This window comes from Acinetobacter haemolyticus (assembly GCF_003323815.1).
In the GTDB taxonomy this organism is placed as follows: domain Bacteria; phylum Pseudomonadota; class Gammaproteobacteria; order Pseudomonadales; family Moraxellaceae; genus Acinetobacter; species Acinetobacter haemolyticus.
The window spans coordinates 2364526-2422196 of record NZ_CP030880.1 but is presented as its reverse complement, the minus strand read 5'-3'; the positions used below and the strand labels follow the sequence as shown (position 1 = coordinate 2422196).

The 57671-nt window shown below is 39.5% G+C and carries 42 protein-coding genes and 1 CRISPR repeat array (2 of these 43 only partly in view); of the genes, 32 read left to right on the top strand and 10 right to left on the bottom strand.

Features of this window, described 5'->3' with window-relative positions:
- Window positions 1–58: the 5' end (the start) of a D-alanyl-D-alanine carboxypeptidase PBP6B gene (locus tag DS737_RS11090; RefSeq protein WP_113997536.1), read on the bottom strand. 1259 nt of this gene lie to the left of the window's left edge; 58 of the gene's 1317 nt are visible here — the first part of the coding sequence; it begins with the start codon at window positions 56–58; the stop codon falls past the left edge of the window.
- 166 nt (window positions 59–224) lie between these two features.
- On the opposite strand from DS737_RS11090, the gene DS737_RS11085 reads away from it, so the two are divergent.
- Window positions 225–1928, top strand: a complete 1704-nt coding sequence (locus DS737_RS11085) for a M61 family metallopeptidase (protein WP_113997535.1) — start codon at window positions 225–227, stop codon at window positions 1926–1928.
- Between the two features lie 166 nt (window positions 1929–2094).
- Here DS737_RS11085 and uraH read toward each other — a convergent pair whose 3' ends face one another.
- Window positions 2095–2493: a hydroxyisourate hydrolase gene (uraH, locus tag DS737_RS11080; protein ID WP_075315928.1), complete on the bottom strand. Its 399-nt coding sequence runs from the start codon at window positions 2491–2493 to the stop codon at window positions 2095–2097.
- A 476-nt stretch (window positions 2494–2969) separates the two neighbouring features.
- On the opposite strand from uraH, the gene DS737_RS11075 reads away from it, so the two are divergent.
- Complete coding sequence (locus tag DS737_RS11075; RefSeq protein ID WP_017395744.1) at window positions 2970–5201, top strand: NADP-dependent isocitrate dehydrogenase; 2232 nt, start codon at window positions 2970–2972, stop codon at window positions 5199–5201.
- A 134-nt stretch (window positions 5202–5335) separates the two neighbouring features.
- Here DS737_RS11075 and DS737_RS11070 read toward each other — a convergent pair whose 3' ends face one another.
- Complete coding sequence (locus DS737_RS11070; RefSeq protein ID WP_004638354.1) at window positions 5336–6139, bottom strand: rRNA large subunit pseudouridine synthase E; 804 nt, start codon at window positions 6137–6139, stop codon at window positions 5336–5338.
- A 193-nt stretch (window positions 6140–6332) separates the two neighbouring features.
- Here DS737_RS11070 and icd point away from each other — a divergent pair, with 193 nt between their 5' ends.
- From icd to DS737_RS11045, 5 genes are all read left to right on the top strand, one after another.
- Window positions 6333–7589, top strand: coding sequence for an NADP-dependent isocitrate dehydrogenase (gene icd, locus DS737_RS11065; protein WP_005081826.1), 1257 nt, complete (start codon window positions 6333–6335; stop codon window positions 7587–7589).
- 146 nt (window positions 7590–7735) lie between these two features.
- Window positions 7736–8245, top strand: coding sequence for a hotdog fold domain-containing protein (locus tag DS737_RS11060; RefSeq protein WP_004638356.1), 510 nt, complete (start codon window positions 7736–7738; stop codon window positions 8243–8245).
- A 225-nt stretch (window positions 8246–8470) separates the two neighbouring features.
- Window positions 8471–9289, top strand: a complete 819-nt coding sequence (locus tag DS737_RS11055) for a PhzF family phenazine biosynthesis protein (RefSeq protein ID WP_113997534.1) — start codon at window positions 8471–8473, stop codon at window positions 9287–9289.
- Window positions 9290–9428: 139 nt separating this feature from the next.
- Complete coding sequence (locus DS737_RS11050; RefSeq protein ID WP_113997533.1) at window positions 9429–12197, top strand: M16 family metallopeptidase; 2769 nt, start codon at window positions 9429–9431, stop codon at window positions 12195–12197.
- Window positions 12198–12362: 165 nt separating this feature from the next.
- The gene (locus tag DS737_RS11045; protein ID WP_113997532.1) at window positions 12363–13328 is read left to right on the top strand and encodes a calcium/sodium antiporter; all 966 of its coding nucleotides are present in this window, start codon (window positions 12363–12365) and stop codon (window positions 13326–13328) included.
- A gap of 60 nt (window positions 13329–13388) precedes the next feature.
- Here DS737_RS11045 and DS737_RS11040 read toward each other — a convergent pair whose 3' ends face one another.
- A complete protein-coding gene (locus tag DS737_RS11040; protein ID WP_004638360.1) occupies window positions 13389–13775 on the bottom strand; it encodes a DUF3144 domain-containing protein in 387 nt (128 codons plus the stop codon).
- Window positions 13776–13878: 103 nt separating this feature from the next.
- On the opposite strand from DS737_RS11040, the gene DS737_RS11035 reads away from it, so the two are divergent.
- Window positions 13879–14511, top strand: a complete 633-nt coding sequence (locus tag DS737_RS11035; RefSeq protein ID WP_113997531.1) for a hypothetical protein — start codon at window positions 13879–13881, stop codon at window positions 14509–14511.
- Between the two features lie 265 nt (window positions 14512–14776).
- Here DS737_RS11035 and DS737_RS11030 read toward each other — a convergent pair whose 3' ends face one another.
- Window positions 14777–16225: a CYTH and CHAD domain-containing protein gene (locus DS737_RS11030; RefSeq protein ID WP_113997530.1), complete on the bottom strand. Its 1449-nt coding sequence runs from the start codon at window positions 16223–16225 to the stop codon at window positions 14777–14779.
- A 198-nt stretch (window positions 16226–16423) separates the two neighbouring features.
- Between DS737_RS11030 and DS737_RS11025 the strand changes: the two genes are divergently transcribed.
- From DS737_RS11025 to rapA, 12 genes are all read left to right on the top strand, one after another.
- A complete protein-coding gene (locus DS737_RS11025; protein ID WP_100833450.1) occupies window positions 16424–16795 on the top strand; it encodes a DUF962 domain-containing protein in 372 nt (123 codons plus the stop codon).
- Between the two features lie 123 nt (window positions 16796–16918).
- On the top strand, window positions 16919–17881 hold the full coding sequence (gene cas1f, locus DS737_RS11020) for a type I-F CRISPR-associated endonuclease Cas1f (protein WP_113997529.1): 963 nt from the start codon (window positions 16919–16921) through the stop codon (window positions 17879–17881).
- On the top strand, window positions 17878–21390 hold the full coding sequence (gene cas3f, locus DS737_RS11015; protein ID WP_228206827.1) for a type I-F CRISPR-associated helicase Cas3f: 3513 nt from the start codon (window positions 17878–17880) through the stop codon (window positions 21388–21390). Before cas1f ends, cas3f begins: the two co-directional genes overlap by 4 nt.
- Window positions 21391–21779: 389 nt before the next feature.
- Window positions 21780–23111 carry a type I-F CRISPR-associated protein Csy1 gene (gene csy1, locus DS737_RS11010; RefSeq protein ID WP_113997528.1) on the top strand — a complete coding sequence of 444 codons (1332 nt, stop codon included), beginning with the start codon at window positions 21780–21782 and terminating at the stop codon, window positions 23109–23111.
- The gene (csy2, locus tag DS737_RS11005; protein ID WP_113997527.1) at window positions 23111–24217 is read left to right on the top strand and encodes a type I-F CRISPR-associated protein Csy2; all 1107 of its coding nucleotides are present in this window, start codon (window positions 23111–23113) and stop codon (window positions 24215–24217) included. Before csy1 ends, csy2 begins: the two co-directional genes overlap by 1 nt.
- 2 nt (window positions 24218–24219) lie before the next feature.
- The gene (gene csy3 / locus DS737_RS11000; RefSeq protein WP_113997526.1) at window positions 24220–25266 is read left to right on the top strand and encodes a type I-F CRISPR-associated protein Csy3; all 1047 of its coding nucleotides are present in this window, start codon (window positions 24220–24222) and stop codon (window positions 25264–25266) included.
- Window positions 25266–25877, top strand: a complete 612-nt coding sequence (cas6f, locus tag DS737_RS10995) for a type I-F CRISPR-associated endoribonuclease Cas6/Csy4 (protein ID WP_113997525.1) — start codon at window positions 25266–25268, stop codon at window positions 25875–25877. The genes csy3 and cas6f overlap by 1 nt, the downstream gene beginning before the upstream one ends.
- A 132-nt stretch (window positions 25878–26009) precedes the next feature.
- Window positions 26010–31798: a CRISPR direct-repeat array (repeat unit 28 nt; unit sequence GTTCATGGCGGCATACGCCATTTAGAAA).
- A 91-nt stretch (window positions 31799–31889) separates the two neighbouring features.
- Window positions 31890–32501 carry a thiamine phosphate synthase gene (thiE, locus tag DS737_RS10990; protein WP_113997524.1) on the top strand — a complete coding sequence of 204 codons (612 nt, stop codon included), beginning with the start codon at window positions 31890–31892 and terminating at the stop codon, window positions 32499–32501.
- Window positions 32502–32585: 84 nt separating this feature from the next.
- On the top strand, window positions 32586–33884 hold the full coding sequence (gene hemL / locus DS737_RS10985; protein WP_004638366.1) for a glutamate-1-semialdehyde 2,1-aminomutase: 1299 nt from the start codon (window positions 32586–32588) through the stop codon (window positions 33882–33884).
- Window positions 33885–34232: 348 nt separating this feature from the next.
- Window positions 34233–34649, top strand: a complete 417-nt coding sequence (locus DS737_RS10980) for a GlcG/HbpS family heme-binding protein (RefSeq protein ID WP_113997523.1) — start codon at window positions 34233–34235, stop codon at window positions 34647–34649.
- A 142-nt stretch (window positions 34650–34791) separates the two neighbouring features.
- Complete coding sequence (locus DS737_RS10975) at window positions 34792–35436, top strand: RluA family pseudouridine synthase (protein WP_171055740.1); 645 nt, start codon at window positions 34792–34794, stop codon at window positions 35434–35436.
- Window positions 35437–35622: 186 nt separating this feature from the next.
- Window positions 35623–38451 carry an RNA polymerase-associated protein RapA gene (rapA, locus tag DS737_RS10970; protein ID WP_113997522.1) on the top strand — a complete coding sequence of 943 codons (2829 nt, stop codon included), beginning with the start codon at window positions 35623–35625 and terminating at the stop codon, window positions 38449–38451.
- 55 nt (window positions 38452–38506) lie between these two features.
- Here rapA and dps read toward each other — a convergent pair whose 3' ends face one another.
- Window positions 38507–39001 carry a DNA starvation/stationary phase protection protein Dps gene (gene dps, locus DS737_RS10965; RefSeq protein ID WP_004638370.1) on the bottom strand — a complete coding sequence of 165 codons (495 nt, stop codon included), beginning with the start codon at window positions 38999–39001 and terminating at the stop codon, window positions 38507–38509.
- 247 nt (window positions 39002–39248) lie between these two features.
- On the opposite strand from dps, the gene DS737_RS10960 reads away from it, so the two are divergent.
- The gene (locus tag DS737_RS10960) at window positions 39249–40337 is read left to right on the top strand and encodes a DUF389 domain-containing protein (RefSeq protein WP_005081876.1); all 1089 of its coding nucleotides are present in this window, start codon (window positions 39249–39251) and stop codon (window positions 40335–40337) included.
- Between the two features lie 22 nt (window positions 40338–40359).
- Here DS737_RS10960 and fabR read toward each other — a convergent pair whose 3' ends face one another.
- Entirely contained in the window at window positions 40360–41055 is a 696-nt protein-coding gene (gene fabR / locus DS737_RS10955) for an HTH-type transcriptional repressor FabR (protein WP_004638372.1), read from the bottom strand.
- A gap of 140 nt (window positions 41056–41195) precedes the next feature.
- Between fabR and DS737_RS10950 the strand changes: the two genes are divergently transcribed.
- Both DS737_RS10950 and DS737_RS10945 read left to right on the top strand, forming a co-directional pair.
- Window positions 41196–42263: a ferredoxin reductase gene (locus tag DS737_RS10950; RefSeq protein ID WP_113997521.1), complete on the top strand. Its 1068-nt coding sequence runs from the start codon at window positions 41196–41198 to the stop codon at window positions 42261–42263.
- Between the two features lie 14 nt (window positions 42264–42277).
- Complete coding sequence (locus DS737_RS10945) at window positions 42278–43372, top strand: fatty acid desaturase family protein (protein WP_005091108.1); 1095 nt, start codon at window positions 42278–42280, stop codon at window positions 43370–43372.
- Between the two features lie 46 nt (window positions 43373–43418).
- Here the strand turns inward: DS737_RS10945 and DS737_RS10940 are convergent, their stop codons facing one another.
- On the bottom strand, window positions 43419–43886 hold the full coding sequence (locus DS737_RS10940) for a hotdog fold domain-containing protein (RefSeq protein WP_113997520.1): 468 nt from the start codon (window positions 43884–43886) through the stop codon (window positions 43419–43421).
- A gap of 114 nt (window positions 43887–44000) precedes the next feature.
- On the opposite strand from DS737_RS10940, the gene DS737_RS10935 reads away from it, so the two are divergent.
- On the top strand, window positions 44001–44633 hold the full coding sequence (locus tag DS737_RS10935; protein WP_113997519.1) for a TetR/AcrR family transcriptional regulator: 633 nt from the start codon (window positions 44001–44003) through the stop codon (window positions 44631–44633).
- 49 nt (window positions 44634–44682) lie between these two features.
- On the opposite strand, the gene DS737_RS10930 is transcribed toward DS737_RS10935, so the two are convergent.
- On the bottom strand, window positions 44683–45384 hold the full coding sequence (locus tag DS737_RS10930) for an SIMPL domain-containing protein (protein WP_005091100.1): 702 nt from the start codon (window positions 45382–45384) through the stop codon (window positions 44683–44685).
- A gap of 467 nt (window positions 45385–45851) precedes the next feature.
- Here DS737_RS10930 and DS737_RS10925 point away from each other — a divergent pair, with 467 nt between their 5' ends.
- Together DS737_RS10925 and DS737_RS10920 are read left to right on the top strand one after the other, a co-directional pair.
- Window positions 45852–47222, top strand: coding sequence for a diaminobutyrate--2-oxoglutarate transaminase (locus DS737_RS10925; RefSeq protein ID WP_004638380.1), 1371 nt, complete (start codon window positions 45852–45854; stop codon window positions 47220–47222).
- Window positions 47223–47225: 3 nt separating this feature from the next.
- Entirely contained in the window at window positions 47226–48758 is a 1533-nt protein-coding gene (locus tag DS737_RS10920; RefSeq protein WP_004638381.1) for a pyridoxal phosphate-dependent decarboxylase family protein, read from the top strand.
- 74 nt (window positions 48759–48832) lie between these two features.
- Here the strand turns inward: DS737_RS10920 and DS737_RS10915 are convergent, their stop codons facing one another.
- Complete coding sequence (locus DS737_RS10915; RefSeq protein WP_113997518.1) at window positions 48833–49885, bottom strand: aromatic ring-hydroxylating oxygenase subunit alpha; 1053 nt, start codon at window positions 49883–49885, stop codon at window positions 48833–48835.
- 551 nt (window positions 49886–50436) lie between these two features.
- On the opposite strand from DS737_RS10915, the gene DS737_RS10910 reads away from it, so the two are divergent.
- The 6 genes from DS737_RS10910 to blp2 all read left to right on the top strand — a co-directional run.
- Window positions 50437–51468 carry a PstS family phosphate ABC transporter substrate-binding protein gene (locus DS737_RS10910; protein WP_005081897.1) on the top strand — a complete coding sequence of 344 codons (1032 nt, stop codon included), beginning with the start codon at window positions 50437–50439 and terminating at the stop codon, window positions 51466–51468.
- 98 nt (window positions 51469–51566) lie between these two features.
- Window positions 51567–52946 (top strand): phosphate ABC transporter permease subunit PstC, encoded by a 1380-nt coding sequence (gene pstC / locus DS737_RS10905; protein ID WP_005081899.1) that lies wholly within the window; start codon window positions 51567–51569, stop codon window positions 52944–52946.
- Complete coding sequence (pstA, locus tag DS737_RS10900; protein ID WP_004638386.1) at window positions 52943–54340, top strand: phosphate ABC transporter permease PstA; 1398 nt, start codon at window positions 52943–52945, stop codon at window positions 54338–54340. Before pstC ends, pstA begins: the two co-directional genes overlap by 4 nt.
- 14 nt (window positions 54341–54354) lie before the next feature.
- Window positions 54355–55266, top strand: a complete 912-nt coding sequence (gene pstB / locus DS737_RS10895) for a phosphate ABC transporter ATP-binding protein PstB (RefSeq protein ID WP_017394722.1) — start codon at window positions 54355–54357, stop codon at window positions 55264–55266.
- A gap of 269 nt (window positions 55267–55535) precedes the next feature.
- Window positions 55536–56498 carry a protease SohB gene (gene sohB, locus DS737_RS10890; protein WP_004638388.1) on the top strand — a complete coding sequence of 321 codons (963 nt, stop codon included), beginning with the start codon at window positions 55536–55538 and terminating at the stop codon, window positions 56496–56498.
- A gap of 244 nt (window positions 56499–56742) precedes the next feature.
- Window positions 56743–57671 carry the 5' end (the start) of an Ig-like repeat protein Blp2 gene (gene blp2 / locus DS737_RS10885; protein WP_113997517.1) on the top strand. The gene runs 1504 nt beyond the window's last position, so 929 of the gene's 2433 nt are visible here — the first part of the coding sequence; it begins with the start codon at window positions 56743–56745; its stop codon lies beyond the right edge, outside the window.

Here is a 57671-nt window from a genome sequence, read left to right as displayed (position 1 = left end):
GTGCAAGATTTGCACAAAATAAACTTAATAAGGTAAAGAGCGATAGGAAAAATTTCACGAGAACACCTTGTGCAGCCAATCCATGGGCATGGAATGCGAAAAAAGCATGCTATGACTTTTTCGTAGAAGAATCTAGCAACTTTTGCTGACATTTAAGACATCTACGCATGAGTTTGTAAAAAAATGCTAAGCTGTCGGAAATTTTTTTATTTTTAGTTTGAACTATGCTGCACTATCAAATTGAATTTGACGATTATCGCCAACATCTTATTCATGTCACGCTTCGTTTTCTTGCAAATCCAAATCAAGAGCTTTGGCTACCGACGTGGATTCCGGGCAGTTATTTAATTCGAGAGTTCTCTAAGCATATTGAATCAGTGAAAGCATCTGATGAAGCAGGGCGTTTGCTCAGTATTAAAAAAACAGAGAAGAATCGTTGGCGTTTATTCAATACCGACCATGAGTTGATTACGGTTGAATATGATGTCTATGCTTATGATTTATCTGTACGTGGTGCTTATGTTGATCAAACACGACTCTATGTCAATCCAGCCTGTGTTTGTCTAGGACTTCAGGATCAGGAGCAAGCCCCATGTGAAGTTGAGCTGTTCTTGCCAGATGAGTTGAAGCATTTTCAGATTGCTGCGGGCTTAACTTCTAAAAGTTTAGTCAAAGGACGTTTTACCTTAAAAGCGGATAATTATGATCAATTGATTGACAGTCCTTTTGAGCTAGCAGAACAAAGTCGTTTTAGTTTTGAAAGTCATGGCATTCCACATGAGTTTGTGATTTCTGGAAAACACAATACCAATTTAGAGCGTATGCAAGCAGATATTGAAAAAATCTGTCGAACTGAAATAGAGATGTTTGGTTCTGCGCCATTTCAAAACTATACCTTTATGACGATAGCAACAGGCAATAGCTATGGTGGTTTGGAACATTGCAATAGCACCAGTTTGATTACACCACGGGATGATTTGCCTAAGCTTGACGAAGCTGAAGAACCTTCAAAGGACTATCAACGTTTCTTAGGTTTATGCAGCCATGAATATTTTCACTCATGGTTAGTGAAGTTTATTCGACCAGATAATTTTGCCAATTATGATTTACACAAAGAAGGTTACACCAGCCTATTGTGGATCTTTGAAGGTTTCACTTCCTATTATGATGATTTGATTTTATTACGTAGTGGTGTGATTTCTCAGAAATCGTATTTAGATTTATTGAAAGGGCAAATTGATCGTTATTTGCAAAATCCAGGACGTTTCATTCAAACGGTTTCTGAGTCAAGTTTTGATGCTTGGATTAAATTTTACCGCCAAGATGAAAATTCTAATAATGCGGGTACCAGTTACTACAATAAAGGTAGTCTAGTTGCGCTGTGTTTAGACTTGGGGCTTCGTTTACGTGGTTCTAGCTTGGATGCGTTAATGCGCCGTTTGTACGAAAATACTCAGCAGGGTATTCAAGTCAATGAGCGTACAATCTTTGATTTGTGCAAAGCGCTGACAGGCGATGATTGGATTGAGCAGATTAATCACTTGATCAATACCACTGACGAACTGCCATTAGACCAATTATTACCTGAGTTTGGTTTAAGTTACGTGCTTAAAAACGAAAAAGCCTTGCCTTTTGGTTTGAAATTGCTCGATAAAACTGAAGGTGTTGTTGTGCAACAAGTACGTCGTGAAGGTGTGGCAGCTCAAGCTGGTTTATCAGCAAATGATGTCATTATTGCGATTGATGGTGTTAAGGCTTCGGAAAAGCTTCTGGCGAAATATGCAAAACAGCAAGGTACATATACGGTTTATGCTTTCCGCCGAGATGAGCTATTAACATTTGAGTTGAATGGTGGGGAAAATCCATTGACTACAGTTGATTTAAATGTTGAAGACCAAGCCAAACTTGATACTTGGTTAGCATCTTGATCAAAGGATCGTAGACACGACTTCTGATGGCGTGTTTGTAATTCTATTGTTTTATAAAAAATCTCGGTAAGAGTGCTGCAGCCTTCAGGTTAGATACATCGTCTAATTTGAAGGCTGCTTTTCTATCATTCAATTTTCGCAAATGTATGTATGGATTAGGATGAGATTAATTACCACGATAAGTTGAATAACCATAAGGGCTAATCAAAAGTGGAATATGGTAATGTTCAAGTTTTCCATCTATAGCGAAAATGACTGGTACTTCTGGGAAAAATGAAATCTGTTTGTGCTGTTCAAACCATTCTCCTGTTTTGAACGTAACTTTATAAATCCCTTTTTGAAGTGGTGTGTCTTTTGGATATAAATCCGTAATACGTCCTTGCTGATTAGTTATATTGTTGTTTAGAGTTTTCCATTGATTATTTTCTTGTTTTTCCAGAATAACCTTAACTCCGGCAGAAGGGAGGCCATTTTCTAAGTTGAGCACATGTACACTTAGTGGATTTTGAGCAAAGCTAAAAGAAGAAAGAGTCATAGCGACTAATGGGACGAAAACTTTCATCATTTGATCTATCCTGAAATAAAAAAACTAATTTTAATCATTTGGTCAAAAATTAAGTTTAAAAAGTGTAAATAAAACTAGAGTCGAATATTCAGATTGATTTCGATCACTTATGATCGGAAGTCGTTCTAAAAAAATGTTGAGCTGAAACTCTCATCGATCTAAGTCTTGAACCCGAACAAATAATATTCGTTTTGTAGTATTTCGTATTGAAATGTCGTTATCTCGATATATTACATTGACTGAGAAGTGATCAGTACTGATACTCTCATGTTTTACTTAAGCTAACCGATTTGCAGGAGATAAAACTCCAACTTGCTACTACTATTTCGTAGCGAAATGTCGTTATCACTGGATATTGCGTTGACTGAGATGCGATCAGGGCTGATACTCTCAGGGTTTTATTTAAGCACATCGGTTCTTAGGGGTTGGGCCACAAGTTCGACCCTCAAAACTCAATCCAACACAAGGGGCTATATATGGCTAGTGGGAAGTCAACAATCATTTACACACTGACTGATGAGGCGCCACTGTTGGCGACCTATTCGCTACTGCCAATCATTGAGACTTTTACTAAGCCTGCAGGCATCGAGATCGTTAAAAGTGATATCTCTGTTGCTGCACGGGTACTTGCAGAGTTTTCGGATTACCTAAATGACGAACAGAAGGTAACGAATAATCTTGCAGAACTTGGTCGTCGTACTCAGGATCCTGATACAAATATTATCAAACTTCCAAATATCAGTGCTTCTGTAGCGCAGTTAACCTCATGCATAAAAGAGCTGCAGTCTAAGGGCTATGCAATTCCTGATTATCCTGAAAATCCAACAACTGAGGAAGAAAAGGAAATCAAGGCGCGTTATGGTAAATGTCTTGGTTCAGCGGTAAATCCAGTTTTACGCGAAGGTAACTCTGATCGTCGTGCACCTGCGGCTGTTAAAAACTATGCGAAAAAACACCCGCACTCAATGAGCGAGTGGAAGCAATGGTCACAAACTCACGTTTCTCATATGGATGAAGGCGACTTCTACCACGGTGAAAAGTCGATGACACTTGACCGTGCACGTAATGTAAAAATGGAACTCATCACCAAAAGTGGTGAAACCATCGTGCTTAAGCCAAAAGTTGCGTTACAAGATGGTGAAATCATTGATTCAATGTTCATGAGCAAAAAGGCGCTTTGCGACTTTTATGAAAAAGAACTTGAAGATTGTCGTGAAGCGGGCATTTTGTTCTCTTTACACGTAAAAGCGACCATGATGAAGGTGTCACACCCAATCGTATTTGGTCACTGTGTGAAAATTTACTACAAAGATGCCTTTGAAAAGCACGGCAAATTATTCGATGAGTTAGGTATTAACGTGAATAACGGTATGGCTGGTCTTTATGAAAAGATTGAGACATTACCGACTTCTTTGCGTGAAGAAATCATCGAAGACTTACATGCTTGCCAAGAGCACCGTCCTGCACTTGCAATGGTTGATTCTGCAAAAGGTATTACCAATTTCCATTCACCAAATGATGTGATTGTAGATGCTTCAATGCCTGCAATGATTCGTGGTGGTGGTAAAATGTGGGGTGCTGATGGTAAACCATACGATTGTAAAGCAGTAATGCCTGAGTCAACGTTCGCACGTATCTACCAAGAAATGATCAATTTCTGTAAGTGGAACGGTAACTTTGATCCACGTACGATGGGTACTGTGCCAAACGTCGGTTTGATGGCGCAAAAGGCAGAAGAATACGGTTCACACGATAAAACGTTTGAAATTGCAGAAGCGGGTGTTGCCAACATCACAGATCTTGAAACAGGTGAAGTGTTGATGTCTCAAAATGTTGAGGAAGGTGATATCTGGCGCATGTGTCAGGTGAAAGACGCACCAATTCGTGATTGGGTGAAACTTGCAGTAACACGTGCACGTAACTCTGGTATGCCTGCGATTTTCTGGCTTGACCCATACCGCCCACATGAAAATGAACTGATCAAGAAAGTTGAAAAATACTTGAAAGATCATGACACTGAAGGTTTAGATATTCAAATCATGTCGCAAGTACGTGCAATGCGTTATACGCTTGAGCGTGTAGCGCGTGGTTTGGATACGATTTCTGTGACGGGTAATATTCTTCGTGATTACTTAACTGATTTATTCCCAATCATGGAATTGGGTACTTCTGCGAAAATGTTGTCTATCGTGCCGTTAATGGCGGGTGGTGGCATGTATGAAACAGGTGCGGGTGGTTCAGCACCGAAACATGTTCAGCAGTTAGTTGAAGAAAACCACTTACGTTGGGATTCCCTTGGTGAGTTCCTTGCATTGGCTGTGTCTTTAGAAGAGCTTGGTATCAAAGAAGACAATAACCGTGCGAAATTGCTTGCCAAGACACTTGATCAAGCGACAGGAAAATTGTTGGATAACGACAAATCTCCATCACGTCGTACAGGTGAACTTGATAACCGTGGTAGTCATTTCTATTTAGCGTTGTATTGGTCAGAAGCATTAGCTGCTCAAGATGAAGATGCTGAGTTAAAAGCGAAGTTTGCTCCTCTAGCAAAAGCACTCGCTGAAAATGAACAAAAAATTCTTGCTGAATTAAGTGAAGTGCAGGGTAAAGCTGCTGATATCGGTGGTTACTATGCAGTTGATCCAGCGAAAGTAAGTGCTGTAATGCGTCCAAGTGCAACACTTAATGCTACGCTTGAAACAATTTAAGTTTTAATACTTTACTGATAAATTTATCAGTGATGTAAAAAGCCGATGTGAAAACATCGGCTTTTTTGTGTATAAGGAATCAGATGATTCTCATAAAAAAAGCCCACATTCATGGGCTTTAACTTAATTAGAGATTAACGACTATTGCGACTACGTCCACGCGGTGCTTTAGTATTTGGTCGAGTTGTACCATTGGTCTTACGACGTGGCTTTTCACTTTCATCCATTTGCCAAATACGCTTGGTACCTGATTTTTTCTTATTCGGGTCTTTCTTGTCACCTTCTTTTTTCTTTTGATGCATAGGCTTACCGCCAGTCCCGCCGGGTTTCTTCACATAAGAGCGAGAACGGTAAGGCTTGTCCTCAGGCAGGTCTTTAAAATCAGGGAAAAGCAACGGCTCGATTTCAGTTTGTTCGCCCGGTTGTAAACCTAGACGGATCAAATTGATTGAACCAATTTGAGTACGGATAAGACGTAAGGTAGGGAACCCAACAGCGGCAGTCATACGGCGAACTTGACGATTACGACCTTCACAAATTTGCAGTTCTATCCAGCTCGTCGGAATGCTTGCGCGATAGCGAACAGGAGGATCACGATCCCATAACCATTCTGGTTCATCAACTTTCATCGCTTTAGCAGGTAAGGTCATACCATCCGCAAGTTCGACACCATTACGAAGTTGCTCCAAAGCTTCTTCGGTAACATCGCCATCAACTTGGGCTAAATAAGTTTTATATTTTTTATTGCTTGGATGAGTGATGAACTGATTTAAACCTCCATGATCGGTCAGAAACATCAAACCTTCAGAGTCTAAATCTAAACGACCTGCAATTCGCAACTCAGGATCTTTGATAAAACTTGAAACCGTTAGATGTGCTTCATCTTCCCGAAACTGTGACAAGACATCATAAGGTTTGTTGAAGACAACTATTTTCATAGAGAAATACTACTTTTGGATTATGGGGTATTTGGTGAATATATGCTTTTATTTTATCGGGAAATGCGGTTATTTCTCATATAAATCAAAAAACATATTGGATTGGATTAAACTAATTCACAGTATAAAAAATAAAGTATGCCATAAGAAGGTATACATTTACTCGCAAGTTACATGAGGGAGAGCCTATACAATGGGTTATCAGAAGATCGTGGTTCCTGCAGATGGCGATAAAATTACCGTAAATGCAGACCTGTCACTGAATGTTCCAAATCATCCAATCATTCCTTTCATCGAAGGCGACGGTATTGGTGTAGATATTACACCAGCAATGAAAGCAGTTGTAGATGCTGCTGTTCTAAAAGCATACGGTGGCAAACGTTCGATTGAATGGATGGAAGTCTATTGTGGTGAAAAGGCCGATAAGATTTACGGTAATTATATGCCAGAAGAGACATTTGATGCACTACGTGAATTCATTGTTTCGATCAAAGGTCCTTTAACGACACCTGTTGGTGGTGGCATTCGCTCTTTAAATGTTGCCTTGCGTCAAGAACTTGATTTGTATGTATGTGTGCGACCTGTACGTTGGTTCGAGGGCGTTCCTTCACCAGTACAGCATCCTGAATTAACAGATATGGTGATTTTCCGTGAAAATTCGGAAGATATTTATGCTGGGATTGAATGGAAAGCCGATTCTCCTGAAGCGAAAAAAGTGATTAAGTTTCTCAAAGAAGAAATGGGTGTGACCAAAATTCGGTTCCCTGAGGGTTGTGGTATTGGTATCAAACCTGTCTCAAAAGAGGGAACGCAACGTTTGGTTCGAAAAGCAATTCAGTTTGCGATCGATAATGATAAGCCTTCTGTGACTTTGGTGCATAAAGGCAACATCATGAAGTATACCGAAGGTGCGTTTAAAGAGTGGGGCTATGAGCTTGCAATCGAGCGTTTTGGCGGTGAGCTGTTGGATGGTGGTCCTTGGGTTAAAATTAAAAACCCTAAAACGGGAAAAGACATTATTATTAAAGACGTGATTGCTGATGCATTCTTACAACAAATCCTGATGCGTCCAGCGGATTATTCAGTCATTGCCACATTAAACCTGAATGGTGACTATATTTCTGATGCTCTGGCGGCAGAAGTTGGCGGGATAGGTATAGCGCCCGGTGCAAATATTGGTGGCGCGATTGCAGTTTATGAAGCAACACATGGAACTGCGCCAAAGTATGCTGGACAAGATAAAGTCAATCCGGGTTCGATTATTCTTTCTGCTGAAATGATGTTACGAGATATGGGCTGGACCGAAGCCGCTGATTTAATTATCAAAGGTGTTTCAGGAGCAATTGCGGCAAAAACCGTAACTTATGATTTTGAGCGTCTAATGCCAAATGCAACCTTATTACGCTGCTCAGAGTTTGGTCGAGCCATTATTGAGCATATGGAAGAGTAAATATCTAGTGAACAAGAGGATGGTGCACCATCCTTTTTATTTTTATAGGTTGTCTTTATTGAGTCTACGTTTATTTGACTTAGACAATGTCGGGCACTCCTGAGCAATGTTATGTTATTTGCTCATTCACCTAATATCATACTCACATGACTAATATAATTACATCGGTTCTCAATCAAGTAAAAAAGAAAGTTACTCGTCAAGAAAACTATGTGCTAGCTGCTTATGAATGGTTAAAACCTGTTCCGGGCGGATTAAGACTACTTTCTAAAGTTGTAAGTCGCAAAGCACCATATTTTCAGACAGTTGATCCCATTATTCAGAAATTAGAGCGTAATTATTGCGAAGCAATAATGTCTAAAAATAGAACTGTCGAAAATCATATTGGAACGGTTCATGTGATTGCAATCTGTAATGGTTTAGAGTTTGTGATGGGAGTATTAACAGAAGCATCTATTCCAGCCCATCTCAGATGGTTGCCAAAAGGGATGCAGGTCAACTATGTCGCTAAATCTAATTCAGATATTAAACTGATTGCGCGTGTTGAAGATGAATGGAAAGCTGGTGATCTGAATGTTACGATTGAAGCTTATCGTGAAGACGGAACTATAGTTGTACAAGGTACAATCATGTTATGGGTCACTGAAAAGAAGTAAAACTTCAACACCCAAACAACACCCAAAATTTGTAAGTTAGAAACTCGTTGAGTCGTGTTAAGACTTTGGGTTTCTAATTCATAACTTAAAAAAACGATGCTGTTTGCAAATAAAGTTGTTTATCGCTAAAAGTTTAGATGTGTATTGTAAATTTAGAAAAATCTGTATCTATAATTCATCAACCATTTGTTCAAAATAATTGAAAAAGCTTGAGAGTCTAAATTTATGAAAATGTACCAAGTTGATGCTTTTACCAAAGAACTTTTTAAAGGTAATCCAGCGGCTGTAATCGTTGTGAATGAGTGGTTAGATGAAGCGCTGATGCAAAATATTGCTTTAGAAAACAATTTGTCTGAAACTGCTTTTGTCAAAAGACAAGATGATGCGAATTATGAAATTCGTTGGTTTTCGCCAACAGATGAGGTTGCTTTCTGTGGACATGCGACTTTAGCCAGTGCTTTTGTTTTGTTTAAAGATTTCACTACTGTAAAGACGATTCAATTTCATGTGAAAGATTTAGGAATTTTTATCGTTAATCAAGATGAAGACGGTAAAATTAAAATGAATTTCCCGATTCGTAGAGCCGAGTTGATCACTGACTACCCACAAGTGTTGCGTGATGGCTTAACGAAACCGTTTAAGGCTGTGTACCTAAATGCTCAGGCGTATATTGTTGAGTACGAAACTGTGCAAGATGTATTGGATGAGCAACCCAATCTGGAAAAGCTAAAGCAGCTTGGCAAAGTGCGTACAGCGATTACTGCCTCTCAACCAGATGTGGCAATTACAGCAAGAGGTGAAGGACAGTTTGATTGTGTGTCACGTTATTTCGCGCCTGCGATTGGCATAGATGAGGATCCGGTGACAGGTTCAATCCATACAGCTATTGTTCCACTTTGGGCAGATAAACTGAATCAAAAGCAATTGGTTGCCTTTCAAGCTTCGAAACGAGGCGGTATTTTAGATTGCGTTATTCAATCTGAAGATCGAATTGAGATTTCGGGCTATGCAAAACTCTATATGCAAGCTGAGCTTAATCTCTAAAATTTACGTAATCTTAAAACAAATAAAGAAAAAAGCTGTTTAATTAAACAGCTTTTTTCAAAACATAACTATTAAAAATGCGAATCGTTCTCTACTATAGTTTTTTTATTTAAATCACCAAAAAATACTTGGATAAATTATGTTAACGCGGTTTAAGCAGCTTACTCTCTCTCTTTGTTTGATCGGGTTGAGTGCGACGTCTTGGTCTCAAGTGGTACTCGTAAAAAGTGAAAGAAATATTGAAGAATATAAATTAGATAACGGTTTTAGAGTTATTCTGGCACCAAATGAAAAAGAAAATAAAGTCTATGTAAACACAGTTTATTTGACGGGTTCATTGAACGATCCTAAGGGCAAGGGCGGTCTTGCACACTTATTAGAGCATTTGGCATTTAAAGGTACGGTCAATGTTAAAGGCGATGAGTTTCAGCGCCGTTTGGATCAATACACGCTAATGACCAATGCCAGCACTGATTATTATTCAACCAAGTATATTAATATTGTCCGTCCTGAGAAAAATGCGCTGAATGAAATTCTATACCTCGAAGCTGAGCGTATGGATAAGTTGGTTCTACAGGAAAAATTTGTTCCAGCCGAAATTGAGATTGTAAAGCGTGAACGTGAGATCCGTATGGATCAACCTTTTGCGGTGTTGATGGATCAAATGTTGAAAGCAGCTTACGGCAATCAGTATCTTGGGCGTTTGCCAATTGGTGATCTTGCTGAGTTGAAATCAATCAATATGAGTGAGTTGAATCAGTTTTACAGAACGTGGTATGCACCGAATAATGCAATCATGGTGATTTCTGGAAAATTTGATAAGGCCGAAGTGCTGAAAAAAATTGACCAGCATTTTAGCCCAATTCCAGCGAGACCAGTGCCTGCACCAGTGCAAGTTCCAGTATTAGATAGTACCAAGATCAAACAACGTCAGTTCAGTGTAGAAAAGGGAAGTGACCTCGCCAAGTTTCATATTTACATGAATGGAAAAAATAGCGATATCGCACCTGCTTTAGCGCTTGCACCAGGATTATTTACTTTACAGCCAAGCGGTAGTCTATATAAAAGTATGGTTGAAACAGGGATAAGTACTGCTGTTCAATCAACAACATGGCTGGATCAGGATTTCAATCTTGTGTTTATGGGGGCAATTTATGCGCCGAATCATGACGAGAAGCAAGTGAGTGAAGCCTTAACAACGGGTGTTGAGAAAAAACAAGCTTTTAGTGAAGTCGAACTACAGCGTCTCAAAAATATCACCCAGAATGCAGCCGATACCATTGCCAATGATGCGGTCGCTTTAGGTTCGCGTTTAAGCGATTATGCAGTAACTTCGCATGGCCAGTGGGATCGTTATTTTAAAGATTTACAAGCGATTCAAGCACTCAAAGTTGATGAATTAAATACGACTCTCAAACAGTTTTTAGTGCCTGAACATCGTGTTTCTGGTGATATCCGACCTACGCCAGAAGATCAGAAAAAGGCAATGACGTTGAGCGAGGAAAAGCAGCCCAAAACTTTAGATCAGACGAATGAAGTGGCTGAACCGCTTAAGGACGTGAAAGTTTATCAGCAAGAAGTGGCACAGTTTGTTGAACAGTCAGCACAGCAATTGCAGAAAAACGAACAGAAGATTCAACGTGGTCAGTTGAAAAATGGCATTCGTTACGCACTTTATCCAACGTCAACACGTGATGATAAAACCTATGCCACGATTAGTTTAGATTTTGGTGATGAAAAGGCGCTATTTGGAAAGGCAACAACCTTAGATTTAGCGAGTTATTTGATGTTACGTGGTTCTGAAAAACATACTTTGCAGGAAATTACGGATAAGGCGATTGCTGCGAGTGGTGGGGCTTCCGTGAGTTCAAATGGCAACGGTTTAACCATCGTTATACAGGCGAAAAAAGATAAATTTGAAGATTTCTTCAGTTTTATCGTGGATGTGTTAAAGCAGCCAAAGTTTGCCCAAACAGAGTTTGATCTAGCTAAGAATCAAAGTTTATCGGCATTGGATCGTCCGTATACTGAACCCGCAGTCGTGGCATCGATGACTTTATCTCGTGTGTTAGAAATCTATCAGCCGGGAGATTTACGTTACCACTTTGAGCCTGAACTTGCGAAGAAGCAGTTGAATGAAGCGACACAAGCACAAGTTAAGCAGTTTTACGATCAGTTCTTTGAAACGAACTACGCTCAAATTGCGATCACAGGTGATTTTGATCCAAAGAAAATGAAAAAGACTTTGCAGAAAACCTTTGGGTCTTGGAAAGCAAAACAACCTTTCCGTAAAGTTACTGGACAATATACGGAATATAAAGCACAGAAAATTCATGCGCTATCTGAACAGCGTGAATTTGGAAGCTACCAAAGTATTTTAGCGATTCCGGTTGGTTCTTATCATCCAGATGCACCTGCTTTAATTGTGCTTAGTCATATTTTAGGTAACTCGCAACTTTCTTCGCGTTTAGCGCAAGAATTACGAGAGAAAAATGCATTGGTCTATGGATTTGGGAGTGGTTTAGACCTAGATCCTGATATCGATGATGGTACTTTAAGTATCACCGCCAACTATACGGCAGGTCGTTCTGGCCAAGTCTCTCAGTCAGTTCACAAGGTACTGAATGATTTACTCAGCAAAGGTGTAACAGCGCAAGAAGTGGAAGCAGCTAAAGCTGATATCATGAAAAAGCGAGTGACTGCACTAGAAGATGAACGCCGTATTCACGGTATGTTGACTTCGCAATTAGAACGTAATAAAACGCTATTGGATCGAGCTGTGCGTGACCAAGAATTTGCCAAGCTAAGTAAAGATGATGTTGATCGTGTCATTAAAAAATACATTAAACTTGAGCATTTCGTTGAGGTGATGGCTGATCAATATGGTCAGGCTCAAGATCCTCGTTGATTTGGATCTCCTCACTTTGATGGTGGTTTTTTAAAAAATCTGTGCTTTCATAGTTGAAGTTAGATTTAAATTCACATGCTTGGATTTTTGTTGCTCGTCATATTAGAAGACAAGCTAATCCAATGCATGTGAAGTGTTTTCATTGATAAGGAAAAGGGGAGTAGCATGGCTTTTGCTGTGATCGCGGTGATTGTTGGACTGATTTTATTGGTCTGGAGTGCTGATAAGTTTATTGATGGTGCTTCAGCCACTGCGGGTCACTTAGGTATGCCGCCCTTGCTAGTTGGGATGATTATTGTCGGGTTTGGTACATCAGCACCCGAAATTGTTGTCTCGGTTATGGCTGCTATTGATGGAAACCCAGGATTGGCATTAGGGAATGCTTATGGTTCAAATATCGCGAATATTGCTTTGATTCTTGGGGTGACTGCATTAATTCATCCGATTATGGTGCAATCTGCGGTTGTACGTAAAGAATTGCCAATATTATTGTTAGTCACCGCAATCTGTATCTTACAAATTTTTGATGAGATGCTCAGCCGAATTGATGCAGTGTTAATGCTTTTGATGCTGGTCTTATATATGGGCTGGTCGATTTGGCAAGGCATGCGAAGTCAAAGTGATGTATTAAGTCATGAGTTCAACACCGATCTACAAAGCAAACAAACACCATTAAAGACTTCGATTTTTCAGCTTTTATTTGGTTTGATTATCTTAGTGATTAGTTCACGCTTATTGGTTTGGGGGGCGGTAGAAATTGCACAAGCCTTTGGTGTGAGTGATTTGATTATAGGCTTAACCGTGGTTGCAATTGGTACTTCTTTACCAGAGCTGGCTTCTTCGATCGCAGCAGCACGCAAAGGTGAGTTAGATATTGCGATAGGTAATGTGATCGGCTCCAATATGTTTAACACGCTCGCTGTTGTCGGTTTAGCTGGGGTGATTCATCCTACAGTTGTGCCACAAGAGGTGTTACATCGTGACATGGTGGTAATGGGTGCACTCACTTTAAGCCTGTTGATATTTACACTTAGCTTTAAAGGAAGAGGGCGAATCGGACGTGTTAAGGGCGGAGTGTGGTTATTCAGCTTCGTTGCTTATACCGCATATTTGGTGAATACCGTATTCTAATTAAAAAAGATAAAGGCATTGAGATACCCAATGCCTTTTATCGATTCGACCTACAAAGGATTATTTGTGGTCATGTTTATGTGTGTGGAAATCTTCGTTTTTGCGGAAACGTAAATAGTTATCAAACTGCTCACAATATTCGTCAAAGTTATCTTCTAACATCATTTGAAATTGTTGCAGTAAATATGACATGACTTGCTCTTTCGCTTCTTGCATTTCATTGCCATCTTTAAAATTATTTGCTGCGACCCATGTGTTAAAACGGGCAGTGGCAAATAGCATTGCTGCACTCACTTGACCACGTAACTCTTCTGGTTTTGCTGTTTGTCCTTTTGGTGGACGGCAAAATTCATTGGCGAGTTTAATAAATTCATCTGCACGCTCAAAAAATACCGCATTTAAAGCTTCTTCTTCAGTTACATCAGTCGCATTAATTTTTTGAGACATGTTCTTTTCCAACTAAACTAGATTAGACATTATAGACAAAGCCTTGCATAAACAAAACCGTTGTCTTAATCTAAAATAGCCTAAGTAGATTAGAATAATCAAAATGTCAGATGCAATCGAGATTCAAAGCCTAAAAACCGATATTGCTTTACTGCGTCAGCATATTCATCCACCTCAACATTTGCAGCATGTAGAAGGGTTGCCGATATATTACGGCTTAAAAGAGGAAGTGGATGCATATTATCGTCAATGGCAACCTTTGATTGAAAGAGCGCAGCAACTTTGTCAGCCATTTATGCAAGATGAGGTTATTGATGCCATCCATTTACCGAGTCATCTGAATCTACCTCTATTTTTTTTCCATGTAGATCGGATTCGGATTAATAAAACTCGTGCAAAAGAATCTAAAACTTTTCGAGGCGTGGCGGCATTAGTGGAAAAATGCGGACAGTTTGATACTGATCAAATTTTTGCGATGCAATCATGGTTAGAGAGCGATGATACCGCAGCTTTGGTGGCTCATCGTGAGTTTATCGATTTACGCACATATGTGTTTCAGCATGGGCAAAGTGAATACACGCGCACCCGTTTTTATATGAATGGCATGATTCTCAGTGTAGAGCCACATTTTAAATTGGTCGATGCGCGGGATAAGCCGCGCAAGCAACGCAATGATAGCTACAGTGATCCGATTGCCGATAATGGCACGTGGAAGATTTTTGGGAAGTATCGTTGAATGATCTAAGCTGCATAAAAATCTTGTTTGGGAATATGCTACTCGGGAGCGTCATCCACAACCTGCGTGATACTAAAAAGATAGGTAGTTTTGGACGAGTTAATGAAATTAGATTAATGAAAGCCGAGAACAGGTTTTGTGGATGACAAATGGTTTTGCCTACTTTTCCCGAAAGAAAAGTAGGTCGCCGAAGGCATATACCGAGATTGAATGAGGGTTCGGTACGACTCCGTTATGATAATAATATAGAAGGCAAAAGAAACTTTTACTCCCAGAAGATATCTTTATGAGACAAGACTTGTAGCTTTTTATCTGCTTTTTTCATCACATGCGGTTGTTGTGCCTTGACCCAACCTAAAGCAAATAAAAATTGCGATTGCTTCGCTGCATGTTGCTGAAAAATTTGCTCAGCCACAAACAAGTCATTATAAAAACCTAAATATTCTTGGATCGGCTGTAACTTATCTAGAAATTGCTGAACCTTCTTTTCAGGATATAAGCCTGATACAAAGTCGATGCAATAACGCAATTGTTTTACTCGTTTTCGTGTACGGTGTTGTTGTTCAACTGGAAGTTCTGAAAATACCGAGGTATCTTTCAAAATCTTTTGATAGAGTTGCGTTAAACTTTTCGCAACTTGTTTCGACAACTTCGTTGTTGATTCATTTTCACTATAGATAAAGCTAAATAATGATAGAAATAGCTGTGTTGTTTTAACACTGCTTAATTGCTTGGAAATATTCGTTTTAGCTGAACTTGGAAATGAGAAGTCAAAATCAGATACAGCCTTAATCAATGGAATGACGGATGCTTGAATCGCATCTTGATCTCTTGATTGACCCAATGCTTGAAAAATCTCTGTCAGGTCATTTTGCCAAGCTGGATCAAGTTGCTCTGTCCAATGAGAAAAATGTTTGAGTGCTGAACGTAAACGACGTATGCCAACGCGCGCTTGGTGAATATGATCTGCTTCAGCTACCTCGCCAGCAATTGCGGCAGCATTGGGTAGGATTTGATTTAAGCAGTTTTCAATAATCAGTTTGATCGCTTGCTCAGCAGAAAAGTCTGATTGAAGTTGTAATGTTTTGGCTTTAGTCGCTGGTGAAACCTTTTTCCCCATTGCCAATAAATTACCTCGTTCAGCTTTACTGCGTACATCGAGCCATAATTGATATTTTTCGACTAAGTGATTCGAGAAAATAATTAAATCGCGGGCTGAACCTTGTTTTAACTCACATTCTACTTCACAGATTTTTGCTGTGTCATTGGCGGTTCGAATTTCCCCATCATCTAAACAGACTTCGATTTTTGAACCTTGAAATTCAAAGGTGTGAAAGGTGCGCTCCACATCAGTTTGAAATTGTAATTCTAATGGAGTGAGTGGATCTCCTAATAGGTCTTTTAAAATACTTTGTATAGCTGGATAATTTTCATAAAGAGATAAATCTAAAACAGGTTCTTGTTCACATTTACCCAGTTCAATATCTTCTTCGATGCGTTGTAAATGGTTTTTACTTGCTGCTTTAAAGGTCTGTACCCAATGTTCACCTTCTTGACGCAAACGGATTGCGACATAGTTTTTTGCTAAAGTTCGATCAGCAGTATCGTAGTATTTGGCTTGTAGACGAATTTTTTGAGCTTTCTGCTTATTTAATGCCAATAACACACTTTTTTTCTTAGATGCAGGAAGTTGAAATTTAAGTTCTATTTCCATGTGGAGATGACTCCTGACCGTTAGAATGAATAAGTTTATGATTGAGTATAACCTAAACACAAGTTGAGCAATTATGCTGAAAAAGGCTATTTTCCTTGTAGGACATGGTTCAGTATATCGTATTATCTTACATGACTTTATTTTGTACAAAAAATGCAGTACCGTGTGCAGAGAGGACAGGATTAGGATGATCAATAAATGAATGCACCAGCAAATTTAGCGAAGCCAGTAGAATTCACTTTACCGATAAAAGATTACAATGAGTTTTATCGCTTTTACTTAACCGAGCATCGCAGTATAGCGAGTCGACGTTTGCATGTAGCAGGCAGTTCGATTGGTTTATATTTTTGGAGTAAAGCGATTCGCCAGCGTAAGGCTAAATATTTGGCTTATGGCTTATTGTCTGGTTATGCGTGTGCTTGGGTTGGACATTTTTTCTTTGAACATAATAAGCCTGCAAGTTTTAAGCAACCACTTTATAGCTTTATTTCCGATTGGCGGATGTTGTCCGATGTGGTTCGTGGTCGCCTGAGTTTGATTGATCGTAAGTTTGATAAGATTGATTCTTAAATTTTTGCTAATCTTTCAAAGGAATAAAGTTAAAACGACATGATATGTCGCTAAGCTGCTTCGGCAGCTTTTTTATTACCAAATGTTCAAGTAGTATAAGAAAAAACAAGAGAAATCATAACAATGGAACAACTTAATCCATCTGATTTAAAAGCAATATTACATTCAAAGCGTGCCAATCTTTATTATCTCGAACATTGCCGCGTGATGCAAAAAGATGGTCGGGTTTTATATCTCACTGAAGCCAAAAATGAAAATCAGTATTGGAATACTCCAATAGCCAATACCACTGTGATTTTACTTGGAACAGGTACATCTATTACTCAAGCGGCGATGCGAATGTTGTGTAGTGCAGGTGTCTTGGTGGGGTTTTGTGGGGGTGGCGGTACACCATTATTTGCAGGGAGTGAAGTGGAGTGGTTAACGCCACAGAATGAATATCGTCCAACGGAGTATATGCAAGGATGGATGAGTTTTTGGTTTGATGAAGCTAAACGCTTAGACGTGGCAAAACAATTTCAATTTGCTCGAATTGAGTTTATCCGCAAAATTTGGGCAAAAGACAAAGACCTAAAAGACGAAGGCTTTTATTTAGATGATCAGGATATTCAACAAGCGTTAAATGGTTTTGAAAAGAAAATTCCAAATATGGCTAAGGTTGGCGATTTATTGCTTGCAGAAGCACAAATGACCAAACAACTTTATAAGATTGCAGCGATTCGTTGCAAACTTAGTTTTGAACGTAATCCTGAACAGGGTGATTTGGCGAATGACTTTTTGAACCATGGCAACTATTTGGCTTATGGGCTTTCGGCAACCACACTTTGGGTGCTCGGTATCAATCATGGTTTTGCTGTGATGCATGGTAAGACTAGACGCGGTGCTTTGGTGTTTGATGTGGCTGATTTAGTTAAGGATGCAGTGGTTTTACCGTGGGCATTTATATGTGCTAAAGAAGGAATGAAAGAACAAGAGTTTAGGCAGCAACTTCTCCAAAAATTTACTGAATATCGTTGTCTAGATTGGATGTTTGAGCAAGTGAAGTTGCAGGCATGTAAAAGCTTTCCTGTAGTGGAGAGTGAATGATGATCGTCACTTTTATTTCCCAATGTGAAAAGAAAGCGATTCCTCGAACGCGTCGTGTGTTAGATGCATTTGCAGATCGGATCGGTGATAACACTTGGCAAACGGTGATCACTGAAGATGGTTTGTTAGCAGTAAAAAAGCTGCTCAGAAAAACAGTCACGAAGAATACCGCGGTGAGTTGCCATTGGATTCGTGGCCGGCGTAGAAGTGAACTTTTATGGATTGTGGGAAATCGTAATAAGTTTAATGAGCAGGGGATTGTGCCTGTCAATCGGACTGCCAAGCCAATTATATTGGATTATAGTGATCATAATTGGCAAACGGCTCCATTAATTGCTGTGTTGAGCCGAATTGCTGCTTTATTTCATGATTTTGGGAAAATAAATCCTTTTTTTTCCAAGAAAATAGCCAACGCAAAGGACAATAAAAAACCGATTGCTGATCCATTTCGGCATGAATGGATTTCTTTAAGGTTATTTGAAGCCTTTGTGAAATCATGTGGTCATCAAGATGAGTTCTGGATTGAAAAACTAATTAAAATCGCGCCTCAAAATGATGATTATATATGGCTAGAAAATATGATTAAGGATCATCCTGATCAAGCCCCGCATCAATCACCATTTCAAGAAATACCAGAAATTGCCAAACTGGTTGCCTGGTTAATCGTTTCACATCATCGTTTGCCTATTCCTAACTATTTATTAAACAAAAATAGCAATGACAAGTATGCCGCATCAAAGTTTGATACCGTATTAGATGACCTGAATTTTAGGTGGTGTTATCCACGTCAGTATAATATTGAAGATAAAAATAAGGAAAAAGACATTCAGGAATGTTGGAAAATAAAAGCTGAGCATATTCCTTTTAATAGCCAAACATGGTGTAAGGAAATGAATAGCTGTGCAGCACAGCTCTTACAACTTTACAAAGCCTATCCAGCGACCAATTTGTCCGATCCTTATCTCAGCCATGTTTCCCGTTTGGTGTTGATGTTATCTGATCACCATTATTCAAGTTGTGAGCCGACACCGAAATGGCATGATCCGAAATATTCCTGTTATGCCAATACAGATAAATTTGGTGAATTAAAACAGCCTTTAGATGATCATCTGGTTGGTGTAAGTCAATCTGCTCGAAAACTTATGGGCGCGTTGACTCGTTTAGATGAATTATTTAATCGTCTACCGAAACAACGATCTTTGGAAGGAAAAACCAGCAATCCTTATTATAAATGGCAGGATAAGTCTTATCAGGAAGCTTGTAGTATTCAGAAAAATTATCCAAATCATGGTTTTTTTGGTGTGAATTTAGCCTCTACAGGACGAGGCAAAACCCTAGCCAATACACGAATTATGTATGGTTTAGCTGATCCTGAAAAGGGCACACGGTTTAATATTGCGTTGGGTTTAAGAACTTTGACCTTACAAACAGGCAGGGCACTGCGACAAAAATTACATCTGGATGAGACTGATTTAGCTATTATGGTTGGTGGCGGTGCGGTTAAAGAAATATTTGAACAATATAGCCAAACTAGTTCAGAACAATTTATTCAGGATATAGAAAACCCTGACCCAACTAAAAACCCTGCCTTAGCCAAAATGATGGGATCGGAATCTTTAACTGGTTTATTTGAACCTGATGTGCAGGTCGATTTTGAAGACTTTGAGCTAGATTTTGAAGGAATTTTGCCATCAGATCATTTGTTAACAAAGTGGTTGAAAGGTAATCATCAGATTAAAAAAATGCTGATGAGTCCAATCTTATGTTGCACGATTGACCATTTAATTCCCGCAACTGAAAGTACTAGAGGTGGGCGGCAAATTGCACCTATGTTACGCCTGATGTCATCTGATTTAGTTTTAGATGAACCTGATGATTTTTCACCAGAGGATTATTATGCACTCACCCGACTGGTCTATTGGGCAGGTTTATTGGGAAGTCGGGTGTTATTGTCTTCTGCAACATTAACGCCTGCTGAAATTAATGGTTTATATCTGGCCTATAGTTCTGGACGTAAGTTTTATAATCTTCATCGTACTCAAGCCAATCAGCCAATTATTGCTGCATGGTTCGATGAAAATGAAAAAAACATTACGCATCAAGTGATTCCGTGTGATGGTACTGTCAAAAATTCAGAAGCCAGTCCCGTATTTGAAAAAGCTCATCGGCAATTTACAAAAAAACGGGCAGCTTATCTAAATGAACATACAGTATCAACACAAAGACGTACTTTAGAATGGGTCGGTTTACCTAGACAAATCCCTGCAATTGAAAAGTGGCAAAATGTATTTACCCAACATATTCTAAGTACTAGTTTTAAAGCTCATCAGTTAAATGCCATAACTGATCCAAAAACACAAAAACAATATAGTGTGGGGTTGGTGCGTTTTGCCAATATTGATCCCATGGCAGACATTGCCCAACTATTATTAAAACAAAAAATTGATGCAGACACTCGTATTCATTTATGTGTATATCATTCCCGTTTTCCGTTACTGATTCGAGCCAATATCGAAAAGTATCTGGATGAAATTTTAGATCGCAACAATGGAAAGCAACCACATGATCATCATTTGGTACAGAACTGGTTGCAAAAATATCCTGAACAAAAACAGATTATTTTGGTATTGGCTTCGCCTGTCTGTGAAGTAGGTAGAGATCATGATTATGACTGGATGATCATTGAACCTTCTTCGATGCGTTCTATTATTCAGGCATCAGGTCGAGCAAGACGGCATCGTACAGAACCTTACTTCCATTCTAATGTCTTTATTATGGAAACTAACATCCGTCATTTTAGGTATCCTCAACAAGCTTGTTTTTCTCGTCCTGGTTTTGAAGCAACCGGATTTGAGTTTCAAGGGAAAGGTGTAAGGAGGCATTTTTTACGAGGAATAGATGATACAAAAAATGCAGGTTTAATGGATCTTAACCATTTTAAACAACTCGACTCAATTGCTCGATTGATCCAGCCACCAGCAAATTACCTCAAACAATACTATGAAAGATCAGGCTATCCACGTTTAGCTGATTTAGAACATGACCGTATGCATCACATTTTATTGGGTCATGGCATCTGTCCTGAGATGCGTTCTATTGATGTATCACCAATTAAATTTCCTGCTTATAGTTTTTGGAATACGCCTATTCACTATACAGGCATTTTACAAACATTGAGCCGATTTCGGCAGTCACAGGCTGAGTTTTTTACTGCGTTGAGAGCAGAAGAGGAAGAGCAGGCTTTAAAGCTATATCAATACAATGAAAAAACAGGAAATTGGTTATTGGTCGAAAGTTTGGTTAGACGAATTGAATTGACAAATAATCCTCAAATTCACTGTTGGCCGAATCAGAAACCTGAAATCGCTTTAGAAAAATATTTAAATACAATTTCATTGGGTCGAAGCTGGGCTGAAAACTGTTCTCGATATTTAAGTCTTAATTTACCCAAACTGGCAGAGCAAAAGAAATGGCTGTATCACGATTGGCTAGGATTTATAAGGGAATAAACCTTATAAATCCCTATTCCTAAGCTGCCTGTGCGGCAGTGAACACTTGTATAAGCAGACTATTTCTAAGTTACCTGTATGGTAGAGCGAAGTATATCACATGAAAATCTATTGCAATGTAGATGGAAATCTATTAGTTTAATTAGTGGATAACTTACATTTTATGAATTACTGACTAGGTTATTAAAAATGATTAGTTTAACTAACGATCTGGCAGGATCATCACATCACCCGATAGGGTAAGGAGGAAAGGATGTTTAGCACATATCTGGTTAGAAGAGTCTAAGCAGTTAGGTAATGGACATCATTTACGATAGTTAAACTATCGTAAATGATAACAAAGATAACTTTAAAAAAATAATTTACTTTGTAAAAACTAAGGAAAAATAATGACTGAAGTACTCGAAGATGCTTCTCCTCCAACCATTCGATTCTTGATTGAGCAATACATTCAGGGGCGTTTAAAGGAAAAGTTGGAGAAGCTAAAAGAAGATGACTTTACTGAACGTGAAAAGCTACTAGAAAAATACCAACCTGAAACATGGTTAGAAGAGGCGAGTTTAAGAATCAGCCAAATTCGTTTGGCAACACATACCCCAAAACAGCACCACCCCAGTTCTAAAGCATCTGCTATGTTTTATGCAGAGCAAGATAAGACTCATGATTTTGTTGGATCACAGGGTCTACAACTGGAAGCTGATGTGATTGGAAATGCTGCCGTCTTGGATGTATTTAAGCTATTACGGCAAAAGTTCGAAGGGATATCCTTACTTGATCGTTTATTAAAAGCGGATCAAGACTTGATTGCTGCGCTCGCAAGCAATGCTGAACAGGCACAAATCCGCTATCAAAGATTTTTGGCATTCAGTGAAATTCCATCGGAGTTAAATGCAGGGCGTTTATCCAAGCAGGTTTATTTTCCTGTCACTCAAGATAAGTATCATATCTTGGTGATTTTATACCCAAGTGCTTTAGTACATCGGGTTTATCAGCAAATTTCACATGATCGCTTTGGTGAGCAAAGCAAGGTGTTACGTGAAGCTCGCTTTAAGGGTCTGCATTATTTGAAGGAAAGCCGAGAATACCCAAGTTTACTGGTTCATAATTATGGCGGTTCTAAGCCGCAGAATATCTCACAACTGAATAGTGATCGTCGTGGTTCGATGTGGTTATTGCCATCGTTACCACCTGTTTGGCAAGGACAGTTAGTTGAATTGCCAAAATCTGATTCAGTCTTTACAGGGTATTTAAGTAATCGTAAGGATGTAAAACCGATTTTAAAGTCTATCATTCATATATATCGACATGAATATGATCGAAATAATGTTGTGTTTCGAGATAGGCGAGATGAATTAGTCAATCAGCTTGTGGATTGTGTGATTGATATGAGTCTTGAACTTCAACAAAGTGCAAATTCAGGGTGGACACTTGACTCGCAGCGTAACTTTAACCGTGCCGAAAGTTTCTGGTTGGATCGTGGCTATCGTGAGGAGCTTTTTGACAAGGAAGATCAAAATATTTTAACGGATGAAGAACAGCAATGGTTAGAAGATTATCGTTGTCGGGATTGGCGTACTGAAGTGGGCAACAACTTTGGCAATTGGTTAAACAAAATTTTAATTGTCAGAGGCAAATTAGTTGATCTGGATGATCATGAGTCTCGGGTATGGTCAATCGCCTTGCGGGATAAGTTGCAATTACTCAAAGAGGAGTTTGCCTAATGAGTTATGCCTATCCTAAAGCTTTATATATTGTCCGTTTACAAGTTGAAAATGCTTCTATTATCAGTAGTCATCTAACATGGGGCTTTCCTGCACCGAGTGCCTTTACAGGCTTTGCTCATGCTTTGCAGCGAAAATTGAATGAAAGAGAACAGTATCGCAATCTGGAATGTTGTGGGATTGGTATCGTATGTCACCAGTTTACCCCTCAAGTGACGAAAAGTAGCGATTACCGTTATTCACCCTATCAACTCAATCTCGCTCGTCATCCTTTAGAATCAGATGGATCAACGCCTGCAATGGTGGAAGAAGGAAAAGGGCATTTTGAGGTTAGTTTGATCATTGGTTTAAGTGGCGATGATTTAGATCAACATTTATCTGCCAATGATGAAGATTTAAATGAGCAAACCCAATACTTAATTCAAAGACTTAACCAATTGATTTACGGAATACGATTGGCTGGTGGAGCAATTTTTCCTCATCGACGGGTAAAGCCTAAATTGGTGAATTGGACATTGTCTGAGGCTATCAATAAAACCGAAAAATTGCGTCATGCGTTATTGCCAGGTTTTGCATTGCTGCATCGACATGAAGTGTTGCTTGCTCATCAAAAATGGTTAAGCCGACAACAAGCGTATTTAGAGACACAAGAGCAGAATCCTGATGTTCTGGATACTTTGTTGGATATCAGCCGCCTCAATCTTTCCAGTAAGGAACAATCGCAACTTGGTGCTGAGGGAGAGCTTAAAGGTATTTGGCAAGTGAGGTCTCGACCTGAGCATTTAAAAGGCTGGTTAGTGCCGATACCAATTGGCTATGCAGCATTAACAAAACTTCAAGACAAAGGTTCAATTACAGGCGTAAGAGATAATCAATATCCAGCAACTTTTGTTGAAACTTTATTGAGTTTGGGAGAGTGGCAAAGTCCGCATCGGATTTCAGATTTAACCCATACCTTATGGACTTATAACACCGAACCTAAAGATGGGGTTTATGAAATCACTCAACCTTTTGCTCCAAAACTCAACTTACAATTATTGTCAGATGATTTAGAAGAACAATCATTTGATTTCGATGAATTAGATTTAGAAGAACAGGAAGATTAATCATGGCTAAAGCTCCAACAACTAAAATTAAAACTGCATCAGTATTATCATTTAACCGTCATTTAGACCCATCAGATGGGCGTATGACTGCAGTCAACTGGAAAGAAATTGAAAATGGTGCAGGTACAACAGTTATCCAGATTCAGGAAAAATCAGTACGAGGTACGATTTCAAATCGCCCTAAAAATGCCAAAGAAATTGATCCTGCGTATATTAATGCAGCGGTAGAAAAAGCCAACTTACAAACCGTTGATATTGCAGCATTACCACAAGGTAAAGATACGGTTGCTGTTACATTTACCTTACGTATTTTACCGAATGTTGGACAACCATCAGCCTGTAATGATGAAAGTTTTGCAGAACGTCTTAATGCAGTTGTTTCAGGGTATAAAGTTGAAACACAATTTCAAGAATTGGCTAAACGTTATGCAGTAAATCTCGCTAATGGACGTTTTTTATGGCGTAATCGTATCGGTGCTGAAAATGTCAGTGTGACCGTTGAGCGTATTGTTGATGGTAAACCAAGTGCAAAATTGAATTTTGATGCTTTGGCTAATCGCTTATATGAGGTTAAAGTCCATTCAGATCAGGAACAATCGTTAACACAACTTTCTACATGGATTCAGGCAGGGTTGACGGGTGATGAACATGTATTATTACGTGTTACAGGTTTTGCGCGTTTAGGAGAAGGGCAAGAGGTTTATCCCTCTCAAGAATTAATTCTTGATACAGGGAATACAAAGGGTAAAAAAAGTAAAACCCTATATGCAATAAAGGACAATGAAGCAGGGATTCACTCACAAAAAATTGGTAACGCCCTACGTACTATTGATACATGGTATCCAGAAGCCACTAAACCAATTGCAGTTGAACCTTATGGTTCAGTGACTTCTGAAGGGAAAGCGTATCGTCAGCCCAAAGAAGGACAAGATTTCTATAGTCTGTTTGATGGTTGGATAAATACAGGTAAAGTTCCTGAAATTGAGCAGCAGCATTATGTTATGTCTGTTTTGGTACGTGGTGGCGTCTTTGGTGAGAGTGACAAATAATGCAATATTATATTGAGCTTACACTTTTGCCTAATGAAGATACTTCTGCGTATTTTCTTTGGTCAAAAGTTTATACCCAGCTTCATATTGCTTTTGCCGAACATAGTAATGAGCAGGGAAGAATATCCTTTGGCGTATCTTTCCCTCAATATCGTATGAATGAGCAAAAGAAAATTGGTTTTTTGGGTACAAAAATTCGTGTGTTTGCCAGCTCGGAAAATCAGCTACAACAGCTTAATTTAGGCAAATGGCTAGAACGACTCATTGATTATGTACATATCACTCAACCGAGAGAAATACCTCAAGCCAAGATTAATGGCTATGCACATTATTATCGAGTTAATCCAAAGATGAGTGTTGAGGAGCGTATAGTTCATCAAGCGCGACGTCGAAATATTTCTTTGGATGAGGCTAAGCAACATTTTAAACAATATATTGAGCAACCTATCATTGAACCTTATGTAAGTTTAAAAAGTCTGAGTGCAAAACGAGAGCAAAATATAGATCGACCCTATCGTTTATATATTGGTAAATCTCTTGTTGATGAGGCAAAAGATGGAGAGTTTGGAACGTATGGGCTAAGTCGAATGGCAACAGTTCCAGAGTTTTGACCCAATATTTTTTCTACTCTTTAACAGCTTAATAAAATCAATAAGTTACAATAAGTCATTTTTTGATTGGGTAAATTGCTAAAACCCATGATAAGTACTTGTTGTAACTTATATTTTTACTATAATTTTATAGTTCATGGCGGCATACGCCATTTAGAAATAAAATTGCATATCAAGTGGTTGATGATTGTAGTTCATGGCGGCATACGCCATTTAGAAACATTAACTTTACGTGTGCCAACTTCACCAAGAGTTCATGGCGGCATACGCCATTTAGAAAAAAACATTGTAGTGACTTATTGGATATGATATGTTCATGGCGGCATACGCCATTTAGAAAAACGAGATACTGTTTCAGGAGATTCACCCAAAGTTCATGGCGGCATACGCCATTTAGAAAAAAAGTATAAAAACACTGGTAACTCATCAACCGTTCATGGCGGCATACGCCATTTAGAAAACTAAAAACCCGATAATTGACAGGCTGAGGAAGTTCATGGCGGCATACGCCATTTAGAAATTAACGCCTTATAGATCAGATAAGAAAAGAACGTTCATGGCGGCATACGCCATTTAGAAATTAAATGAAAAAAGGGAGAATTTCTCCCTTTTGTTCATGGCGGCATACGCCATTTAGAAAGTCTTTTTCAGTGCGATATACTGACGGTAAAAGTTCATGGCGGCATACGCCATTTAGAAATTACACGTTGGAGATTTCCTAAACACGTCTATGTTCATGGCGGCATACGCCATTTAGAAAATTTAGTGAACATTTTTGGTTGGGAACAGTCAGTTCATGGCGGCATACGCCATTTAGAAATGGCTCAGGTAAATCATTACTTGCTACTGAACGTTCATGGCGGCATACGCCATTTAGAAAAGATGAACTAGCATTCATCCGGATAGGCAAAAGTTCATGGCGGCATACGCCATTTAGAAAATATATTTGATCTGATGCAATTTTATTTCTAAGGTTCATGGCGGCATACGCCATTTAGAAATTTATCTGCTTGCTTTTGAATCTTATGTAACTGTTCATGGCGGCATACGCCATTTAGAAAATTACCTAAAGACTGCGACTGGAGACAAACGCGTTCATGGCGGCATACGCCATTTAGAAACATGACCCAATCTAAACCGTTTATTAATTCTTGTTCATGGCGGCATACGCCATTTAGAAACACTTGTCTTAGCTATGTATGGCTTTCTTGATGTTCATGGCGGCATACGCCATTTAGAAAGCAATATCTAATGCCCAGATGGGGGATTTTGTGTTCATGGCGGCATACGCCATTTAGAAAATGTAACAAAGAAGACTATTTATCAAAGATAGGTTCATGGCGGCATACGCCATTTAGAAATTGTGAAAGCTGCATCTATAATGATTACTCACGTTCATGGCGGCATACGCCATTTAGAAATGACTCTAAAATCCCAAGATGGCTACACTATAGTTCATGGCGGCATACGCCATTTAGAAAAGTATGCTAGATGCTGCGCAAGCGCGGCGTCAGTTCATGGCGGCATACGCCATTTAGAAAAACTATTTAAAAGCCACCTTACATAAAATGGCGTTCATGGCGGCATACGCCATTTAGAAAGATAGCGTTACCCGTAAGGCTTAATTTATCCAGTTCATGGCGGCATACGCCATTTAGAAACTCGAAGTAATGATTTTTAAAACTATTGTTTTGTTCATGGCGGCATACGCCATTTAGAAATGTATAATTGTTCGCCATCTGTGCTATCCAATGTTCATGGCGGCATACGCCATTTAGAAAATGCATCTGCATCTTTGAAATGTAAGACACGGGTTCATGGCGGCATACGCCATTTAGAAATCAATATTATCAGTTGAGATTGAGCCGTATTGGTTCATGGCGGCATACGCCATTTAGAAAAGCCTTGTCGATAAAACGCATAAAAACAAAGCGTTCATGGCGGCATACGCCATTTAGAAACAATCGCTCTGCAATCGCTGATGCTAGTAAGGGTTCATGGCGGCATACGCCATTTAGAAATTCTTTGCTATGTAGTGTATATTTGAGTCGCCGTTCATGGCGGCATACGCCATTTAGAAAACGACCCGTTAAATGCAAAACCTTGTTATCAAGTTCATGGCGGCATACGCCATTTAGAAAAGCTGAAATCCTTGCGCGAATTGCAGGGGATCGTTCATGGCGGCATACGCCATTTAGAAAATTAGCATCTTAGTGAAGCCAACTTTTGAAGCGTTCATGGCGGCATACGCCATTTAGAAAAGTGGGGTTTTTGCTTTATTAGTCTAAGTTATGTTCATGGCGGCATACGCCATTTAGAAAACGGCAACGTCCTCACCTGAGCGCTGGATGTCGTTCATGGCGGCATACGCCATTTAGAAATTTTCACCGTCTATAGTGTCAATCACTGAAACGTTCATGGCGGCATACGCCATTTAGAAAAGCTATCAGTGATCAAGAAGACGATTATCTAGGTTCATGGCGGCATACGCCATTTAGAAAATACTCGCGCGCCCGACAAGTGTTTTTTATTTGTTCATGGCGGCATACGCCATTTAGAAAATACCAACGCACAACTCAAAATGTTGGATATTGTTCATGGCGGCATACGCCATTTAGAAATGAAAATATTCCGATGCAGATCAACGATTATCGTTCATGGCGGCATACGCCATTTAGAAAGTTTCAAATACAAGATCAACCAGTTATCGAATGTTCATGGCGGCATACGCCATTTAGAAAGTTCTAACTCACGTTGTGAGTAGTCTTGTAATGTTCATGGCGGCATACGCCATTTAGAAAGACCATGTCTGATGTTAAAGTGATTTTTTGTCGTTCATGGCGGCATACGCCATTTAGAAAAAAAGGATTTTTCATCAGAACGATGATTTTTTGTTCATGGCGGCATACGCCATTTAGAAATTGTAGGCCTCTTCATAAAACCCACGTTCGAGGTTCATGGCGGCATACGCCATTTAGAAATGAATGTCTAATGTTTTACAAACGCCCTCTGTGTTCATGGCGGCATACGCCATTTAGAAAAAGGTAAAGCGGCCAAAGACTTGTTAAATACTGTTCATGGCGGCATACGCCATTTAGAAATGATTTTGAAAAACTTCAGCCATGATTGATACGTTCATGGCGGCATACGCCATTTAGAAAATCATTTTGTGCTTGCAAAGTTGGTGAGATATGTTCATGGCGGCATACGCCATTTAGAAAAATCAATTAGTGCTGGTAAGCCATTTGAACTAGTTCATGGCGGCATACGCCATTTAGAAATCAAGGACACACGGTTGATGCGCCAAACTTTAGTTCATGGCGGCATACGCCATTTAGAAAATCTTCAGCATAGTCGGCAAGAATGCAAATGCGTTCATGGCGGCATACGCCATTTAGAAAAAGAACGCTTAATTACATCACCACCCTTTGATGTTCATGGCGGCATACGCCATTTAGAAATCCGTATCCGATTTTGGTGCATCTGGAAGTTCGTTCATGGCGGCATACGCCATTTAGAAAATGGTGATTTGGTTTGCTCGAAAGCTTTCAGAGTTCATGGCGGCATACGCCATTTAGAAATTCATGACCAATCAAGCGCTTAAAAGCCTCATGTTCATGGCGGCATACGCCATTTAGAAAATTTGAATGATGAGACTTCAGAACTAGTTCTTGTTCATGGCGGCATACGCCATTTAGAAATTGGGAATAACTCTAATACGTGAAATATCTTCGTTCATGGCGGCATACGCCATTTAGAAATATCAAACAATGATGGATGTGCTGTAGCTCGAGTTCATGGCGGCATACGCCATTTAGAAAAACATAGACCATGTTTTCACTCAAAAATGAATGTTCATGGCGGCATACGCCATTTAGAAAACTCCAGTCCAGAAGAAGTTAATAACTGTATTGTTCATGGCGGCATACGCCATTTAGAAAATACTCGCGCGCCCGACAAGTGTTTTTTATTTGTTCATGGCGGCATACGCCATTTAGAAACTGACAAATAACCAAACAAGCAACCAGTACCAGTTCATGGCGGCATACGCCATTTAGAAAAGTGAAATCCCAATCGAAAATCATGCGCGCTTGTTCATGGCGGCATACGCCATTTAGAAACTGACAAATAACCAAACAAGCAACCAGTACCAGTTCATGGCGGCATACGCCATTTAGAAAAGTGAAATCCCAATCGAAAATCATGCGCGCTTGTTCATGGCGGCATACGCCATTTAGAAAGTTTCAAATACAAGATCAACCAGTTATCGAATGTTCATGGCGGCATACGCCATTTAGAAAGTTCTAACTCACGTTGTGAGTAGTCTTGTAATGTTCATGGCGGCATACGCCATTTAGAAATGTTTTTAATACTTGGTTTCGTCCCGACTGGCGTTCATGGCGGCATACGCCATTTAGAAAATTAGAAAGCGTGGACTCCGCAAAATCCAATTGTTCATGGCGGCATACGCCATTTAGAAATGTTAATGCAATACTTACAACTAAAATTAAATGTTCATGGCGGCATACGCCATTTAGAAAAACTAAGTCAAAAGTCGGTAAACCGATGCTTGGTTCATGGCGGCATACGCCATTTAGAAAACCTGATATCCCTTTCACATTTGAATCAAAGTGTTCATGGCGGCATACGCCATTTAGAAATTCGCGCGCGCATCTTCGATGTCGCATAATGAGTTCATGGCGGCATACGCCATTTAGAAAATGAGAACTGAAGGTTTCACCGCACTTCTTGCGTTCATGGCGGCATACGCCATTTAGAAACTGAAATGGATCAAAACTTCCATAAACCCGCGCGTTCATGGCGGCATACGCCATTTAGAAATGCATTGATCTTTGATGAACGTTTGGCTAATAGTTCATGGCGGCATACGCCATTTAGAAATTATGTGTGACGGTGCTGCACTTGTACGTCCAGTTCATGGCGGCATACGCCATTTAGAAAACTCCAGTGCATCTAGCGATTGTTGCAACATTGTTCATGGCGGCATACGCCATTTAGAAATGCAGTAGCAATATTGATCTTACAATCGGGTAGTTCATGGCGGCATACGCCATTTAGAAATTCAATGTCCAATCTGAACCACCAAAAGTGCTGTTCATGGCGGCATACGCCATTTAGAAAATAAGATTTAAGGCTTTTTAATCAAGTTTAATGTTCATGGCGGCATACGCCATTTAGAAACTGATCAAAAATTATTAAAGCTTTACCATCAGGTTCATGGCGGCATACGCCATTTAGAAATTACGAGTCATTGCCAACACACTATACGGGGAGTTCATGGCGGCATACGCCATTTAGAAAATCGGAACAAAGTATGCTTTTGGCGCTGGTGTGTTCATGGCGGCATACGCCATTTAGAAAAATGTAAAAATTCCTTTTCCACCTTTTGGCGAGTTCATGGCGGCATACGCCATTTAGAAAGACAAACTATACTTAGAAGCTAAATCAGCAACGTTCATGGCGGCATACGCCATTTAGAAAACCAACAAACGTTAAACCTGCATCATTAGTTGGTTCATGGCGGCATACGCCATTTAGAAAAACTAAGTACGTGCCAATGGCGGTGTATCAGGGTTCATGGCGGCATACGCCATTTAGAAATTGAGCATCAAAATCGGGCAAACCTTGTGGTTGTTCATGGCGGCATACGCCATTTAGAAATCGAATTTTGAACTCAGCTAATACATTCCCTTCGTTCATGGCGGCATACGCCATTTAGAAAAACAGATAATCGCAAATAGGACCGATATAAACGTTCATGGCGGCATACGCCATTTAGAAAGTCAATGTAGCTGCATCAGTTGCACTAGCATCGTTCATGGCGGCATACGTCATTTAGAAATAATATTCAAAATTCAAAAGCATCTGTAATGTTCACGGCGGTATACACCATTTAAATAGTGTAAATGGTTATTCCTAATACATTCAGGCACTTTAATTTTTAAATAAGAAAATATACCCTGAACCTAATATATTTTTAGTGAATTTTTCATGCGCGGTCTTTATCTCATCACCAATGATGATCCCATCCAATTATTACTTGAAAAATTAGAAGTTGCTTTAGCGACGAGAAAGGTTGCGATTTTGCAATATCGCCGTAAGAAAGTGGCAAAGGCAGATCAACCACGTGAAGTTGAACAGATCAAAACATTGTGTGAAAAGTACCAAGTACCATTTGTGATTAATGATGATTTGGCTTTAGCTGAACAATTTGGCTTAGGAGTCCATCTTGGGCAGTCAGATGGGGAAATAAGCGATGCCGCAGCACGTTTGCCGCAAGGTGCGATTATTGGTCGTACATGCTTAAACTCATTAGAGCTGGCTGAAAAAGCAATTGCTGATGGGGCGACTTATGTGGCTTTTGGTGCAGTCTATGCCACCTCAACTAAACCAGAAGCAGGCAATGTTGGCATCGAAGTAATCAAGCAGGCTAAACAAAAGTTTACTGTACCCATTTGTGCAATTGGAGGTTTGACCGTTGAAAATTCTCAAGTGGTGATTGAGGCTGGGGCAAGCCTTTGTGCCGTAATTAGTGATATATTAGGACGATCAACAGCCGAAATTCCTGCTCGTGTAAATGCATGGGCAACGTTATTTGACTAAATTAGATGTAATCCGCTTTGCGGAACTTTCATCGTTTCTCGGAACGACAACGTTCCTCGTCCTCGATTCTAGGTTGAGTCTTTTATGAGTTTATCTCCAAAGCAAGAACAGTTATTTAAACAAGCAAATAAACATATTCCGGGTGGTGTCAATTCGCCTGTACGTGCATTTAACGGTGTTGGCGGTACGCCGGTCTTTATCGAAAAGGCAAAAGGGGCGTACTTGTGGGATGTTGATGGTAAGCGTTATGTAGACTACGTTGGTTCATGGGGACCGATGATTTTGGGTCATGCACATCCAGATATTATCCAAGCAGTACAAACAGCAGCGGAAGATGGTTTAAGTTTTGGTGCGCCAACGGTACACGAAACCACTTTGGCAGACACGATTTGCGAAATTATGCCTTCAATTGAGTTGGTGCGTATGACCAGTTCAGGGACTGAAGCAACCATGACCGCGATACGCTTAGCACGTGGTTATACAGGTCGTGACAAAATTGTAAAGTTCGAAGGCTGCTACCATGGTCATTCAGATTCGTTATTGGTGAAAGCGGGTTCTGGTTTATTGACTTTAGGAGAAGGTGAGCCAACGTCAAAAGGTGTACCTGCTGATTTTGCTAAACACACATTAACGTTGCCGTATAACAATATTGAAGCGTTGAAAGAATGCTTTAGCAAATTTGGTCATGAGATCGCGGGTGTGATCATTGAGCCTGTTGCAGGTAATATGAATCTGGTAACGCCAATTGATGGTTTCTTACAAGCAATTCGTGATGTTTGTGATGAATACAAATCAGTATTTATCATTGATGAAGTGATGACAGGTTTCCGTGTTGCTTTAGGTGGTGCGCAATCGGTTTATAACGTAAAACCAGATTTGACCACGTTGGGTAAAATTATTGGTGCAGGCTTACCAGTCGGTGCTTTCGGCGGTAAACGTGAAATCATGGAATGCATCGCACCTTTAGGTGGGGTATACCAAGCAGGAACATTGTCGGGCAATCCATTGGCAATGCGAGCAGGTATTGCAATGTTCAAGCATCTGCGTGAACCGGGTTTCTATGACAAGTTAGCGGCACAATTAGCAAAGTTACTTGCGGGTTTACAAGCAGCGGCAGATGAAGCGGGGATTCCATTTAAGACCCAGCAAGTTGGTGGTATGTTTGGTTTGTATTTCACCGATCAAGAGGACATTACCAGCTTTGATTCAATGTTGGCTTGTGATGTTGAAGCTTTTAAGAAATTCTTCCATGGTATGTTAAAGCGTGGTGTTTATCTTGCACCATCTGCATTTGAAGCAGGATTTATTTCATCGATGCATTCAGATCAGGATATTGCCGATACGATTCAGGCAGCAAAAGAAACCTTTGCTGAAATGAAATAACGCTGTGATGCCTACATAAGCCCGATTCGTTCGGGCTTTTTTTAATGGAATAGATTTAGATTGATCAGAATAAAATAGCCCTTAATTGATTTAAAATAATTAATGCTCTGAATTATATTTTTGATTTAACAATAATTTGTATAACAAGTTTCAACTTCAAAAATCAAAAAATAAATAATCTTTACTGTACCACAATGTAAAATAATGCTTGAATAGTAAACTATATTTGCGCTTATCTTTAGCTTCCCAAAAGCCTTAATATTTTGGCTTGCACACGCTGTAGATAGCGCTTCTATGGATCATATTTTAAATAAGCTTTTGATAAAAACTCATAGGAATGGAGTAACAATGAAAACTAAACATTATTTAACGGCGACGGATGTGGACATTCTGGTTGATGTGGCAGTGGAGTATGCGACAGCACATAGTTTTAATGTCAGTATTGCCGTGGTCGATGACAGTGGAACCTTGTTAATGATGAAGCGTATGGATGGTGCACCAGTATTATCAACACAAATTTGCCAAGAAAAAGCCCATTCTGCCGCAGTCAGTCGCAGAGCGACCAAGGCATCCGAAGATATGATCCGTGATGGTAAAATCGGCTTTTTAACAATAAATGCAGCCAACGGCATGTTAGAGGGCGGTGAGCCGATTGTCTATCAAGGACAGGTTGTGGGAGCTGTTGGTGTTTCAGGGGTACAATCTTTTCAAGATGCAGAAATTGCCCAGCATGCGATTCAACAATTTCTAGAGCAACAGACCTAAATCATCATTTAAATTTGAATCTGGATGAAAAATAGAGAGAAACACGAAAAAAATCAGTAAAAATACGTGTCATGCATTGTAATTCAGCGCCAAGCTTTTTATGATTGCCGGCTTGTTTTCATCCAGTCGTTGGAAGGCTACCTTGAGTGATTTTCTAAGTGAACATTTGATTCATCGTGATGAAGATTTTATGGTCATCCATAAACCTGCTGGGCTTCTGACAGTACCAGGGAAAACACCAGATTTACAAGATTGTCTGATCAATCGATTATTAAAATTAGAACCCAAAACTTTACTCATCCATCGTTTAGATCGTGATACCTCTGGTATTTTGGTTTTTGGATTATCTAAATTTGGGCAAAGTACTATTTCGCGTCAATTCCAAGATCGCCAAACTTCAAAAATCTATCAAGCTTTGGTTGCCGGTCACTTAGAAGGACAGGGAACGGTTGATATTCCTGTGATTTATGATCCAAGCCGTCCTCCATTACATATCGTTGATGCAACTCATCACAAACCCGCTTTAACAGAGTGGCAAGCGATTGAGCACTTAGAGATTCAAGGGCAGGCAGTCACACGGGTCAAGTTGATCCCGATTACAGGGCGTTCACATCAACTTCGGGTACACATGCAATATTTAGGTCATCCAATTCTTGGCGATACCTTATATGCCACACCAGAACAGCAACAGCTTTATGAGCGTTTGTGTTTACATGCGACGCAACTGAGCTTTGCTCATCCTAAAACAGGCACACAGCTTGATTTTGATTGTCCTGTGCCGTTTTAACCGTATTTTTTTAATCTAAAGAGACTTAAAGTGCGCTATTTCAGTCAGCTTTATGTCAAAATATTAGGGTTGTTTGCGTGAATCATTTTCCGTGAAAACCAAATTTAAAACTACATAAAGTAGCTTAAACTTTCATCAGTTTAAGGCATACAATATGTGGGCTAACATGAGAAAAGGTGGAATAAATTGCAGCCGTTTGCTATTGGTCAACGTTGGTTATCAGATACAGAAACTGAACTCGGTTTAGGTGTTCTTATTGATGTAGATGAACGTTCTATTAGTATTTTATTCCCCAAAAGTGATGAAACTCGTGTTTATGCACGTAACAATGCACCCTTATCACGAATCATTTTTAATGTTAAAGATGAAGTGCAAGACCAAGAAGGGATCAAGTGGATTGTTGAGTCCATTGAAGATCGTCATGGTGTATTGCGTTATGACGTGGTTCGCACACTGGAAAATGGTGAAGAAGAGCGTAAGTCTCTCAATGAAACCCGTATTGGTGCGCAAATTCAGCTGTCAAAACCTTTAGAACGTCTGTTGGCAAGCCAAGTCGATTATAAAGAGTGGTATGACCTTCGTATCGAGGCGATGTTGTTGCAAGCGCAAATGCATACCAGTCCTTTACGTGGTTTTCTCGGTGCGCGTGTCGGTTTGATTCCACATCAGCTTTATATTGCGCATGAAGTCGGTAAGCGTTTTGCACCACGTGTTTTATTGGCCGATGAAGTAGGCTTGGGTAAAACCATTGAAGCAGGCTTAATCATCCATCAGCAACTCAAAACAGGACGTTCAGAACGTATCCTGATTTTGGTGCCTGATTCACTGCAATATCAGTGGATGATTGAAATGCGTCGCCGTTTCAATTTGCAATTCTCGCTTTTCGATTTAACCCGTACTGCTTCGATCAAAGAACATGATCCTGATCTTAATCCCTTCCTAACGGAACAATGCATTATCGCCAGTGTCGATTTGATGGTTGACCATGAGGATTTACGTGAGCAGGTGGTTGAAGCGGGCTTTGATTTACTGGTGGTGGATGAAGCACATCACTTGATGTGGAGCGAAGAAGACGGCGGTAATGATCGTTATGATTTGGTAGAAGAATTGGCAGAGCAAACAGCGGGTGTTTTATTACTTACAGCAACACCTGAACAGTTAGGTGTAGAAAGTCATTTTGCACGTTTACGTTTACTCGATCCGCAACGTTTTAGCAGTTTAGATCGCTTCCTCGATGAAGAAGAACAATATCAACAAACGGCAAAAGTTGCCGAAGTATTAATGTCTGACGAAGCATTGACTGAAGCGCATTTGGCAGCATTAGAAGGCTTATTGGGTCATCGGATTGATGATCAGCCTGAACAGCGTATGCGTGCGATTCATGAACTTTTGGATCGTCACGGCACAGGTCGTATCCTATTCCGTAACACCCGTGAAGCGATCCAAGGTTTCCCTGGTCGTGATTGTCAGCCAGCGCCATTACCAGCACCAGAAGATTGGTCTATGGATGGTAAAATGCGTGAGCAGATGTGGCCTGAAGAGGGGCAAATTGATGGCGCTTGGATGGAAACAGATCCGCGTGTGCCTTGGTTAATGGAAGTTCTCCGCAAGGATTTAAAACATAAAAAGGTATTGTTGATTGCACGCAGTGGGCCTGTGGTTGAGGCCTTGGAAAATGCATTACGCTTACATGCAGGCATTCGCACAGCGATGTTCCATGAAGGTATGAGTTTATTAGAGCGTGACCAAGCGGCGGCATACTTTGCAGAAGACAGTTATGGTGCTCAAATCCTGTTGTGTTCTGAGATTGGTTCAGAAGGGCGTAACTTCCAGTTTGCCAGCGACCTGATCCTATTTGATTTACCGGCAAACCCTGATGTACTTGAACAACGTATTGGTCGTTTAGATCGTATTGGTCAAGAAAACCGTATACAAATCCACGTGCCTTACTTAATGGGAACAGCGCAAGAACGTATGTTCCGTTGGTACAACGAAGCCCTCAATATTTTCAGTAATATTTCTCCGACAGCGCAGACGTTACAAGAGAACTTTATTGTTGAATTGAAAGATTGTTTGCTTGCGGATCAAGGTCAGACCTTTGAAGATTTACTTGAAGAAGTGAATGTACAACGTCAAGCATTGGAAGCTGAATTACAAGCAGGGCGTGACCGTTTGCTTGAGTACAATTCATGTCGTCCAGTGGTTGCACAAGGCATTGTACAAGCACTTGAAGATTATGATGACAATACGACTTTACCGATGTTTGTGAAGCGTTTTATGTCATCAACCAACATTGATTTTGATGAGCAAAGTAACGGTACTGTGATCATCAAGCCTACTGATCAAATGCAAGTTCAAGGTTTGACCTTGGACGAAGAAGGTATGACAGCAACTTTCTATCGTGATCAGGCACAGATTCGTGAAGACGCGCAATACTTAACGTTGGAACACCCGTTTATTGAAAGTGTGATGGAAATGATCCGTACACAATCTTTTGGTAGTACCAATGTTGCGTTGTTAAAATCTAATGCCTTAAAACAAGGTTCAGTGTTACTTGAGGTTTGGTTTAAGGTCGATGTAGTTGCGCCGAAAGCATTGAACTTGCCATCTAGTTTGCCGAAGCAGTTGATTCGTGTATTACTGAGTGAAAATGGTCAGGACTTGTCTGCAAAGATTGATCCAAGCATTTTACGTCCGTACCTGCACCATTTAGATGGTAATAGTTGCCGTCAAGTGGTGAAAGCACGTCGCGAAGTGATTGAAACACGTTATGCACAAGCGTTGGATATTGCTAAATCGTCATTGCCTGAATTAATGAAACAGGCTAAAGAGCACTACAGTAGCAAATGGCAGTATGAGATTGATCGTTTAACTTATCTCAAGCAATTTAACCCAAGTATTCGCCAAGATGAAATTGAGCGTTTGCAAAAATTCCAACAAGAAGGCTTAGGCTTACTTGATGGTTTATCTGTTACGCCTGAGGCGATTCAGGTGTTGGTCGTAGTTAAACCATAATTGTAATACCAACAAAAAAGAGGACGATAAGGTCCTCTTTTTTATGCATTTAAATTTAGTGATCAATATTGGCTTCTAAGAACCATAGATATTGGTCTAAGTCTTCTAAAGCTGCATGAATAATATCTTCCGAAATAGGATCTTGAATTTCGTCAATTGTATCGCGTAGATGGTTAGCCACTACGCCATAACGATCAGCTAGTTCTTTTAAATGGTCTTGTACAGCATGGATCGCAACTGGATAAGGTTTTAGATGAGAGCTTTCTGCAACCGTTTGGGTAGTCCCTAGCGCCGTACCACCAATTTGTACCGCACGTTCAGCAACATTATCTAAATGCGTAATAATAGATGTACGGAACATATCTAACATTTCATGAACTGCAATAAAATTGCTACCGCGCATGTTCCAATGTGCTTGCTTTGTTAATAATGATAAATCGATCAAATTTGCAAGAATTTGATTCAAGATTTTAACCGTCGCTTCTTTGATTGAATCATCTAAATTATTACGTGTATATACTTTTAAAGTTTTAGCCGCTGAAGAATTCATAGTTACCTCATTCAATTATCATTAATGAAAAACAGTAAATTAAAACCGTTGATTCCTTATTTAGAGTACGCTTCAAGATCTTTTGAGAGTGTTTTAGTTTTTAAACCTTTTGTAATTAATGGTGAGTTTTAATATTTTTTTGAATAAATTACAGTGTCTTAAAGTAAAATGATTCGATTGAAATAAAGCCTTGGTTCTGCTGTGCTGAGCGTAGTGATTTTATTCTTTTAATAAAGAGACATAACAAATGGAAAATGAAAAAGATAAGCCAACCATTGTCATTAGTGATCATCCTGAACATAAGCGAATTGAAGTTTTAAAAGAAAAACTACGTTATAAGCAAGCCTTGCGAGAGAATTCTAAAAAGATTGACCATAAATTAGTGCGTTTAAATATTCAGGCAGATGCTTTACCTACGAAAACATTCTTTATTATGAATGCATTAGCTGCTGTCATTGCAGGCTATGGTTTGTTGGCTGATTCTTCGGCAGTTGTAATTGGGGCTATGCTTGTCGCAATGATGCTTGGGCCAATTTCAGCAATTGCATTGTCTCTGATTGATAATCGATGGATCTTGTTTATTACGGCACTTAAAACGTTGGTTCTAGGTGTGGTCATGATTTTTGGGATTGGTGTGATATTAGGACTGATCAATTTTAATATGGCGCTCACCCATGAAATATTATCTAGAACTCAACCCAATGTGATTGATTTAATGATTGCGTTGGCAGGTGGGGCTGCTGGTGCATTTGCAGCTGTTTCACCTCGACTCTCCGTGGCTGTCGTTGGTGTTGCGGTTGCAACGGCTTTAGTTCCGCCATTAGTTGCAAGTGGGATTTTATTGGCACATTTGGATTTTCGCCATTCCGCCAACGCCTTTTTATTGGCATTTACCAATATTGTGGCAATACAGATCAGTTCTTCATTGGTATTGTGGATTGCAGGTTTTAGAAGAGGTTCTGATGAGCAAGTACAGAGTAATGTATTAGAGTTTATAAAACGGAATATGGTGAGTTTACTGTGCTTGTTGGTACTGAGTGTTTATCTGACTGCAAATTTTTTACATATGATCAAAAAACAGATGTACGAAACAAAAGCGCGTACAGCTATTACCGAAGCTTTAAATAAAAATAATAATATTATCGACAAAATACAATTTGCTAATCAGACTCAATACACGTTAGTCCGTGTTGTCGTTGAAGGAGACACATTGCCAAATACTGCAGAAATAGAGAAATTAAACGCTATTTTACCGCGTGACTTAAAAAATATGCCTACTCTTGTACAAATAAGATTTATACCAGTACGGATTATTCAAGCGGGTGATCAACAATAATGTAAATTGTGATAGACATGGATTAACGAATACTGGCTTCATCCAAATGTCGAGCACCTTCTAAGATCATTCGAATCATGATCATAGTCTGTTCTGCAACCTCGGTTCGTTGTTCAACAGGGAGGTCGAGTACTTTAGCACCCATATTAAATACCAATTGAGTGATCGCTTTGGCTGCAATGTCGGCATGACTCATTTTACTATTATTCATTTGTTCTAAACGAATCAAATCTTCTTGTAATTCTTGTTGAAAGAAATTGAGTTGACGATCAACCGCAGCTTTATAAGAGGTTGAGCCAGTATAACTTTCACGTAGCAATAGACTGAGATTTCCTTCATCTGCATCTAATTGCTGAATGAAGACCTCGACAGAACTTCGGATAATACTTTGTTGTAAAACTGCTTTTAATCGAGCTTCACGAATAATTTTACGCAGAACCAAACCTGCACGATCAATTAATGCAATCGCAAGCTCGTCAATATCTTTAAAATGGCGATAGAAGCTATTAGGTGCAATACCTGCTTCACGTGCGATCTCTCGCAAACTCAATGAAGCAATGCTTTTTTGTGGACCGATCAGATTCAAAGTTGCTTGGAATAACTCTTCTCTTGTAATTGTTGCTTTTCTGCCTACTGAACGCACAGGAGCTTTCATTGGAATGACATCTTGGTCATTTAATGTGTCAGTGTTGAGCTGTGAAAAAGAAGAATGAACCATTGTTTTCAAAATATAAGTAAGCTAATTCAGAGTATAGCGGTTGTATTTGAACTTGTGAAACATAAATTATTATACACATGTATATATACAAATAAATATACATGTGTATAATAACTACAAAACAACCAGAGTACCTGCTCATGTATGCAATCGAAAAGAGAAATTCTCTATTCAATTCATTGGCAAACAGCGTAATGAACAGCCATGATGCCAATTTTTGGTTACAGAAAATCAATCCATTGTGGTCTGTAAATCAACCTTTAGCCCAAATCGTAAAAAAACAAATAGTGGCAAAAGATACGGTCAGTCTAATTTTAAAATGCAATCGTCATGTTCAGCGTGGGATGGCAGGACAACATCATCCGATTACGGTTGAAATTGCTGGACGTCATTACGAGCGTACTTATAGTTTGATGCAAGTGGATGCAGAACATCTTTGCTTGACGGTGAAAAAAGTTGATCAAGGTCTTGTTAGTTCATGGCTTGTTGAGAAATCTCGGATAGGCGATATCGTTCGTTTAGGGCAGCCTTATGGCGATATGCAACAGCATATTCAAAGCCCAAATTTATTGTTACTTGCAGCAGGCAGTGGCATCACACCGATGTTGAGTTTGATTGAAGCACTATGCCAATCTAAGCAATTGAATACGGTCAATGTTCAGTTAATGTACTGGGTTAAAACCTATGAAGATGCAGCATACGCTGAGTATTTAAAAGAAGTTTCAGAAAATTTTGCAAATTTCAGCTATCAAATTCTTTATACCCAAGAACAAGACCAGCGTTTAAATCAAAATCATGTTGATCAATTAACCAAGTTGAATCAAACCACAGTTTATGCATGTGGTCCTTCTGGCTTTGTGGCAACCGCAGAGACATTATTCGTAAATGCTGCATTCATCCAAACCGAAGCATTTAGCTTAAGTCAATTTGAACATGATGCGACAGATACAGGTTTTATTAATGTCACATTAATTCAGTCCAATAAGACTGTGGCAATTCCCAAAGGTCAATCGATCTTAGCCAGTTTAGAACAGCAAGGCATCAAGCCAAACCACGGTTGTCGTATGGGAATTTGTAATAAGTGTGCTTGTAATAAAGCGCAAGGTGCGACAAAAAATCTACTTAATGGTTCAGCCAATCATGAACCATCTCAGCTATTAAAAATTTGTGTAAATTCTGCTCAATCTGATCTTGTGATTGATCTATAAGCGAGAAAATGATTATGAACATGCCTGTTAAAATTCAATATTTTAAAAACCCTAAAAATCGTGATTTAACTGCCGCAGAGTTAGAAGCTTTTGCACGCGAATTGGATCAAATCAAACAAGATGTGTTAAATGATTTGGGCGAAAAAGATGCGAAATATATTCGTCGTGTTTATTCAACCATTCGCTATAGTAGCTTTTTAGGACGTGCACTGTTATTTGCAGGTTGGTTTCCGCCAGCATGGTTATTGGGAACAGGTTTATTAGGTTTTGCCAAGATCATGGAAAACATGGAGTTGGGACACAATGTCATGCATGGTCAGTATGACTGGATGAACGATCCTAAATTTAATGGTCAAACCTACGAATGGGATACGGTAGGGACTTCAGATAATTGGAGACAAACACATAATTACAAGCATCATACTTATACCAATATTAAAGGTATGGATGATGATGTTGGCTATGGCGTATTTCGCTTATTTCCAGAGCAGCGTTGGACGAAGTTCTCCGTGATTCAGCCATTATATATCTTGCCTTTCAGTCTGTTATTCCAATGGGGTGTTGCAATTCAAAATCTTGAATTAGGCAAACTCGTGTATAAGCGCAAAACTATGGATGAGTTTAAGCAGGAATGGCGACCTGTTAAAAAGAAAATAGGCAAACAATTATTTAAAGATTATGTATTTTTCCCATTGATTGCGGGGCCGTCGGCAATTCCTGTATTTGCAGGAAATTTGGTTGCCAATGGCATACGTAATGTTTGGACATTTAGTATTATTTTCTGTGGTCACTTTACCAAAGATGCAGAAGTTTTCCCGAAAACAGTTTTACAAAATGAAAGTCGTGGTCATTGGTATATGCGCCAAATTCGTGGGTCATCAAATCTCACGGGATCAGAGGCATTTCATATTTTAACAGGGCATCTCAGTCACCAGATTGAGCATCACCTATTCCCAGATATCCCTGCACGTCGTTATCGTGAAGTCGCACCAAAAGTGGAAGCTGTATGTAAAAAATATGGCCTAAATTACAATAATGCGAGTTTCGTAAAACAATTTGGTGAAGTGGTTGGTCGTATTTTTAAATATGCATTGCCATTTAAAAAATAATCTTTAAATGTGAAAAGCCCCGAACTTGTGGAGTTCGGGGCTTTTTTTATTTTTTCTTTTTAGAAATCCACATTGTGATTTTTGCATGGAACACTTTTTCATTGGCTGTATCAAATACGTCAACATTCACAAGATATTCGCCCGCTTTGTCCCAATCATAGTTTTCTTCAACAGGTGAGGCAATTGCGATCAAATTAGTTTCTGCTTTTTTCAAATATTCAACAGTCATGCCTTTTGGTATCCAACGGTGGCTAGGAGGTACCGTAACTTCTGTCATCGTTCCGCCTGCTAATTCAGCCATGTTGCACATCGCAATCGCATGCACAGTACCAATATGATTGAGTACCGAACGTTTTTTCTTAATCGATATTTTGCAGTAATTGGGTTTTAGTTCTTCAAATAATGGAGCAATACTACTGAAATAGGGGGCTTTAAGACAAAGCATGCGTGTAAATGTCCATTTGCCAGCAGGAAAAGCAGAAGCTTTATTCCATAAGTCTAAAGTTGAAGCCATTTGATAATATCCTAATTAAACAAAATTTAATTCTTTTACAGAATATAATTCTGTTTACAAGTTGTGGTCAAGTCATACACAATAGTTCCGACGATCGGTGAACTTGAATTGAATATGGAAACGGCTCAGCAATTATTGGAAAGATTGTATCCTCAGCGGAGATCTTTATTAAAAAGACAGATATTGTTGGATGCATTGTCCTGTTTTCTTGACTATGGATTAGATGCAACCAGTATTGAGATGATTCGAGAAAAGTCTGAAAGTAGTGTAGGTGCGATTTATCATCATTTTAAAAATAAAGAGGGTGTGATTGCAGCACTGGTTTTTGCCGCTTTAGAAGATCAAGCTTGCTTACGAGATCGATATTTAGATGAGGCAAAATCACTACAAGATGTAATTTTTGCACTGATTTATAGCTACGTTGATTGGGTATCTGATCAACCAAAATTCGCAAAGTTTTTATTATTAGCGCATTTCAGTGTTATGCAAAGTGAATATAAACAGGCATTAAGCGATAAAAATAAAACAAGAAATCAAAATATTATGGCTCATGTTTCACGACACGCTGATTTTGAATCATTGAAAAAAATACCGATTGAATTGATGATGTCATTGGTGATTGGTGCATCAGAAAGTTATTGCCGCGCTTGGTTATCTAAAAAAGTGGTTGCTGATCCCAAAATGTATCGGGAAGTGCTAGCAAGAGCTGCGTGGGATTCTTTGCAGAATCTTGCCCAGACCAAATGAAGAAAAGGCATATCAATATGCCTTTTCTTATTCAAATATCGAGTACAAATTATTTAAACTGAATACTCCCATTCGCGTTGACCGTAATTTTTGATTCACCTGCTGCCATATCTTGAGCAGGGGCAGCTTCTGCCATCGCAAATTTAGCCATCCCACCACGCATCACAGGTTGAGGGAAATAGTTGCTGGTATTCAAGTTTAAACTGACCAAATTATATTGAGCTTTGTTCCATGCTTGAGTAATGGCTTGTGCTCGTTGTTGGAAATTTTTAGATGCTTCAATCATCAACTCATTTTCAACTTTTTTACGCTGTTCATCTGAAACAGTAAAGTTAATGGATTGAGTTTGGAAATTTTGTTGTAACTCACTAATGAGCTGGCTTGCTGCTTTAAAATCTTTGCTCTCCAGTTGGATCTCAGCACGAGCACGCCATTCTTTCAATTTTCTACTGTCATTGTCGTAGATTGGGTAGGTACTTTGAGCGCCAGTTTCAACTTTAACTTGAGTGTATTTGCGAGCAATTGCTTGTGCTTGATTCATCAATTGGTTGATTTGATTAGAGAGTTCAGCAGGCTGCTTGTGGCTTTTTTCAATATAAAGCACGGCGCGCATTTCATCATTTGCAACTTGTCGCGAAGCATCTGCTTGAATGTTAACGATGTTGTAGTTTAGTTTTTCTGTTTCATGGGCAAAAAGTGTAGGACTCAATGTTGCTCCAAGTATCATGGTTGAGAGAGCTAGAGTGCGCATAAAAAATTCCTTAGAATTTGGTACTGAAGATTTATTTTTTCAACTTTGATATTAAAAAGAAGTCGTGAGTAACATCAGCATATTTTGTGGTGGATTTGTAATAACTTAGTGTGATCTTGCAACTGAGAAATAAAATAAAAAATATTTAAAAATCAGTTGTATATCTTGTGTAATTTGACCATTTATCTAAAAATAAATTTCATATTAAAAAAAGCTTACTTTCTTTCTCTTGTCACATAGTATGATGATAATCCATCATACTTAATTGAAAGAATTTTTTTTTCAATAATATTAGATGAATCTAAGACATAAAATTGTTTATTTTCTTTGAAAATTAGGTATCATCTCGCTCCTAGTTGAAAGATATAAAATTTTGTGTCTGCGCTAGATTCAAACAAGCACCGAGTCAAAGGACCAAAAGTCACCAGACTTATTTCTTTTACCCATATCAGAGATGGTAATTCGATATGAGCGTTACTTCCGTAAATCCTGCCGCTAATGCAACCAACGAATATTATTTGACTCGCCAAAGTCAAATGGAATCGAATGTTCGTAGTTATCCTCGTAAACTACCGTTGGCAATTGCAAAAGCACAAGGCTGCTGGGTTACTGATGTTGAAGGTACAGAGTACCTTGATTGTTTAGCTGGGGCAGGAACATTGGCTTTAGGTCATAATCATCCTGCGGTGATTCAAAGTATTCAAGATACATTGGCAAGCGGTTTGCCATTGCATACTTTAGACTTAACGACTCCTTTAAAAGATGCGTTTACAGAAGCACTTTTGGCACACTTGCCGGGTGGTAAAGAAGAATATTGCCTACAGTTCTGTGGTCCTTCTGGTGCAGATGCGACTGAGGCAGCAATTAAACTTGCAAAAACTTTTACTGGTCGCAGTTCAGTGATCAGCTTCTCTGGCGGTTATCATGGTATGACTCACGGCTCATTAGCAATGACAGGTAATTTGTCTGCTAAAAATGCTGTGAATGGTTTAATGCCTGGTGTTCAATTCATGCCATATCCGCATGAATACCGTTGCCCACTTGGTTTAGGTGGTGAGGCTGGTGTTGATGCATTAACGTATTTCTTTGAAAACTTCATTGAAGATGTTGAAAGCGGTGTAACAAAGCCAGCTGCTGTCATTCTAGAAGCAATTCAGGGTGAAGGTGGTGTGGTAACTGCGCCAGCGAAATGGCTACAAAAAATTCGTGAAGTGACTGAAAAGCACAATATCGTTTTAATTTTGGACGAAGTTCAAGCTGGTTTCGCACGTTCAGGAAAGATGTTTGCCTTTGAACATGCTGGGATTGAGCCTGATGTTGTGGTGATGTCAAAAGCTGTTGGTGGTGGTCTTCCATTAGCTGTGCTTGGTATTAAGCGTAAGTTTGATGCTTGGCAGCCAGCAGGTCACACGGGTACTTTCCGTGGTAACCAATTGGCGATGGGCACAGGCCTAATGGTTTTGAAAACCATTAAAGAGCAAAATCTTGCGCAAAATGCACAAGAGCGTGGTGATTTCTTACAAGCAGAGTTTAAGAAACTTGCACAAGAATTCCCATGTATTGGTAATGTGCGTGGTCGTGGTCTAATGATCGGCGTTGAAATCGTCGATGAGCGTAAACCAGCAGACCATATGGGTTCGCTTCCTGCTGATGCACAATTAGCTGCGGCAATTCAAACTGCATGTTTCAACAATAAGCTATTGTTGGAAAAAGGTGGCCGTAACGGTACAGTAATTCGTTTACTTTGCCCATTGATTATCAACCAAGACGAATGTGTTGAAGTGATTGCACGCTTCAAAAAGGCAGTTGCGGAAGCATTAAAAGCAGTACGAGGCTAAACCATGGTTGATTTTGCAGAACATCGTAAAGCGTTACTCTGCAATGATGCTCAATCTATTGCTGACTATCAGTCAGCAATGGGCGAGGCGGTACAAGCCGTTTCAGCATGGTTGCAAAACGATAAAATGTATACAGGTGGTAGCATTAAAGATTTGCGTGCAGCAATATCTTTTAATCCATCGAAAGAAGGTTTAGGCGTACAGCAGTCTTTGCAGCGTATGGTTGAGTTATTTCTCAACAAAAGCTTAAAAGTACATCATCCGCATTCACTGGCACATTTGCATTGCCCAACGATGGTGATGAGCCAAATCGCGGAAGTGTTAATCAATGCGACTAACCAATCAATGGACTCATGGGACCAAAGCCCAGCAGGTTCATTGATGGAAGTTCAGTTGATTGATTGGCTACGCCAAAAAGTGGGTTATGGTGCAGGTCAAGCAGGTGTGTTTACTTCAGGTGGAACACAGTCTAACTTGATGGGTGTATTACTTGCGCGCGACTGGTGCATTTCGAAAAACTGGAAAGACGAAAATGGTAAACCATGGTCTGTTCAGCGTGATGGTATCCCAGCCGAGGCGATGAAAAACGTCAAAGTGATTTGTTCTGAAAATGCACACTTTTCTGTGCAAAAGAACATGGCAATGATGGGCATGGGTTTCCAATCAGTTGTCACTGTTCCTGTGAATGAAAATGCACAGATGGATGTTGATGCGCTAGAAAAAACCATGGCACATCTTCAATCAGAAGGCAAAATCGTCGCTTGTGTAGTTGCAACAGCGGGTACGACAGATGCTGGTGCGATTGATCCACTCAAGAAAATCCGTGAAATTACTAATAAATTTGGTTCATGGATGCACATTGATGCTGCTTGGGGTGGTGCACTGATTCTTTCAAATGACCATCGTGCAATGCTTGATGGAATTGAATTATCAGACTCAATCACGCTTGATTTCCATAAGCACTATTTCCAAAGTATTAGCTGTGGCGCTTTCCTGTTGAAAGACGAAGCAAACTATCGCTTTATGCATTATGAAGCGGAGTACTTAAACTCTGCTTATGATGAAGAACATGGTGTACCTAACCTTGTGTCTAAATCTTTACAAACGACTCGTCGTTTTGATGCATTGAAATTGTGGATGACGGTTGAAGCATTAGGTGAAGAGCTTTATGGTTCAATGATCGATCACGGCGTGAAATTAACACGTGAAGTTGCAGACTATATCAAATCAACAGATGGTCTTGAGCTGTTAGTTGAACCGCAGTTTGCGTCAGTGCTGTTCCGTGTCGTGCCAGAAGGTTATCCTGCTGAGTTTGTTGATAGCTTGAATCAAAACGTTGCAGATGAATTGTTTGCACGTGGTGAGGCGAATATTGGTGTGACCAAAGTGGGTAATGTTCAATCTTTGAAGATGACTACATTAAGTCCTGTTGCAACGCTTGAAAACGTACAGAACTTGCTTGCACTTGTGCTTGCAGAAGCTGATCGAATCAAAGACTCAATTGTTGAAGGTACTTATGTACCACCAATTGTGTAGTTGCAGTTTGGTTTACTAATAAAAACGAGGTCTTTAATGACCTCGTTTTTATTTATGAATGTTCGAAAATAAAGTCAGGCTGCAAAAATTGGACTAAATCCCATTTTTCGGAGCAGTTTACGGTACATGCTAGAACTACGATCTGCTGGGAAATGTGCTTCCATAGATAGGTCTAGTGGTAGATATTCAGGTTTTTGTGTTTCAACAATGAGACGATCTTCTTCAAAAATTTCTAAATTGAATTTATAAGCCTCTTCGACAGGTAAGTCTTTATCATAGTTACGACAGATTGGTGCAAATAAACGCGTTTGACGTGCAGATACAGGACTAGCCGCATTCATAATCACTTGCTTGCTATCATTCGGAAAGTGGATCGTCAGTGTTGCAGTAAAGGGGAGGCTGATTTCAAAATGCCTTAACCACTGAAAGCCTTCTTGCCCACGCTGATCCATACCAATCGGGTAACGACCAACACTACTGATATAATCGGCATCAAAACCGTAGGTTGTCTCTGTCGTCGTGTAATCTGGTACTTCAACATTATCTGGGTCTCCAAAAGTATCAGGATGTACCCAAGCAAAATGAGCCACATCAATAAAACCTTCAAGCTGTCTTCCTGCAAAACAATTGAGTTCTACAGAGGGGCACACCAATTGTTGAAAGTCAGAATGATCCCAATAAGGCATTTGTGGAATGGTGGGTAACACATCTTTATTTGCCGTGAGATTGCACCAGATCAACCCATATTTCTCGATAGCAGCATATGTCTTTAAATGAAAGCGTTCAGATATTTTGTGTTCTGGGTGGGCGGGAATCCGATTACATTTTCCATTTTCACCAAAACGTAAACCGTGATAGCGACAGACGACACCAAGACCATCATTACGGCCTAAACTCAATGGAACACCACGGTGTGGACAAGCATCTTTGGCAACTATAAGCTGATCTGACATTTTGTAAATCACCAATGGCATATCCAGTAATGTAGCGGCTGTGGGTTGTTCGCTAATGTCACGTGCTAAAGCAATTGGATACCAATGTTGGGCAAGTAAATGCCAATCATGCTCTGAAAATGTCATGTGAATGGGTAAATCAGGATTGAAGGTCGCGATGGCTTTAGTATTCATGATCTCTTCTTTCTATTCGTTTAAATTGAATATAGATCAATACACTGTTCGAATAAATTTCAATAAACTGAATGATGTGTTGATACTTTTAGAACACGACTTAGATTTAGATGAATCCATTTGGATGATCATAGTTCACTCTAAGCTATTATGATGTCTAAGTTTAAGAGCAAGGGCTATGGTGAGGTGTCGATGTTTAATCAGTCTGTCACATGATTGAATCGGCAAAATGCTTGAAATGTTACTCAGCATAGCTTTTTTACAATCAAAGATGATTTTGTTCTAAAAAATTAAATATAAGTTGCATTAAAAGAATTAAATATTACAATTTTAATGATACCTGTTTAGGTTATAAGGATATTTTTAATTCTTTTAGTTATTGATATTTAATAACATTTAATTAAATTTGATGCAATACATCAATTATCATCAAAGCGTCACAAAGTTGTAACTTATTTGTCATATTATCTAATCAAAATGCAGTTAACCAAAGTACAACACTTGAATTTAAAAGAGTTGTAAATCAAATTGTATAAATGAGAGAAAACAATATGCGCTTAAATCCACGTAATCTCGCAATTGCATTAGCTGTAACTGGGGCAACTGTAGCAACGACTGCAAACGCAGCTCGTGATACGATCCAAATTGCTGGTTCTTCAACTGTCTTGCCTTTTGCAAGTATTGTAGCGGAAGAGTTTGGTAACACTTTCCCACAATTTAAAACACCTGTAGTTGGTTCTGGTGGTTCTTCAGGTGGTTTGAAACAGTTCTGTCAAGGTGTAGGTGATAACACGATTGATATCGCGAACTCTTCACGCCCAATGCGTAGTAGCGAAGTACCTACATGTGCAAAAGCAGGTGTAAATAAGATTCAAGAAATCAAAATTGGTTATGACGGTATTGTTTTCGCGTCAAACATTAATAAAGCAGCATATAAATTAAAGCCTTACCATGTATTTACAGCGATTGCTGCTGAATTACCATCAAATGGTAAGATGGTTCCAAACCCATATACACATTGGAACCAAATTGATAAATCACTTCCAAATGAGCCAATTACATTAGTTATTCCTGGTTCAAACCACGGTACGCGTGAAGTTTTCCAAGAGAAAATGGTAGATGCAGGCTGTGAAGCTTATGAATACATCAAAAACTTAGATAAAGATGCTCAAAAGAAAGCATGTACGACATTCCGTCAAGGTGGTCGAGTTATTGAAATTGCGGGTGACTATACAGAAACACTTGCACGTTTAAGAACAACTCCAAGTGCTGTAGGTGTGTTTGGTTTGAGCTTCTATGATCAAAACCGTGACAAGCTTCGTGTGGCAACTGTAAACAATGTTGTGCCATCAGAAGCAACGATTTTAAGTGGTAAATACCCAGTATCTCGTCCTTTATACTTCTATGTAAAAGGCGAGCACTTAAACTCAATTAAAGGTTTACCGCAATACGTTGAGTTCTTCTTGAATAAAAGAACTTCAGGTAAAGGTTCTAAGTTAGAGCGTGCTGGTTTAATCCCACTATCTGATTCAGAGCGCGCAAAAATCCTTGCTGATTTTAAAGCAGGTAAAGTGTTTAAATAATATCGAGTAAATCGGGCTGGTGATATTCATATCATCAGCCTTTTTTATCAGGCTAAGTTTTTTCAGATGAAAACAATCGAGAAAACAGTGGAGATCGCATGAATCTGCTAATTATCGGTGTGTTGTTGGCCCTAGTGGCAATCGCATATCAAATTGGGTTACGTAAAAGTCGTAATCTGGCAGGTAAGGGGAATAACTCGGCTTTATTGCATTCGCGTCCGGGCTATTATGGTGCTATGGTTGCGTTATGGTGTGGTATTCCAGCCTTTTTAATTCTGTTAATTTGGAACATGGTTGAACCAACTATATTAAAACAAATTGTATTTAATCATATTCCTGCCGCAGTGAATGCGAACCTAGATGAAAGTAGTCGTTCAGTTTTATTTAGTCGTGTACAAGCGATTGCTTCAGGTTTTGGGGTAACTGATCAAGCTGCAGCTTATGAGCTTGCCGCAGCTAAAGAGTTGGCTAAATTTCAGAGTGTTGGTACTTTTGCTAAAGTTGCAGTGGTGATTAGTGCTGCATTGGCGGGTCTAGCTTGGGCAAAGAAAACAATCAGTCAACAATACCGAGCGCGTAATCAAGTTGAACGTGCGATTAATGTCGGTCTAATCTTATGTTCCAGTGTGGCGATTTTAACCACGATTGGAATCGTATTGTCGATGTTCAGTGAAGCTTTACGCTTCTTTAATTTTGTTAGTCCATTCGATTTCTTTTTTGGTACTGTGTGGCAGCCTGGATTCAGTCAGGTTGGTGAGGCAACTGGCAGTTACGGTTTACTCCCATTGCTTTGGGGTACGTTAATGGTCAGTGGGGTCGCTCTTTTGGTTGCGGTGCCTGTTGGATTAATGATTGCGATTTATTTGGCTGAATATGCTCCACCGCGATTACGTGCATGGGCGAAACCAACGATTGAGGTTTTGGCAGGTATCCCAACGATTGTGTATGGTGTATTTGCGTTAATGATCATTGGTCCATTCTTTAAAATGTTTGGGGATGCGATTGGGTTAAACATCAATGCAACGAGTGCTCTGACTGCTGGTTTTGTTATGGGGATTATGATTATCCCATTTGTGTCTTCTTTATCGGATGACATCATTACACAAGTGCCGAGATCATTGCGTGATGGTTCTTTGGGCTTAGGTGCGACTAAATCAGAAACGATTCGTCGAGTGGTAATGCCCGCTGCGCTACCAGGGATTGTTGGTGCATTCTTACTGGCTGCTTCGCGTGCGATTGGTGAAACCATGATCGTGGTGTTAGCTGCTGGTAATAGCCCAGTTTTACATGCGAATCCATTCGAAGCTGTTGCTACGGTTACGATGACGATTGTGACGCAGTTAACCGGGGATTCTGACTTTGCAAGCCCGCAAGCACTTGTGGCATTTGCACTTGGTTTGACCTTATTTGTAATTACATTGGGTCTCAACATTATTGCACTGTACATTGTACGTAAATATCGTGAGCAATACGAATGACTTCATCCAATACATCTCCTGTGGATCAGAGTCCTGCATTTGATCCGCAAGCAGCGCAAGAATTACGTGCAGAGCGTAGAGCAAGAATTCAAAAGTCACTTGCAAAACGTCATCGTAAAGAAAAGACATTTCGTTTCTTAGGGTTTTCAGCAGTGATGCTTGGCTTAGCATTTGTTGCATTGCTCTTTGTAAGTATTTTATCGAAAGGTCTACCTGCATTCTGGCAAAACACAATCACTATTCCTGTATATTTTGACCCTGCAATTATTGATGCGGGTGCGCCACCAAAGCGTCAAGCAGGGGAAACACCTGCTCGTTTCCAAGAAAGATATGTTGAGTGGCAAACGCAAATGGGAATGGCAGACTGGGATGCTTTAATCACGAATGCGATTGTTAAAAAAGATCCTGCGGTTGCGCCACAGCGTGATGAGTTGATTGGGATTTATACTAGTTCCGAATCTTATCGATTACGTGATATGGTATTTGCTAATCCATCATTGATTGGTAAAACTCAAGATATTAAGATCTTAGCAGATGCCAATATTGATGTCTGGTTGGCAGGTAATATCGATCGCTCTCTCCCAGATGAACAGCAACAATTAAGTCCTGAATTACGTCAGCTAGCTGATCAGTTAAAAGCAGATGGCGTGATCAAAAATACTTTTAATACTGACTTTTTTGTAAATCCTGATTCGCGTAGTTCTCCTGCAACCAGTGGTTTAGCGGGTGCATTCATGGGCTCGTTGTTTATGATGCTCATCGTGATCTTGATTTCGATTCCAATTGGTGTTGCAAGTGCGGTTTACTTAGAAGAGTTTGCACCAAAGAATGTGATGACTGATATTATTGAAGTCAACATCAACAACTTGGCAGCAGTACCTTCGATTGTATTCGGTTTATTAGGTGCAGCAATCTTTATTGGCTGGATGCATTTACCAATCTCAGCACCATTAGTGGGTGGTTTGGTATTAAGTTTAATGACACTTCCAACAGTGATTATTACAACACGCGCATCACTAAAAGCCGTTCCTCCTTCGATTCGTCAAGCTGCTCTAGGTTTAGGCGCATCAAGAGTTCAAACCGTTTTCCATCATGTTTTACCGTTGGCTTTGCCAGGTATTTTGACGGGAGCAATTATTGGTGTTGCACAGGCACTAGGTGAGACAGCACCACTCTTATTAATTGGTATGAGTGCTTTCGTTGCGAGTGTGCCAGCTTCGCCATTGGATCAATCTACAGCATTACCTGTACAAATTTTCTTATGGCAGGGCAATGAGCTACGTAACTTCTTCGAAGGACGTACCGCAGCGGCGATTATTGTGCTGCTTGCCCTGATGATTGGTTTAAACAGTCTTGCAATTTGGTTACGTAAGAAATTTGAAGTACGTTGGTAATCGGAGATAACATGATGAATACTATTGATACCACGAACTCCTTAGAAAAGGATAAATCAGTGAATCCACAGCAAACTCAATTTACATCGTCGGAAACACCAGCTCAGCAGGAAACAGCGTTTGTTGCACAGTTTGAAACTTCTGCCAAAGCAAAAAATCCGTCGCATGGTGATGTGAAGATCAGTACTCAAGATGTGCATGTGTACTATGGTGAGACTGAAGCGATTAAAGGCATCGATTTAGATATTTACCAAAATGAAGTCATTGCATTTATTGGTCCATCAGGGTGTGGTAAATCAACCTTTCTTCGTACCTTGAATCGCATGAATGACACGATTGACATTTGTCGTGTCACAGGCAAGGTGACTTTGGATAGCCAGGATATCTATGATCCAAACTTAGATGTTGTATTATTGCGTGCACAAGTGGGTATGGTATTCCAAAAACCAAACCCATTCCCAAAGTCAATTTTTGACAATGTTGCTTATGGTCCAAAATTACATGGATTGGCTCGTAATAAATATGATCTAGAAGAGATCGTCGAAAATAGCTTACGTAAAGCGGGTCTATGGGATGAGGTTAAAGATCGTTTGAATCAACCTGGTACAGGTTTATCTGGCGGTCAACAACAGCGTTTATGTATTGCACGTACGATTGCGGTCAGCCCAGAAGTCATTTTGATGGATGAACCATGTTCAGCACTTGATCCAATTGCGACTGCAAAGATTGAAGAGTTAATTTCTGAACTTTCTGAGCAATATACCATTGCAATCGTAACTCACTCGATGCAGCAAGCAGCACGTGTTTCTGATCGTACAGCGTATTTCCACTTGGGTGATTTGATCGAAGTAAACTCAACTGAAAAAGTGTTTACCCAGCCTGATCATCAACTTACAGAAGCCTATATTACGGGGCGTTTCGGTTAATATCGAACTGTATTTATAAAAGAGCCTGAGGGCTCTTTTTTATTGATTCAGAGATTCTATTGTTTAAATATAACCTGTTTTGGTTGAGATAGAATCATGTTGATGTCGTAGGTCGATATGAAATTTTAGTCTGTACACTTGAAGAAAGTTTCTCCGAATTCAGCGTGTATATAGATGAAAATGAATCTATTTTGCAAATTCACTATTGAATTTTTATTGAACAGACCGCATCTTAGTGCAATAAAGCCGAACTAAAGAGCACATATTTTATGTTATTCCATTTACCTAAATTTCCTGCTGAAATTCGTATTAGCCATTTAAACGCGCGTGTAAATGAACAAAGAAAAAAGATTGCGCAGACTACAGCTTCTCGTTTGGAATTATTGCAACTTGTTCAACAACTTGCAAAAGAAGCAAAAGTACGTAAAAAGAATGATAAGAAAATATATGTCTTAGATTTTAAAGGGGATATGCAGGCTTCCGCAGTCGATACGATTCGTGAAGAAATTACTCTGATTCTAGCGACGGCAAAAGCAGGACATGATCGTGTTGTAGTGCGTTTAGAGAGTCCTGGCGGTATGGTTCACGGTTATGGTCTTGCTGCTGCACAATTGGTTCGTTTACGTGATGCGGGCTTTCATGTGACGATTTGTGTGGATAAAGTAGCTGCTAGCGGTGGCTACATGATGGCATGTATCGCAAGTGAAATTATTTCAGCGCCATTTGCAGTCGTTGGATCAATTGGTGTGGTGGCACAAGTACCTAATTTCAATCGCTTACTCAAACAACATCATGTAGATTTTGATCTATACACGGCTGGTCAATATAAACGTACAGTCACCATGTTTGGTGAAAATACGCCTGAAGGTAAAGCTAAATTTGAAGAAGAATTACAACAGACACATGTTCTCTTCAAACACTTCATCGAAAAATATCGTCCTCAATTAGATGTTGAAAAAGTTGCAACAGGTGAGCATTGGTATGGCGAAGATGCACGTCAGTTAAACTTAGTGGATAAGCTTCAGACCTCAGATGAATATTTACTTGGTTTGTTGTCGCAACATGATGTCTATGTCATCAATACGCGCAAGCGTCCAACGTTTGGTGAAAAGCTTGGATTACAAGCAGCACAAATGGCTGAAAATCTTATTCCAACTGTCATGGGTAAGTTGGCCGATAGTTTAGCTAAAGCAAATAGCAGTTTGGTACAAATGCGTGATCCGAAATTCTAATTGGATGGATTGTATTGGAAACCAGTCTTAAATAAGGCTGGTTTTTTTATAAAGAAATATAATTATTTTCAAAAATAAAACTTTAAAGATTTTAACAAATGGTCAGCTAAATAAAAGCGACAAAACTTGCTTTGAGATGATTGTTCTTATAGTGATCATTTGATACTTTAATTGCTGGATTAATAACTTAATTATTCATTAATCGATAAATCTTAAAAATTATAATGGATCAGTGAGCATAATAATGACGAACGTTGTCGTTTCTTCAAAGAAAAATTTAATGACTTTACAAGATGCGCAAATGAAAGAAGTGATTTTAAATCAGCCTTCTATTGTACAAATTGGTATAACTCAAGCAGATGTAAAGTCAATTACAAAGCAAGGTAATGATCTTGTCATTACATTGAAGAATGGAGAAAAGATTGTAATCAGTGACTTTTACAATGAGAATGGTACCAGTGAACATAGTTTAGCACTTGTAAAAGCTGACGGAACGTATGAAGTTGCACAGTTTGATCAGTCTGGTGAGTTTATCCGTTATGTGCCTGCAACCCAGTTGTCTCAATTTGCTTACACTCAGCCACCAACGCAAACGCCAATGAACCAAGATGGATCAGATGATTTTGGTGTTACAAAGTCACAACTGATGAAAGCTGGGTTGGTTGCGCTTGCTGCAGAAGGAATTTACCTATGGGCAGTAAAGGATGATGATAAAAAATCAGATTCTAAAGTTGTTGAGAAGCCAGCACCAAAATTAAAAGCAACATTAGCAACAGATGATTCACAAACTATCACTGTTAAAACTGATGCAAATGTAGTTATCCAGATTAAAGATTCATCAGGAAAATTAATTGTTTCGGCACAGGCGGATGCACAAGGAAATTATATATTTAAGTTATCAAAACCATTACCACATGGAGAGAAGCTAACTGTTATTGCGATAAATAATGATGGTAAATCGACAACGAGTGAAGTGATTGGGACTAAAGATGTAACTCCTCCTGATGCACCAATCGCACAGCTGAATGCAGATGGTACGATCGTAACGGGTAAAACCGAGGCAAAAGCTAAGATATTAATTCGTGATGCGACGGGTAAGGTGATTGCAAGTGGGCAGGCCGATGATCAAGGAAACTATACGGTAAAACTTGATCAGGTGTTGACTGATGGTAA

What these genes read in the sequence shown, in the direction of transcription:
- DS737_RS11030 (WP_113997530.1), bottom strand. Translation starts at nt 16,225, where the DNA reads ATGGAAATAGAACTTAAATTTCAACTTCCTGCATCTAAGAAAAAAAGT.
- pstB (WP_017394722.1), top strand. Translation starts at nt 54,355, where the DNA reads ATGAATACTATTGATACCACGAACTCCTTAGAAAAGGATAAATCAGTG.
- hemL (WP_004638366.1), top strand. Translation starts at nt 32,586, where the DNA reads ATGAGTTTATCTCCAAAGCAAGAACAGTTATTTAAACAAGCAAATAAA.
- thiE (WP_113997524.1), top strand. Translation starts at nt 31,890, where the DNA reads ATGCGCGGTCTTTATCTCATCACCAATGATGATCCCATCCAATTATTA.
- DS737_RS10940 (WP_113997520.1), bottom strand. Translation starts at nt 43,886, where the DNA reads ATGGCTTCAACTTTAGACTTATGGAATAAAGCTTCTGCTTTTCCTGCT.
- DS737_RS11050 (WP_113997533.1), top strand. Translation starts at nt 9,429, where the DNA reads ATGTTAACGCGGTTTAAGCAGCTTACTCTCTCTCTTTGTTTGATCGGG.
- dps (WP_004638370.1), bottom strand. Translation starts at nt 39,001, where the DNA reads ATGAATTCTTCAGCGGCTAAAACTTTAAAAGTATATACACGTAATAAT.
- csy1 (WP_113997528.1), top strand. Translation starts at nt 21,780, where the DNA reads ATGACTGAAGTACTCGAAGATGCTTCTCCTCCAACCATTCGATTCTTG.
- DS737_RS11075 (WP_017395744.1), top strand. Translation starts at nt 2,970, where the DNA reads ATGGCTAGTGGGAAGTCAACAATCATTTACACACTGACTGATGAGGCG.
- cas1f (WP_113997529.1), top strand. Translation starts at nt 16,919, where the DNA reads ATGGAACAACTTAATCCATCTGATTTAAAAGCAATATTACATTCAAAG.
- DS737_RS10945 (WP_005091108.1), top strand. Translation starts at nt 42,278, where the DNA reads ATGAACATGCCTGTTAAAATTCAATATTTTAAAAACCCTAAAAATCGT.
- cas3f (WP_228206827.1), top strand. Translation starts at nt 17,878, where the DNA reads ATGATGATCGTCACTTTTATTTCCCAATGTGAAAAGAAAGCGATTCCT.
- DS737_RS11045 (WP_113997532.1), top strand. Translation starts at nt 12,363, where the DNA reads ATGGCTTTTGCTGTGATCGCGGTGATTGTTGGACTGATTTTATTGGTC.
- sohB (WP_004638388.1), top strand. Translation starts at nt 55,536, where the DNA reads ATGTTATTCCATTTACCTAAATTTCCTGCTGAAATTCGTATTAGCCAT.
- DS737_RS10935 (WP_113997519.1), top strand. Translation starts at nt 44,001, where the DNA reads ATGGAAACGGCTCAGCAATTATTGGAAAGATTGTATCCTCAGCGGAGA.
- DS737_RS10915 (WP_113997518.1), bottom strand. Translation starts at nt 49,885, where the DNA reads ATGAATACTAAAGCCATCGCGACCTTCAATCCTGATTTACCCATTCAC.
- csy3 (WP_113997526.1), top strand. Translation starts at nt 24,220, where the DNA reads ATGGCTAAAGCTCCAACAACTAAAATTAAAACTGCATCAGTATTATCA.
- cas6f (WP_113997525.1), top strand. Translation starts at nt 25,266, where the DNA reads ATGCAATATTATATTGAGCTTACACTTTTGCCTAATGAAGATACTTCT.
- DS737_RS10980 (WP_113997523.1), top strand. Translation starts at nt 34,233, where the DNA reads ATGAAAACTAAACATTATTTAACGGCGACGGATGTGGACATTCTGGTT.
- DS737_RS11055 (WP_113997534.1), top strand. Translation starts at nt 8,471, where the DNA reads ATGAAAATGTACCAAGTTGATGCTTTTACCAAAGAACTTTTTAAAGGT.
- fabR (WP_004638372.1), bottom strand. Translation starts at nt 41,055, where the DNA reads ATGGTTCATTCTTCTTTTTCACAGCTCAACACTGACACATTAAATGAC.
- DS737_RS10930 (WP_005091100.1), bottom strand. Translation starts at nt 45,384, where the DNA reads ATGCGCACTCTAGCTCTCTCAACCATGATACTTGGAGCAACATTGAGT.
- DS737_RS10950 (WP_113997521.1), top strand. Translation starts at nt 41,196, where the DNA reads ATGTATGCAATCGAAAAGAGAAATTCTCTATTCAATTCATTGGCAAAC.
- pstC (WP_005081899.1), top strand. Translation starts at nt 51,567, where the DNA reads ATGAATCTGCTAATTATCGGTGTGTTGTTGGCCCTAGTGGCAATCGCA.
- DS737_RS10910 (WP_005081897.1), top strand. Translation starts at nt 50,437, where the DNA reads ATGCGCTTAAATCCACGTAATCTCGCAATTGCATTAGCTGTAACTGGG.
- DS737_RS11070 (WP_004638354.1), bottom strand. Translation starts at nt 6,139, where the DNA reads ATGAAAATAGTTGTCTTCAACAAACCTTATGATGTCTTGTCACAGTTT.
- pstA (WP_004638386.1), top strand. Translation starts at nt 52,943, where the DNA reads ATGACTTCATCCAATACATCTCCTGTGGATCAGAGTCCTGCATTTGAT.
- DS737_RS11040 (WP_004638360.1), bottom strand. Translation starts at nt 13,775, where the DNA reads ATGTCTCAAAAAATTAATGCGACTGATGTAACTGAAGAAGAAGCTTTA.
- uraH (WP_075315928.1), bottom strand. Translation starts at nt 2,493, where the DNA reads ATGATGAAAGTTTTCGTCCCATTAGTCGCTATGACTCTTTCTTCTTTT.
- DS737_RS10925 (WP_004638380.1), top strand. Translation starts at nt 45,852, where the DNA reads ATGAGCGTTACTTCCGTAAATCCTGCCGCTAATGCAACCAACGAATAT.
- DS737_RS10920 (WP_004638381.1), top strand. Translation starts at nt 47,226, where the DNA reads ATGGTTGATTTTGCAGAACATCGTAAAGCGTTACTCTGCAATGATGCT.
- csy2 (WP_113997527.1), top strand. Translation starts at nt 23,111, where the DNA reads ATGAGTTATGCCTATCCTAAAGCTTTATATATTGTCCGTTTACAAGTT.
- icd (WP_005081826.1), top strand. Translation starts at nt 6,333, where the DNA reads ATGGGTTATCAGAAGATCGTGGTTCCTGCAGATGGCGATAAAATTACC.
- DS737_RS11085 (WP_113997535.1), top strand. Translation starts at nt 225, where the DNA reads ATGCTGCACTATCAAATTGAATTTGACGATTATCGCCAACATCTTATT.
- DS737_RS11025 (WP_100833450.1), top strand. Translation starts at nt 16,424, where the DNA reads ATGAATGCACCAGCAAATTTAGCGAAGCCAGTAGAATTCACTTTACCG.
- DS737_RS11060 (WP_004638356.1), top strand. Translation starts at nt 7,736, where the DNA reads ATGACTAATATAATTACATCGGTTCTCAATCAAGTAAAAAAGAAAGTT.
- DS737_RS11035 (WP_113997531.1), top strand. Translation starts at nt 13,879, where the DNA reads ATGTCAGATGCAATCGAGATTCAAAGCCTAAAAACCGATATTGCTTTA.
- DS737_RS10960 (WP_005081876.1), top strand. Translation starts at nt 39,249, where the DNA reads ATGGAAAATGAAAAAGATAAGCCAACCATTGTCATTAGTGATCATCCT.